Source organism: Ureibacillus aquaedulcis (genome assembly GCF_030418165.1).
GTDB lineage: Bacteria > Bacillota > Bacilli > Bacillales_A > Planococcaceae > Ureibacillus > Ureibacillus aquaedulcis.
Genome location: NZ_JAUHTQ010000015.1, coordinates 1 through 57,501 on the forward strand (window position 1 = coordinate 1; position 57,501 = coordinate 57,501).

General features: G+C 39.0%; 60 protein-coding genes and 3 riboswitches (1 of these 63 only partly in view). Of the genes, 23 read left to right on the plus strand and 37 right to left on the minus strand.

Translation table 11 applies throughout. The features are described from left to right. Window positions 1-397: 397 nt before the first annotated feature. Complete coding sequence (locus QYB95_RS15710; RefSeq protein ID WP_301139322.1) at window positions 398-1,288, minus strand: nucleotidyltransferase-like protein; 891 nt, start codon at window positions 1,286-1,288, stop codon at window positions 398-400. A gap of 222 nt (window positions 1,289-1,510) precedes the next feature. On the opposite strand from QYB95_RS15710, the gene QYB95_RS15715 reads away from it, so the two are divergent. Then, window positions 1,511-1,858 (plus strand): YgzB family protein, encoded by a 348-nt coding sequence (locus tag QYB95_RS15715; protein ID WP_301139323.1) that lies wholly within the window; start codon window positions 1,511-1,513, stop codon window positions 1,856-1,858. Window positions 1,859-2,013: 155 nt separating this feature from the next. On the opposite strand, the gene perR is transcribed toward QYB95_RS15715, so the two are convergent. From perR to bcp, 3 genes are all read right to left on the minus strand, one after another. After that, window positions 2,014-2,460: a peroxide-responsive transcriptional repressor PerR gene (gene perR / locus QYB95_RS15720; protein ID WP_301139324.1), complete on the minus strand. Its 447-nt coding sequence runs from the start codon at window positions 2,458-2,460 to the stop codon at window positions 2,014-2,016. 213 nt (window positions 2,461-2,673) lie between these two features. Next, on the minus strand, window positions 2,674-3,621 hold the full coding sequence (locus QYB95_RS15725; protein WP_301139325.1) for an NAD(P)-dependent oxidoreductase: 948 nt from the start codon (window positions 3,619-3,621) through the stop codon (window positions 2,674-2,676). 41 nt (window positions 3,622-3,662) lie between these two features. Beyond that, window positions 3,663-4,115 (minus strand): thioredoxin-dependent thiol peroxidase, encoded by a 453-nt coding sequence (bcp, locus tag QYB95_RS15730; protein ID WP_301139326.1) that lies wholly within the window; start codon window positions 4,113-4,115, stop codon window positions 3,663-3,665. Window positions 4,116-4,231: 116 nt separating this feature from the next. On the opposite strand from bcp, the gene QYB95_RS15735 reads away from it, so the two are divergent. Together QYB95_RS15735 and QYB95_RS15740 are read left to right on the plus strand one after the other, a co-directional pair. Continuing rightward, window positions 4,232-5,521 (plus strand): glutamate-1-semialdehyde 2,1-aminomutase, encoded by a 1,290-nt coding sequence (locus tag QYB95_RS15735; RefSeq protein ID WP_301139327.1) that lies wholly within the window; start codon window positions 4,232-4,234, stop codon window positions 5,519-5,521. Window positions 5,522-5,665: 144 nt separating this feature from the next. Beyond that, window positions 5,666-6,754, plus strand: a complete 1,089-nt coding sequence (locus tag QYB95_RS15740) for an FUSC family protein (protein WP_301139328.1) — start codon at window positions 5,666-5,668, stop codon at window positions 6,752-6,754. A 66-nt stretch (window positions 6,755-6,820) separates the two neighbouring features. Here the strand turns inward: QYB95_RS15740 and QYB95_RS15745 are convergent, their stop codons facing one another. Continuing rightward, complete coding sequence (locus QYB95_RS15745; protein WP_301139329.1) at window positions 6,821-7,423, minus strand: Crp/Fnr family transcriptional regulator; 603 nt, start codon at window positions 7,421-7,423, stop codon at window positions 6,821-6,823. 145 nt (window positions 7,424-7,568) lie between these two features. Between QYB95_RS15745 and QYB95_RS15750 the strand changes: the two genes are divergently transcribed. From QYB95_RS15750 to cysK, 4 genes are all read left to right on the plus strand, one after another. Next, window positions 7,569-8,420 carry an ABC transporter ATP-binding protein gene (locus tag QYB95_RS15750; RefSeq protein WP_301139330.1) on the plus strand — a complete coding sequence of 284 codons (852 nt, stop codon included), beginning with the start codon at window positions 7,569-7,571 and terminating at the stop codon, window positions 8,418-8,420. A 22-nt stretch (window positions 8,421-8,442) separates the two neighbouring features. Next, window positions 8,443-9,138, plus strand: a complete 696-nt coding sequence (locus QYB95_RS15755; protein WP_425609217.1) for an ABC transporter permease — start codon at window positions 8,443-8,445, stop codon at window positions 9,136-9,138. 12 nt (window positions 9,139-9,150) lie between these two features. Continuing rightward, window positions 9,151-10,167: an ABC transporter substrate-binding protein gene (locus tag QYB95_RS15760; protein WP_301139332.1), complete on the plus strand. Its 1,017-nt coding sequence runs from the start codon at window positions 9,151-9,153 to the stop codon at window positions 10,165-10,167. Between the two features lie 151 nt (window positions 10,168-10,318). After that, entirely contained in the window at window positions 10,319-11,248 is a 930-nt protein-coding gene (cysK, locus tag QYB95_RS15765) for a cysteine synthase A (RefSeq protein WP_301139409.1), read from the plus strand. A gap of 44 nt (window positions 11,249-11,292) precedes the next feature. On the opposite strand, the gene nikC is transcribed toward cysK, so the two are convergent. The 9 genes from nikC to mutY all read right to left on the minus strand — a co-directional run bounded on the left by nikC (window position 11,293) and on the right by mutY (window position 21,927). Then, a complete protein-coding gene (gene nikC, locus QYB95_RS15770) occupies window positions 11,293-12,195 on the minus strand; it encodes a nickel transporter permease (RefSeq protein WP_301139333.1) in 903 nt (300 codons plus the stop codon). Between the two features lie 15 nt (window positions 12,196-12,210). After that, window positions 12,211-13,215 carry an ABC transporter permease gene (locus tag QYB95_RS15775; RefSeq protein ID WP_301139334.1) on the minus strand — a complete coding sequence of 335 codons (1,005 nt, stop codon included), beginning with the start codon at window positions 13,213-13,215 and terminating at the stop codon, window positions 12,211-12,213. A 78-nt stretch (window positions 13,216-13,293) separates the two neighbouring features. After that, window positions 13,294-14,931: an ABC transporter substrate-binding protein gene (locus QYB95_RS15780; protein ID WP_301139335.1), complete on the minus strand. Its 1,638-nt coding sequence runs from the start codon at window positions 14,929-14,931 to the stop codon at window positions 13,294-13,296. 115 nt (window positions 14,932-15,046) lie between these two features. Beyond that, window positions 15,047-16,015 carry an ABC transporter ATP-binding protein gene (locus QYB95_RS15785; protein ID WP_301139336.1) on the minus strand — a complete coding sequence of 323 codons (969 nt, stop codon included), beginning with the start codon at window positions 16,013-16,015 and terminating at the stop codon, window positions 15,047-15,049. Further along, window positions 15,990-17,009, minus strand: a complete 1,020-nt coding sequence (locus tag QYB95_RS15790) for an ABC transporter ATP-binding protein (RefSeq protein WP_301139337.1) — start codon at window positions 17,007-17,009, stop codon at window positions 15,990-15,992. The genes QYB95_RS15785 and QYB95_RS15790 overlap by 26 nt, the downstream gene beginning before the upstream one ends. 357 nt (window positions 17,010-17,366) lie before the next feature. Continuing rightward, window positions 17,367-19,112: an ABC transporter ATP-binding protein gene (locus QYB95_RS15795; RefSeq protein WP_301139338.1), complete on the minus strand. Its 1,746-nt coding sequence runs from the start codon at window positions 19,110-19,112 to the stop codon at window positions 17,367-17,369. Between the two features lie 629 nt (window positions 19,113-19,741). Beyond that, the gene (gene ntdP / locus QYB95_RS15800) at window positions 19,742-20,290 is read right to left on the minus strand and encodes a nucleoside tri-diphosphate phosphatase (RefSeq protein ID WP_301139339.1); all 549 of its coding nucleotides are present in this window, start codon (window positions 20,288-20,290) and stop codon (window positions 19,742-19,744) included. Window positions 20,291-20,581: 291 nt separating this feature from the next. Continuing rightward, window positions 20,582-20,803 (minus strand): hypothetical protein, encoded by a 222-nt coding sequence (locus tag QYB95_RS15805; protein WP_301139340.1) that lies wholly within the window; start codon window positions 20,801-20,803, stop codon window positions 20,582-20,584. 68 nt (window positions 20,804-20,871) lie between these two features. Then, window positions 20,872-21,927 carry an A/G-specific adenine glycosylase gene (mutY, locus tag QYB95_RS15810; protein WP_301139341.1) on the minus strand — a complete coding sequence of 352 codons (1,056 nt, stop codon included), beginning with the start codon at window positions 21,925-21,927 and terminating at the stop codon, window positions 20,872-20,874. A 139-nt stretch (window positions 21,928-22,066) separates the two neighbouring features. Between mutY and QYB95_RS15815 the strand changes: the two genes are divergently transcribed. Beyond that, window positions 22,067-23,053, plus strand: coding sequence for a metal-dependent hydrolase (locus QYB95_RS15815; protein WP_301139342.1), 987 nt, complete (start codon window positions 22,067-22,069; stop codon window positions 23,051-23,053). Further along, the gene (locus QYB95_RS15820; RefSeq protein ID WP_301139343.1) at window positions 23,040-23,177 is read left to right on the plus strand and encodes a hypothetical protein; all 138 of its coding nucleotides are present in this window, start codon (window positions 23,040-23,042) and stop codon (window positions 23,175-23,177) included. Before QYB95_RS15815 ends, QYB95_RS15820 begins: the two co-directional genes overlap by 14 nt. 108 nt (window positions 23,178-23,285) lie before the next feature. Here the strand turns inward: QYB95_RS15820 and QYB95_RS15825 are convergent, their stop codons facing one another. The 3 genes from QYB95_RS15825 to recX are packed head-to-tail and all read right to left on the minus strand — an operon-like array spanning window position 23,286 to window position 24,697. After that, complete coding sequence (locus QYB95_RS15825; protein WP_301139344.1) at window positions 23,286-23,564, minus strand: YfhJ family protein; 279 nt, start codon at window positions 23,562-23,564, stop codon at window positions 23,286-23,288. 1 nt (window position 23,565) lies between these two features. Then, window positions 23,566-23,895, minus strand: coding sequence for a YfhH family protein (locus QYB95_RS15830; RefSeq protein ID WP_301139345.1), 330 nt, complete (start codon window positions 23,893-23,895; stop codon window positions 23,566-23,568). Further along, complete coding sequence (gene recX / locus QYB95_RS15835) at window positions 23,888-24,697, minus strand: recombination regulator RecX (protein ID WP_301139346.1); 810 nt, start codon at window positions 24,695-24,697, stop codon at window positions 23,888-23,890. The genes QYB95_RS15830 and recX overlap by 8 nt, the downstream gene beginning before the upstream one ends. Window positions 24,698-24,850: 153 nt before the next feature. Between recX and QYB95_RS15840 the strand changes: the two genes are divergently transcribed. Further along, entirely contained in the window at window positions 24,851-25,642 is a 792-nt protein-coding gene (locus tag QYB95_RS15840) for a polysaccharide deacetylase family protein (RefSeq protein ID WP_301139347.1), read from the plus strand. A gap of 116 nt (window positions 25,643-25,758) precedes the next feature. Here QYB95_RS15840 and ribH read toward each other — a convergent pair whose 3' ends face one another. Genes ribH through ribE form a run of 3 tightly spaced genes read right to left on the minus strand, consistent with a single transcriptional unit; the run spans window position 25,759 to window position 27,542 of the window. Further along, entirely contained in the window at window positions 25,759-26,226 is a 468-nt protein-coding gene (gene ribH / locus QYB95_RS15845; protein ID WP_301139348.1) for a 6,7-dimethyl-8-ribityllumazine synthase, read from the minus strand. 33 nt (window positions 26,227-26,259) lie between these two features. After that, a complete protein-coding gene (ribB, locus tag QYB95_RS15850) occupies window positions 26,260-26,886 on the minus strand; it encodes a 3,4-dihydroxy-2-butanone-4-phosphate synthase (protein WP_301139349.1) in 627 nt (208 codons plus the stop codon). 17 nt (window positions 26,887-26,903) lie between these two features. Next, the gene (ribE, locus tag QYB95_RS15855; RefSeq protein WP_301139350.1) at window positions 26,904-27,542 is read right to left on the minus strand and encodes a riboflavin synthase; all 639 of its coding nucleotides are present in this window, start codon (window positions 27,540-27,542) and stop codon (window positions 26,904-26,906) included. Window positions 27,543-27,661: 119 nt separating this feature from the next. Further along, window positions 27,662-27,794, minus strand: a riboswitch (FMN riboswitch). 128 nt (window positions 27,795-27,922) lie between these two features. Continuing rightward, window positions 27,923-28,055: riboswitch (FMN riboswitch) on the minus strand. 195 nt (window positions 28,056-28,250) lie between these two features. On the opposite strand from ribE, the gene rlmD reads away from it, so the two are divergent. Beyond that, the gene (gene rlmD, locus QYB95_RS15860; protein WP_425609218.1) at window positions 28,251-29,612 is read left to right on the plus strand and encodes a 23S rRNA (uracil(1939)-C(5))-methyltransferase RlmD; all 1,362 of its coding nucleotides are present in this window, start codon (window positions 28,251-28,253) and stop codon (window positions 29,610-29,612) included. A 54-nt stretch (window positions 29,613-29,666) separates the two neighbouring features. Here the strand turns inward: rlmD and QYB95_RS15865 are convergent, their stop codons facing one another. The 5 genes from QYB95_RS15865 to QYB95_RS15885 form a co-directional block, all read right to left on the minus strand. Continuing rightward, window positions 29,667-30,458: a CPBP family intramembrane glutamic endopeptidase gene (locus QYB95_RS15865; protein WP_301139352.1), complete on the minus strand. Its 792-nt coding sequence runs from the start codon at window positions 30,456-30,458 to the stop codon at window positions 29,667-29,669. A 27-nt stretch (window positions 30,459-30,485) separates the two neighbouring features. Beyond that, complete coding sequence (locus QYB95_RS15870; protein ID WP_301139353.1) at window positions 30,486-31,577, minus strand: DUF1648 domain-containing protein; 1,092 nt, start codon at window positions 31,575-31,577, stop codon at window positions 30,486-30,488. 13 nt (window positions 31,578-31,590) lie between these two features. Beyond that, a complete protein-coding gene (locus QYB95_RS15875; protein WP_301139354.1) occupies window positions 31,591-31,968 on the minus strand; it encodes a GntR family transcriptional regulator in 378 nt (125 codons plus the stop codon). A 181-nt stretch (window positions 31,969-32,149) separates the two neighbouring features. Beyond that, a complete protein-coding gene (gene glpK / locus QYB95_RS15880) occupies window positions 32,150-33,640 on the minus strand; it encodes a glycerol kinase GlpK (RefSeq protein WP_301139355.1) in 1,491 nt (496 codons plus the stop codon). 58 nt (window positions 33,641-33,698) lie between these two features. Next, complete coding sequence (locus QYB95_RS15885; protein WP_301139356.1) at window positions 33,699-34,499, minus strand: MIP/aquaporin family protein; 801 nt, start codon at window positions 34,497-34,499, stop codon at window positions 33,699-33,701. Between the two features lie 375 nt (window positions 34,500-34,874). Between QYB95_RS15885 and QYB95_RS15890 the strand changes: the two genes are divergently transcribed. Then, window positions 34,875-36,101, plus strand: a complete 1,227-nt coding sequence (locus QYB95_RS15890) for a saccharopine dehydrogenase family protein (protein WP_301139357.1) — start codon at window positions 34,875-34,877, stop codon at window positions 36,099-36,101. After that, window positions 36,102-37,244 carry a carboxynorspermidine decarboxylase gene (gene nspC / locus QYB95_RS15895; protein ID WP_301139358.1) on the plus strand — a complete coding sequence of 381 codons (1,143 nt, stop codon included), beginning with the start codon at window positions 36,102-36,104 and terminating at the stop codon, window positions 37,242-37,244. 250 nt (window positions 37,245-37,494) lie between these two features. Here the strand turns inward: nspC and QYB95_RS15900 are convergent, their stop codons facing one another. Continuing rightward, window positions 37,495-38,673 carry an MFS transporter gene (locus QYB95_RS15900; RefSeq protein WP_301139359.1) on the minus strand — a complete coding sequence of 393 codons (1,179 nt, stop codon included), beginning with the start codon at window positions 38,671-38,673 and terminating at the stop codon, window positions 37,495-37,497. Window positions 38,674-39,173: 500 nt separating this feature from the next. Here QYB95_RS15900 and QYB95_RS15905 point away from each other — a divergent pair, with 500 nt between their 5' ends. From QYB95_RS15905 to QYB95_RS15915, 3 genes are all read left to right on the plus strand, one after another. After that, entirely contained in the window at window positions 39,174-39,377 is a 204-nt protein-coding gene (locus tag QYB95_RS15905; RefSeq protein WP_301139360.1) for an SE1561 family protein, read from the plus strand. Between the two features lie 159 nt (window positions 39,378-39,536). Then, on the plus strand, window positions 39,537-41,087 hold the full coding sequence (locus QYB95_RS15910) for a fumarate hydratase (RefSeq protein ID WP_301139361.1): 1,551 nt from the start codon (window positions 39,537-39,539) through the stop codon (window positions 41,085-41,087). Between the two features lie 312 nt (window positions 41,088-41,399). Next, a complete protein-coding gene (locus QYB95_RS15915; protein ID WP_301139362.1) occupies window positions 41,400-43,298 on the plus strand; it encodes a heavy metal translocating P-type ATPase in 1,899 nt (632 codons plus the stop codon). Between the two features lie 111 nt (window positions 43,299-43,409). On the opposite strand, the gene QYB95_RS15920 is transcribed toward QYB95_RS15915, so the two are convergent. Together QYB95_RS15920 and QYB95_RS15925 are read right to left on the minus strand one after the other, a co-directional pair. After that, window positions 43,410-44,336 carry a YihY/virulence factor BrkB family protein gene (locus QYB95_RS15920; protein ID WP_301139363.1) on the minus strand — a complete coding sequence of 309 codons (927 nt, stop codon included), beginning with the start codon at window positions 44,334-44,336 and terminating at the stop codon, window positions 43,410-43,412. A 26-nt stretch (window positions 44,337-44,362) separates the two neighbouring features. After that, window positions 44,363-44,692, minus strand: a complete 330-nt coding sequence (locus QYB95_RS15925; RefSeq protein ID WP_301139364.1) for a YtxH domain-containing protein — start codon at window positions 44,690-44,692, stop codon at window positions 44,363-44,365. A 169-nt stretch (window positions 44,693-44,861) separates the two neighbouring features. On the opposite strand from QYB95_RS15925, the gene QYB95_RS15930 reads away from it, so the two are divergent. Then, window positions 44,862-45,083: a DUF1128 domain-containing protein gene (locus QYB95_RS15930; RefSeq protein WP_107935234.1), complete on the plus strand. Its 222-nt coding sequence runs from the start codon at window positions 44,862-44,864 to the stop codon at window positions 45,081-45,083. Between the two features lie 69 nt (window positions 45,084-45,152). On the opposite strand, the gene QYB95_RS15935 is transcribed toward QYB95_RS15930, so the two are convergent. The 4 genes from QYB95_RS15935 to motA all read right to left on the minus strand — a co-directional run bounded on the left by QYB95_RS15935 (window position 45,153) and on the right by motA (window position 49,782). Continuing rightward, window positions 45,153-46,067: a pseudouridine-5'-phosphate glycosidase gene (locus QYB95_RS15935; protein WP_301139365.1), complete on the minus strand. Its 915-nt coding sequence runs from the start codon at window positions 46,065-46,067 to the stop codon at window positions 45,153-45,155. Window position 46,068: 1 nt separating this feature from the next. Beyond that, window positions 46,069-47,157 (minus strand): PfkB family carbohydrate kinase, encoded by a 1,089-nt coding sequence (locus QYB95_RS15940; RefSeq protein WP_301139366.1) that lies wholly within the window; start codon window positions 47,155-47,157, stop codon window positions 46,069-46,071. 1,076 nt (window positions 47,158-48,233) lie between these two features. Next, on the minus strand, window positions 48,234-48,995 hold the full coding sequence (gene motB, locus QYB95_RS15945; RefSeq protein ID WP_301139367.1) for a flagellar motor protein MotB: 762 nt from the start codon (window positions 48,993-48,995) through the stop codon (window positions 48,234-48,236). After that, window positions 48,979-49,782 carry a flagellar motor stator protein MotA gene (gene motA / locus QYB95_RS15950; RefSeq protein WP_301139368.1) on the minus strand — a complete coding sequence of 268 codons (804 nt, stop codon included), beginning with the start codon at window positions 49,780-49,782 and terminating at the stop codon, window positions 48,979-48,981. The genes motB and motA overlap by 17 nt, the downstream gene beginning before the upstream one ends. Before the next feature lie 350 nt (window positions 49,783-50,132). Between motA and QYB95_RS15955 the strand changes: the two genes are divergently transcribed. Then, window positions 50,133-50,273, plus strand: a complete 141-nt coding sequence (locus tag QYB95_RS15955) for a hypothetical protein (RefSeq protein ID WP_301139369.1) — start codon at window positions 50,133-50,135, stop codon at window positions 50,271-50,273. Between the two features lie 93 nt (window positions 50,274-50,366). Continuing rightward, window positions 50,367-50,963: a beta-class carbonic anhydrase gene (locus QYB95_RS15960; protein WP_301139370.1), complete on the plus strand. Its 597-nt coding sequence runs from the start codon at window positions 50,367-50,369 to the stop codon at window positions 50,961-50,963. A 75-nt stretch (window positions 50,964-51,038) separates the two neighbouring features. Here the strand turns inward: QYB95_RS15960 and QYB95_RS15965 are convergent, their stop codons facing one another. Continuing rightward, complete coding sequence (locus tag QYB95_RS15965; protein WP_301139410.1) at window positions 51,039-51,635, minus strand: GNAT family N-acetyltransferase; 597 nt, start codon at window positions 51,633-51,635, stop codon at window positions 51,039-51,041. A gap of 114 nt (window positions 51,636-51,749) precedes the next feature. Next, window positions 51,750-52,490, minus strand: coding sequence for a polyphosphate kinase 2 family protein (locus QYB95_RS15970; RefSeq protein WP_301139371.1), 741 nt, complete (start codon window positions 52,488-52,490; stop codon window positions 51,750-51,752). A gap of 112 nt (window positions 52,491-52,602) precedes the next feature. On the opposite strand from QYB95_RS15970, the gene QYB95_RS15975 reads away from it, so the two are divergent. Next, window positions 52,603-53,334: a hypothetical protein gene (locus QYB95_RS15975; protein ID WP_301139372.1), complete on the plus strand. Its 732-nt coding sequence runs from the start codon at window positions 52,603-52,605 to the stop codon at window positions 53,332-53,334. A gap of 56 nt (window positions 53,335-53,390) precedes the next feature. Here QYB95_RS15975 and map read toward each other — a convergent pair whose 3' ends face one another. Further along, a complete protein-coding gene (map, locus tag QYB95_RS15980) occupies window positions 53,391-54,143 on the minus strand; it encodes a type I methionyl aminopeptidase (RefSeq protein WP_301139373.1) in 753 nt (250 codons plus the stop codon). 182 nt (window positions 54,144-54,325) lie between these two features. Here map and QYB95_RS15985 point away from each other — a divergent pair, with 182 nt between their 5' ends. Beyond that, a complete protein-coding gene (locus tag QYB95_RS15985; RefSeq protein WP_301139374.1) occupies window positions 54,326-54,529 on the plus strand; it encodes a hypothetical protein in 204 nt (67 codons plus the stop codon). Between the two features lie 455 nt (window positions 54,530-54,984). On the opposite strand, the gene thiT is transcribed toward QYB95_RS15985, so the two are convergent. After that, window positions 54,985-55,542 (minus strand): energy-coupled thiamine transporter ThiT, encoded by a 558-nt coding sequence (gene thiT, locus QYB95_RS15990; protein WP_301139375.1) that lies wholly within the window; start codon window positions 55,540-55,542, stop codon window positions 54,985-54,987. A gap of 134 nt (window positions 55,543-55,676) precedes the next feature. Continuing rightward, window positions 55,677-55,784: riboswitch (TPP riboswitch) on the minus strand. Window positions 55,785-55,917: 133 nt separating this feature from the next. Here thiT and QYB95_RS15995 point away from each other — a divergent pair. Further along, window positions 55,918-56,247: a magnetosome magnetite crystal formation protein family gene (locus QYB95_RS15995; RefSeq protein ID WP_301139376.1), complete on the plus strand. Its 330-nt coding sequence runs from the start codon at window positions 55,918-55,920 to the stop codon at window positions 56,245-56,247. Window positions 56,248-56,305: 58 nt separating this feature from the next. Further along, a complete protein-coding gene (locus tag QYB95_RS16000; RefSeq protein WP_301139377.1) occupies window positions 56,306-56,434 on the plus strand; it encodes a hypothetical protein in 129 nt (42 codons plus the stop codon). Window positions 56,435-56,450: 16 nt separating this feature from the next. Here QYB95_RS16000 and QYB95_RS16005 read toward each other — a convergent pair whose 3' ends face one another. Then, window positions 56,451-57,501, minus strand: partial view of an AAA family ATPase gene (locus QYB95_RS16005; RefSeq protein WP_301139378.1) — the final stretch only. The gene runs 2,027 nt beyond the window's last position; 1,051 of the gene's 3,078 nt are visible here — the last part of the coding sequence; its start codon lies off the right edge, out of view; the stop codon is at window positions 56,451-56,453.

The following is a 57,501-nucleotide window of genomic DNA, read 5'->3' on the forward strand; positions in this document are numbered from 1 at the left end:
GCCGGACATTAATACTAATGTCCGAAAAAACATCTGCTGGCATCAATTTTGATGTCCAAAATTTTGTTTCCCTAACTTAATAGAAGAAACGATATTCATTAACGTTTTGTTGTTCAGTTTTCAAGGTTCATTTTAAGTCGTTTTTTTCAGCGACCCCTCTATAATAACATCTCTTCCGAATCATGTCAACAACTTTTTTAAAAAGTTATTTTCACTAGTTATGTTTTGATGTCATTTCACTTTGTCGTATCAGCGACTTTTATAATAATACAACGAGACTGATATGAAAGTCAACACTTTCTATCAAAAAAATTCGAGGTGGTTTAAACACCCCGAAAACAGCTTCATTCCTTACCCTTTTATAAGATTACCAATTAAGAAATAGCCACGGCCAGAATCATTCATATGAAGAAGAAACAAACTCTTTATCTACTTTATAATGTCGGTGATAAATCAATCCGCTTTTTGAAAGTTTGGATTCTGTATGGATATATCCTTTATCAATCAGATACTCCACAAACACTTCCAAGTCCTTCGCATAGTATTTTAACTCATCATGATTATGTAATTCCTGTATCGTCCATGTGTCTTTGGATACCATCGTTTCTAATATATGCTGCGCCCCGTCATTTGTCCTTGAATTGATCAAGAATTCGATGGCTAGGAAAAGAAGCTCCAATCTTTTCTCTAAGCTTTCTGTACTCATTACAAGTTCTTCATATAGTTTATAGATCGAAGGCTCCAACTTCTTCACTTGGGACCAAACGGTTACTTCCGGATATAAACCATTTTCAATAACAGCTAGGCGAGCTAAATGATGCAGGGAATCAACAACATGATGATAGGAGTCAAAATAATTCCCGCGATTGAAAAATTCTTTTCCTTCTATATAACGGCGAATCAATTTTGAAAATTGAATGCCTGTCTTTAATTTACGTCCAAGGAAAGGAAACTCTTGCAACTTTAATCTTAAATTCGATAGATACTCGTTACGATCGAACATGACCTTACCGTGGAATATCCAGTCAATAATTCTTCTATCCAGCCCAACATTCAGCCTCTTATTTAATAACTCTTCTGTAATGACATGCATGGCCATCTTTTTATCTTCATGCAAATAATGCTTTGTAAAAATGGGAATGTCCGCTTCTTTTACAACAATTAATAATACCGAGTCAAAAGTATCCGTAACACTCTTTGTTTCTTCACGTTTTGTCACTAGAATAACGCCTAAAGTGTCCGACTGGCTTGCACGTTCCTGGTAGATCGGGCGCAAAATATGCTCCATGTTAATCCTCCTAAATTACAATTACGTTAATTTGTTCTTTCGACATCTAAAAAAAGAATCCTTCTTTTATTATATCTATTACTCTACAGAAGGACTTGTATTACTATTTAAAGTTCCAGTTTATCTATTATGAATCCAGCCTTGAAAATTTCTATACTTTCTTATCCTCAAATGAAAACGTTCTATGTTATAGTAGAATCTAGATTGGGAGGCTAGAGAATTATGGCAAAGACATATAAAAATAAAATAAACAAAATTCGCTCATTCGCCTTATCATTAATTTTCATTGGTTTTGTTATTATGTATGGGGCAATCTTCTTCCGCGAAAATCAAATATTGGTAATCATCTTCATGACACTAGGGTTATTATGCATCATTGGAAGTACAGCCGTTTATGGATGGATTGGTTTACTTTCAACAAAAGCTGTACAAGTAGTATGCCCGAATTGTAACAGACATACAAAGGTACTTGGCCGTGTTGATATGTGCATGTACTGTAACGAACCGCTGACATTAGACCCTACACTAGAAGGCAAAGAATTTGATCAGGATTATAATAAAAAACGTTAGACTGAAGTCGACTCCCAAGCTGAGTCGGCTTTTTTTAAGCACTACTTCCCATTAAGGCCCAAAACCAACTGCAATCCAGATCTCAAAGTCGCTAGAACTAGTGTAGTAGCAAAATAAAAAACCTAGCAACATACCGTTACTAGGCTCGTGTCTTATTACAAAACTTGTTTTCCCGCATTTTCAAGACATTCTTGGCAAGTACCGTATACTTCCAGACGATGTGAGTGTACTTTATAGCCTGTTACATGTGAGGCAAATTGCTCCACTTCGTTTAACCCTGGATAATGAAAATCGACAATCTTTCCACAGGATTCACAAATCATGTGATAATGGTCATTCGTAATGAAATCAAATCGACTTGCTGCATCTCCATATGTTAGTTCCTTCACTAAACCTGATTCACGGAATACACGCAGGTTATTGTAAACAGTTGCTACACTCATATTGGGAAACTTTCCTTCTAGAGCTTTATATATTTCATCTGCAGTTGGATGTGTCATTGATTCAATTAAATATTCCAAAATAGCATGACGCTGCGGAGTAATTCTTACACCAGTTGTCTTTAACGTGTCTAGGGCATCTTTTAAATGCATATCAGACATCGCCATGCACCTCTTTCTTTTAATTCTTAATTTATAATAGTTATAATTAGTGTACCCAAATTATTGAATGTAGTCAACATTTCCATACCTACTACCGTTATTTTACGTCGATTAATCATAAAAAATTAATAATAATAACCAGTTAGTATTATTAATATAAGAAATATTCAGTATATTTCCCTTGAAGAGATATTCCATTATGTTATTTTATTCTCAATAACCTCGTAAAATATTCATCTTATTCTCAATATCTTTATCGCCTTCAAGGTATTTTTTCAAGCTTGGTATAAAGATCTCAAGGCTTCTTTCTAAATAGCGTGATGAATGACTTGAGCAATGCGGAGAAATTGTTACGTTTTCCAATTCCCAAAGTCTACTATCCATTGGAAGCGGCTCTTCTTCAAAAACGTCCAGTACAGCATGTTGAATTAGATTTTCTTCAAGTGCACGGATCAATACACTCGTTTCCACCAGATTCCCTCTGCCAAAATTCATAAAGATTGCATTGTCCCGCATTCCCTGGAAATGCTCATACCCTATTAAATGCTGCGTCTCTTCTGTACTAGGCAAAACCGATATGACAATATCCGCTTTCGGCAAATGTTCTGCCAGATCATCAATACGATAAGTTTCATTCATATATTCTACTGAATTGCCGCTTCTATTACAGCCAATTGTATAGACTTCGAAGGCTTGCAGCAGTCTTCCGATTTCACCGCCGATTGCCCCAGGACCAATGATTAATGCCGTGCTTCCGTTAAGTTCTGTCGGGTGGCCGCCTCTTTTGTCCCAAATTTTGTTTCGTTGGTTATTGTAAATAGTCGGCAATACACGTTTTATGGATAAAATATGTGCTAGTATCGATTCGGTCATTGGCTTTTTATGAATACCCCGTACATTCGATACAAGTATGTCCCGCTCGGCAATAGCATTTTTAGGCATTTTTTCAACACCAGCCGAAGCAACAAAAATCCACTTCAAATTTGCAGCACTAGAAATATGCTCCTCCGTTAAATCTTCTCCATATGTAACAAGGACTTCGGCTGTTTCTAGTTCATCATCAATGATCCCCTTGCGAAATACAAACTCGACTTCAGGAAATTGTTCCACTAATTGTTTTTGTAAATCCGGTCTAGAATCAAATGTAAAAAATACCTTCATTTTTTTCCCTCCAAAATAGATAAATCTTAACGGAAGATTCTTTAGCGCAGGCTTTCTAAAACTTCCTCGATATGGTTTTTCACTTTTACCTTACGCCATTCCTTTTCAACTATTCCCTCTTCGTTGATAAGGAATGTGGACCGTTCTATTCCCATGAATTCGCGGCCGTACATTTTCTTTAGTACCCAAACTCCATATTTTTCAGATACCTTATGATCTTCATCAACCAACAAAGAAAAAGGCAAACCATATTTTTCGATGAACTTTGTATGCTTGCTCGCTTCATCACCACTGACACCAAGAATGACTGTATTTAAATCAGTAAACTCGTCATGATAATCACGAAAATCACATGCTTCCGTCGTACAGCCAGGTGTCATATCCTTTGGGTAAAAATATAGCACGACCTTTTTACCTCGAAAATCTCGTAAGGAGACTTCCTCTTCTTTTTCATTTACTAATGTGAAGTCCGGTGCTTCCATTAACGATTCCATAAATAACCCTCCCTTTTTCTCTATCCTACAAAAGAAGAGTATGAGTTTCAAATTCTTTGGCATTCGCTTTGAATAGGTCTACAATAGGATGTGAAATAAATGAGGAGGCTTTACAAATGAATCATACAAAATCCGAAGAAATCCAGATAGAGGCATTGGAGCATATCGTTGGTGGCGTTAATAGTCCATCACGTTCTTATAAAGCAGTTGGCGGCGGCGCACCTGTTGTTATGGCAAAAGGGAAAGGCGCCTACTTCTTTGATGTAGATGGAAATCGCTACATTGACTACTTGGCCGCTTACGGTCCAATTATTACTGGGTTTGGTCACCCGCATATTGCAAAAGCAATCACACAAGCAGCAGAAACTGGCGTCCTGTACGGAACTCCTACAGAGCATGAAGTGAAATTCGCAAAAATGTTAAAGGATGCGATTCCTTCACTGGATAAAGTACGTTTCACAAACTCCGGTACTGAAGCAGTAATGACTACAGTACGTGTTGCCCGTGCATATACTGGTCGTACGAAGATCATTAAGTTTGCCGGCTGCTACCACGGACATTTCGACCAAGTGCTGGTTGCTGCCGGATCTGGTCCAGCAACGCTTGGTTCTCCGGATTCTGCCGGCGTACCTGTCGCAGTGGCAACAGAGGTTATTACAGTGCCATTTAATAATAAAGAGCAATTCCAGCTAGCAATGGATAAATGGGGCGATGAAGTAGCTGCCATCCTGATTGAACCAATCGTAGGAAACTTCGGTATCGTCGAGCCTAAACCAGGGTTTTTAGAATTTGTTCATGCAACCGCAAAAGAAAAAGGGGCACTGACAATTCACGATGAAGTTATTACCGCCTTCCGATTCCATTATGGTGCTGCACAGGATTTACTTGGCTTAACACCGGACTTAACGGCTATGGGCAAGATTATTGGTGGTGGACTGCCAATCGGTGCTTATGGTGGCCGTAAGGAAATCATGGAGACTGTTGCGCCCCTTGGACCAGCGTACCAAGCTGGAACAATGGCCGGAAACCCAGCGTCAATGCTTGCGGGAATCGCATGTCTTGAAGTGTTAAAACAACCAGGTGTCTATGAAGAAATGGATCGTCTAGGAGACCTATTGGAAAAAGGGATTCTGGAAGCTGCCGAAAAACACGGCACCACGATTACAGTTAACCGCTTAAAAGGAGCATTAACGCTTTACTTCACAAATGAAAAAGTGGAGAACTATGAACAAGCCGAAAACTCCGATGGTGAAATGTTTGGTCGCTTCTTTAAATTAATGCTATCAAAAGGGGTAAATCTGGCTCCATCGAAATATGAAGCATGGTTCCTAACAACCGAACATAAAGAAGAAGATATTGTTGAAACAATTGCAGCCGTGGATTATGCCTTTTCACAATTAAAATAAATGATAACAAGATTTTACTTATAATTTTATTTCTATTTAAATACACTAAACTAGTTGACCAGGATAAGAAAATTAGGTAAAGTAATGTGATTTCCTCACGTTTTTGAGGGGTAAGTAAATGAAAAAGAGAGGGCGTATTTTTACATGCAATTAGGTGCCCGTGTATTAAAAACAGGTGTTTCGATTGTCTTTGCACTTTTTCTGGCAGAATTACTAAATTTACCTTCACCTGTTTTCGCTGGGATTGCGGCTATTTTTGCCATTCAACCGTCTATTTACCGTTCCTATTTATCCATCCTTGAACAAATTCAGGGAAATATTATCGGTGCTACAGTTGCCGTACTATTTGGTTTAATTTTTGGCCATCATATTGTCGCCATTGGGATTGCGGCCATCATCGTGATCGGGTTAATGAGAAAATTCAAGCTGGATAGCTCGATATCATTAGCACTTGTTACGGTTGTGGCCATTATGATATTTGAAGGAGATGACTTTTTAGAATTCGGCGTAATTCGATTTCTAACAGTCATGGTTGGGGTATTTGCAGCATTTATCGTTAATTTAGTGTTTCTTCCACCAAAATATGAAATTAAATTATTTACAATGATCGATTCATTACAGGATGATATCATTCGCTGGACACGACTTGCAGCAAGGCAGGCATCAGAGCATACATCCACAAAAGCTGCGCTGAACAAATTTCAGGAACGCCTGAGTGATGTGGAGAAAATGTACGACTTCTATAAAGAAGAACGGCATTATTCGAAGAAAAAGCGGTTTGTACAAGCTCGTAAACTAGTCCTTTATCGTCAAATGATCACGACCACGAAAAAAAGTCTAGAGCTTTTGCATCGTTTGCATAAACATGAAAATGAAATCTCGAACTTGCCTGGTCAATTCCGAGGAATGGTACAGGAACGTCTCGACTTTTTACTCACTTTCCATGAACAATTACTTTTAAAGTTCACCGGAAAGCTAAAACCTGAGCATTCAAAGTGGATTGATGAGCAGGATAAAAAATATGTAGATGTTATGCAGAAACTAATCCAACAGATTGCTTTGGAAGAAAAAAGAGAAGGCGACGAGGAATTTTCAAGTTATCACCTGTTCTATATCTTCTCTCGACTATTGGATTACGAAGAGAATCTGGAGCATTTAGATACTTTGATCGTCTCCTATAGAAGCTACCATAGCAACGAGAAAAACTCGGACCTAGAACAAAGCTTCTATTAGAACTTACCAAATTACATCGTCTTAAGTTGAACTCCCCATGAGAACGCATGGGGAGTTTTATATTTCCTAGTGGAGCTTATCTATATCAACCAGCTGAATAAATCCACGATCATATTGGATGGTGCCTTCTTTTTTCCATTTGCTTAGATAAGTAGTTACCTTTTGCCGGCTACATCCAACCATATAGGAAATTTCTTCATGTGTTAATGGAATAGTGATTTTAGCTACCCCATTCTCCATGTTGGCGAGTTTTATTAAAAACCAGCTAATTCTTTCCGGCACCGTCATTTTCGAGTGAACATATACTAATTGTTTTGCTTCTGCCAATTGCCTAACTAGCGTATAAAATAATGCTCTTTCGATAGCTGAAAGTTTATCCAGATGTTGTAATATGACATCAATTGGAACGGAAAGCAGGCTGCCATCTGTTAACGCAACTGAATAGTGCGTATGCTCTGAATGATTATTTAATCGATCTAAAAAACCAAACATTTCCCCTTCTTGCATAAGTACGATTGTAACCGGCTGTCCATCCTCCCCATCTTCAGCTAATTTTACAAGCCCCCTGTGCACAATATAAACACTATTGATGGCGTCCCCTGTTTGATAAATCACCTGTCCCTTATTTATAGGGATTTCCTTACTATATTGTTCTAGTTCCTTTATCACTCCACTTTCCCCCTTGCACCAACTTTTTTATACTATTCCGAATATTTGTAACAAAAGTGACAGAAAGAATAAAATCCAACACATAAAATGGGTACTATCTAAATCTTAGTATACCACTTTGTTTTATTAGAATGGAGGGTTTTATATGGCTGAGGAACATATTATTCTTCAAAATGTCCATAAGGAGTTTCAGAGAAAAGATCACACTCCTACAATTGCGTTAGATGATGTTTCCCTAACGATTAAAAAGGGAGAGTTTATTTCCTTATTGGGTCCATCCGGTTGTGGAAAATCCACACTTTTAAATATTGTTGCAGGACTAGAAAAAGAGACTTCCGGAAAGCTGCTTGTCAATGATAAACCGATTAAAGGGCCGGGTAATGATCGAATTGTCGTTTTTCAGGAGTCCGGCTTATTTCCTTGGTTGAGCGTTCTGGATAACGTTATGTATGGACTCCTTATTAAAAAAGTACCTAAGCAGGAAGCACAGAAACGCGCACTGGACTGGCTGCAAAAAGTTCACCTTGGCAAGTTTGCACATGCCCTGCCCCATGAATTGTCAGGAGGCATGAAACAACGCGTTGCCATCGCCCGGGCGTTGGTAACGGACCCAGAGATTCTTTTAATGGATGAACCTTTTGCCGCATTGGATGAACAGACCCGTATGGTATTACATATGGAACTTGATAAGCTTTGGCGTGAAACTGGAAAGACGATTATTTTCGTTACTCACAATATTCGAGAAGCAGTTGTATTATCAGACCGAATTGTGCTAATGAAAACACGTCCTGGCGGGATTAAAAGCATTTTCCCTGTCCAGGCGGCCCGACCAAGAAATTCTTCAGACAGCATTTTAATACATTTAGAAAACCGAATATTAACCGAGCTTGAACAAGAAATGGAAAAAGTGCTGAAGGAGGAATTAGGCAGTGATTACGCTCTTAAGACGAACGATCTTCGTGTTGATCCTAGTAATAATATGGGAAGCGATATCTAAATTTGAAGTCTTCCCTGCTTTTATGTGGCCGCCATTAATCATTCCAAATGACCCAGGTGGCGTCACGGTTGTAAAAACATTAATTAACGGTATTGTAGACGGCCAATTATTGGAAGCAACCGGCTCTTCTTTAATAAGGTTATTTATCGGTTTCTTCATCGCGGTAGTTATTGGATTTATTCTTGGCTTCTTGATCTATAAATACAAAATTATTGATGATACACTTGGCTTTTTTGTAACCAGCCTACAAGCGATACCAAATATCGTTTGGATGCCTTTAGCCATATTATGGTTTGGCTTGGGAGTAGGCTCTGTTATTTTCATCGTTATTTTAGGGGCTGCACTATCAATTACCATTACATCGAGCACCGCTTTCAAAAGTGTTCCCCCCTTATTGATTCGCGTGGCGAGTACCATGGGGTCGACGGGTTTCCACCTGTTCCGTACAGTCATCTTCAAGTCAACAATACCTCAGCAAATTGCAGGTTTGCGTTTAGCCTGGGCATTGGCTTGGCGTGCTGTTCTAGCCGGTGAATTACTGGGCGGCAGCGGCGGTCTCGGCACCCTTTTGGATTTAGGCCGCTCCATCCAGGCCATGGATTTAATTTTTAGTATCATGATCATTATCGGAGTAATTGGTTCCTTTATCGACAACTTTATCTTCGTTAGAATTGAACGTTATGTACTACGAAAATGGGGTATCTTGACTACCCACTAAGGAGAAGATCAAATGAAAAAGAATATTTTATTTTTTGCTATTTTAACCCTTGCAATAACAGTATTGGCTGCATGCGGCGGTGGCGAGGAAACAAGCACTGAAAAAGATTCCGCAACAGAAATACGTATCGGGTATTTTCCAAATATGACACATATCGCAGCAATTGTTGCACTTGAAAAAGGTTACTATGCAGAGCAATTTGGTGAAAATATCGAAATTACTACTAGTACATTCAATGATGGGTCGGCATTTATGGAAGCAATGTCCACAGATTCAATTGACATTGGTACAGTTGGACCAACACCCGCTTTGAACACGTATGTTAAAAACCCACAACATGAAATTATCTCAGGTGCCGTAAATGGCGGGGCTGTTCTTGTTGTCGGAAAAGATTCAGGCATAAACAATGTGGAAGATTTAAAAGGCAAAAAAGTTGCTGTACCTACTTTTGGCAGCACTCAAGATGTCGGGTTAATGAAATCCCTTCAGGATGCTGGCCTAACAGCTAGTTCTACTGGCGACGGTGATGTTACTACGATTAAGCAAGCTCCTGCAGATACAGCGGCTCTAATGTTAAACGGTGAAATCGATGCAGCAGCTACGCAAGAGCCATGGGGCGTGAATATCGAAACAAATGGTAATGCCAAACTTTTACTGGATGCATCAGAATTTGCTTGGGGCAGCGAATCCACAAATACAGTTGTGGCTGCCAGAAAGGAATTTACTTCCAATAATCCAGAACTAACAAAGAAGGCATTAAAAGCATATAAGCAAGCTGTCGACTTCATTAACGAAAATCCAGAGGAAGCAATCCAGCTTTTCCTGGATCATGTTGAAGGTTTAACTGGGAAAGAATTATCTAAAGATGAAGTAACAAAGGCATTTGCCCGCTTAACTCCTACTACTGATGTGAAAGAAGAAATTTTAAAAGAGATGGCGACAATCTCCAAAGAAGCCGGCTATATTTCAACAGACAATATTGATGGCTTAGTGAATCTTTCTTATTTAGAGGAAGCTTTAAAAGAATAGAGTCATTCATTTGCTTATAAACCTTCGGTTGAAGGCCTATCTATAATAAGCCAAATCGCAAAGAAAAGTTTATACTAGATGGAGATTTCAAAAGCTAGGCTGGTCATTGTTTGCCTAGCTTTTGCCAATTACTTGAAAGGAGTCTTGAATGATGAAATTACATCAAAACATTCTTGAATTAGTTGGAAATACGCCTATTGTAAAATTAAATAAATTACCCTCTGAAAACGGCGCTGAAGTCTACATGAAATTAGAATCCAAAAATCCTGGCGGCAGTGTGAAAGACCGTGCTGCACTAAATATGATACTTCAAGCTGAAAAAGAAGGAAAACTCATCCCAGGAGTAAGTACAGTAATTGAACCTACTTCAGGGAATACGGGAATCGGTCTGGCAATGGTTTGTGCCGTAAAGGGCTACCCTTGTATTATTACAATGCCCGATAATGCTACAAAAGAACGGGTGCAGCTAATGCAGGCTTATGGTGCCAAAGTTCATTTAACACCCGCTAATTTACGGATGCAAGGCTCTATTGATGTAGCATTGCGTATTGCGCAAGAAGTCCCTAATAGCTTTATTCCTCTCCAATTTGATAACCGGGCAAATGCAGATGCCCACCGTTCAACAACAGCAATTGAAATCTTGGAGGCGTTTGGTGATCAGCAACTCGATGCTCTTGTACTCACTGCTGGTACTGGAGGGACGGTTACCGGAACAGGTGAGGAATTAAAAAAACGCCTGCCTAATTTAAAGATTTATGTAGTTGAACCTGCGGGATCCCCTGTATTAGCAGGTGGAATTCCCGGTCCTCATAAGATTCCGGGAACAGGACCAGGATTTATCCCGAAAATTTTAAATCGTGAAGTCTTTGATGAAATTCTTCATATTGAAGATGACGCTGCCCAAATTACGGCTAGAAGACTTGCAGCGGAAGAAGGCCTATTAGTTGGTGCTTCAGGTGCAGCTTCTGCCTACTTCGCCATCGAGATAGCAAAACAGCTTCCTGTAAATGCAAAAGTGCTTTGTCTAGCACCAGACACAGGAGAGCGTTATTTATCAACTGATTTATTTCCACTAGAATAATAAAAGAACATAAAAAAGGTGAGCCATCATGAGCTCACCCTTTTTTAATTTTTCATCTTCGGATCCAGCGCATCCCGCAGGCCATCTCCCATTAGGTTAAATCCTAGCACAGTCAACATAATGGCGATCCCTGGGAAGATCATCATCCACGGGGCTGTCATCATGTAAACCCGTGCATCTGATAGCATCTTCCCCCACTCTGGCTGTGGTGCTTCCGCTCCCAACCCTAAGAAACTTAATGCAGCCGCTTCTATAATGGCAGTAGCAATGGCCAATGTCCCTTGTACGATAACCGGGGAAAACGAGTTCGGCAATATGTGTCTCCACAGTATTCGGGAATCCTTCATACCAATTGCTCTTGCAGCAACGATATACTCCTCTTCTTTTACACTTAAAACTTTTGAGCGGATTAGGCGGCCAAAGTTCGGTATGTTAATAATCGCAATGGCAATTAATGCGTTTTGCAGTGACGGTCCCAAGATGGATACAACTGCAATTGCCAATAAAATACTTGGGAAAGCAAGCATAATATCAAACACTCTTGAGATAATGGTATCGATGAATCGTCCGTAAAAACCGGCAATGATTCCCAAGAAGCTTCCTATTACGATTGACAAAATAACCGAAAAGAAACCAACAGCCAACGAAATTCTTGCCCCATAAACAACCCGTGAAAAGATATCCCGTCCAAAATCATCTGTCCCTAGCCAGTATTCACTAGAAGGGGGTGCCAATCGCAAACTTGGATCCTGTAATTTCTGTTCATTTATTCCTTCCGGCGCAATCAATGGACCAAATATAGCAAGTAGGATGAAAAATACGACAATGGCTGTGCCGACAAGGGCTGCTTTACTTTTTCTGAAGCTTCGCCACGCCACTTTCCATGGTCCAACTACTTTCTCTTCTTTCGGTTTTAAGTCAACTGAATTTGAAACCAGCTCCGACATGAATCCCACTCCCTTCTAGTTATATTTAATTCTTGAATCGATGGCTGAATATAAGATATCGACAACAAGGTTAATCATCACAAACATAAAGGCAACAATTAGAATTCCGGATTGAATAACGGTGTAATCTCTGTAGCCGATTGCTTCATAAATATAGCGGCCTATTCCTGGCCAGCTGAAAATTGTTTCTGTTAATATTGCGCCGCCTAATAGAAGACCCGTTTGCAATCCAATGATGGTAATAATCGGAATTAATGCGTTTTTTAATGCATGCTTATAAACAACGATACCCATTCGCTGACCTTTTGCACGGGCAGTTCGAATATAATCTGAACGGAGTACCTCCAACATGGAAGAACGAGTCATTCGTGCAATGATGGCCATCGGAATTGTAGCTAGTGCAAATCCAGGTAAAATTAGATGCTTAATTGTCACCCAGAACTGATCGAAGCGACCTTGAATCAACGTATCGATTAAATAGAGATGGGTTATGGCATGTACCGGGTCTCGTACCTCTTCCCGACCGGAAGTAGGAAGCCATTTTAGTTCTAGACTGAATGTCCATTGTTCCATCAAGCCTAGCCAAAAAATCGGCATTGACACACCAATTAATGCGATGACCATGGCAATATAGTCAAACCAGGAATTTTGGAACCAAGCAGAGATAATTCCTGCATTCATACCGATAACTACCGCTATGAGCATGGCAAAAATCGCCAATTCAATCGTAGCAGCCAAGTATGGCCATACTTCCGTCGAAATCGGCTGCCTTGTTCGAAGCGACTCACCCAAATCACCCGTCAACAACCCTTTTAAGTAATCAAAATATTGAATATACCAAGGTTGATCAAGTCCAAGCTTTTCCCGTAACGCTTTGATCGCTTCTTCCGTTGCCTGCTGTCCCAATATCACTTGGGCTGGATCGCCTGGTATCGCACGGATAATCAAAAACACGATAAAGGTCATTCCCAATAACACAGGAATTAAATGAAAAATCCGCTTTCCTATGTAGCGAAGCATAACGTCACCTCTTTAATTTTTTTGGGTGCCAGGCACTCAAACAATTTCGAATTGTTTATGTGCCTGGCACTTATTTTTTTATTCCATAGATACGTTTATTAAGCTTTCCGAGCCTGTTGGGTGCGGCAAGTAGCCAGTAACTCCTTTTTTCCCTGCCAATAATGGAGTCGAGTGTGCTAATGGAACCCACGGAGCATCATCGTGAATGATTTCCTGTGCTTGTTTATATAATTCAATACGTTTTTCTTCATCAATTTCAGATTGTGCGGCAATTAACAATTCATGGACCTCATCGTTAGAATAGTAAGCATAGTTGTTGCTGCCAATCGTATCTTTGTCCAACAATGTGTAAATAAAGTTGTCGGCATCGCCATTATCACCTGTCCATCCTAAAAGGAATGCATCGGCTTCTCCATTTTTTGCTTTTTCCAAATACGTTGCCCATTCAAATGAGACGATTTTTGAAGGGATTCCCACATCACTCAAGTTTTTCTGAATCGCTTCGGCTACCTTTTGTCCATCCGGCATATATGGACGTGGTACAGGCATTGCCCAAAGTTCAATTTCAGAACCATCGTAACCGGCTTCAGCTAATAATTCCTTCGCCTTTTCAGGATCATACTCGTATCCTGCAATTTCGTCATTATAGCCACTAATTGTAGAAGGCATTGGATTTACTGCTACTTCTGCTCGGCCTTGGAAGAAAGCATCGACAATTGCTTGTTTGTCGATCGCATAGTTCACGGCTTGGCGTACTAACTTATTATCAAATGGTGGACGAGTATTTGTTAAACCAAGGTAACCAATATTCATCGAAGGACGCTCAATCAATTGCAATTCTGAATTGGATTCAACTATTGTAGCATCGGACGGGTTAATACCATCTGCCAAGTCGATTGCACCGCTCATTAAGTCATTCAGTCGAGCTGAGTTATCTGGAATTGCACGGAAGATAATTGTATCCAACTTAGGTAACCCTTCCTGCCAGTACTCCGGATTCTTTTCAACTGTGATGGATTCATTTCGTTTCCACTCAACAAATTTAAATGGCCCTGTCCCAACTGGATTATCTCCAAAAGACTCGCCTGCTGCTTCAAATGCTGTTGGTGAAGCGATAGCAAATGGGCTCATAGCAATATTTTTCAGGAATGGTGCTTGTGGGCGGGAAAGTGTAAACACTACAGTAAGCTCATCGACCGCTTCTACACTCGCAATAATATCTTCACCTTCCGCTTTAAACATGGAGTGGAAGTAATAGAACTGCTCTTCAGCTCCACCTTTCCAGCGTTCCACGTTTTTTACAACAGCCTCTGCATTGAAGTCTGTTCCATCATGGAATTTAACACCTTCTTGTAAATGGAAAGTATATGTTAAACCATCTTCGCTAACTTCCCACTCTTTTGCTAAACCAGGATTGATTGTTGTATCTTGTTCTCCAAAGTTCAATAATGTTTCATAAACATTTTCTGTTACTTTGAAGGATTCCCCATCCGTAACAATTGCAGGGTCAAGTGATACCGAATCTCCACCTCGGCCAAATACTAAAGTTTGAGGAACTGCTTCTTCTGTTTCTTCCGATGTTGTTCCGTCGGTTGTTTCTTCATTTGTTTCTGTTGGCTCTTCAGTTGTTCCTTCATCGCTGCTGCATGCAGCCAGCACTACTGAAAGAGCAAGCAACAATAATAGACCTAGTGACCACAGCTTGCTTTTCTTCATAAATACCCTCCCTATTTCCCTAAATGTATATGTCATTGCTGCGCATCAATAGATAAACATGATGATTACCACTGGATTAAATCAATGATTCTCTCATGCTGATTTCGAATAACTTCTAATCAGTACTATATAAATGACACGCAACAGAGTGACCCGGTTTAACTTCTACTAAATCTGGTGTACTCATCTTGCAAGTAATGGTTGCATATGGGCATCTGGCCTGGAACTTGCAACCCGTATCTGTTACAGAATTTGAAATATCGCCTGTAATGATCATTTGCTCCCTCTCATAAGTAGGATCGGGAATCGGTACGGCAGATAATAATGCCTTTGTATACGGATGCAGCGGTTCAGCATATAAGGATTCACTTTCAGCTAACTCTACTACACTGCCTAAATACATAACCGCCACCCGGTCGCTGATATGGCGTACGACCCCCAAATCATGGGCTATAAAAATATAAGTAAGCTTTAAATCCTCCTGAAGCTTTTGCATTAAATTAAGTACCTGCGCCTGGATCGAAACATCCAATGCAGATACTGGTTCATCCGCAATAATAAGCTTTGGATTTGTCATGAGGGCTCGTGCAATCCCTACCCTCTGTCTTTGCCCTCCGCTGAATTGATGCGGATAGCGCTTCCCATGATAGCTGTCCAAACCAACAATTTCCAAATACTCGGAAATCCTTTCTTTTCGTTCTTGTGCATTTCCAATCCCGTGAACGATTAAAGGTTCCTCTAAAATTTTCTTCACTGTATGTCTTGGATTCAAGGAAGCGTATGGATCCTGAAACACCATTTGAATATCGCGCCTTTTTTTCCTCATTACTTTTTTGGATAACTTGGAAAGGTCTTCTCCATCAAACTTTATAGAGCCTGAAGTTGGCTCAATCAGCCGCATAACTGTTCGGCCGGTTGTTGATTTTCCACAGCCGGATTCACCCACTATCCCGAGAGTTTCTCCTTCAAACACCTCGAAAGAAACATTATCCACGGCTTTGACATGGCTAACTTTCTTTAATGAAGCTGTACGCTTCGGAAAATATTTCTTTAAGTTATCAACCTTCAGCAACACGTTCTGCAATCCCGATTCCCTCCGTTTCCTGCAAGAAGCATCTTGATTTATGGATGGTCCCCTCGCCAAGTTCGTATAATGGTGGATTTTCTGTTATACACCGTTCTGTTGCATAATCGCAGCGCGGGGCAAAACGACAGCCCATTTGTATGGAGCCAGGCTTTGGCACATTTCCCTTTATTGAATATAAGGAGTCCTTCTTATACCGCATATCCGGAACCGATTGAAGCAAGCCCTTTGTATAAGGATGCTGAGGATTTTTAAAGATTTCTCCCACAGGCGCCTCTTCAACTATTTGACCTGCATACATGACCACCACTCGTTCACAAACTTCCGCAACAACACCCAGATCATGGGTAATCAGTAACACTGCCGTCCTGAATTGTTTATTTAATTCTTTCATCAACTTCAAGATTTGGGCTTGGATTGTTACATCAAGTGCTGTTGTTGGTTCATCTGCTATCAATAGCTTCGGGTTGCAAAGCAAAGCCATCGCAATCATTACACGCTGCCTCATTCCACCCGATAATTGGTGCGGATAATCCTTCATCAACTCTTCTGCTCTAGGCAAGCCGACTAATTTCATCATTTCAATCACTTTACTGGCTACTTCCTTCTTTTTCATTTTTTTGTTGTGCAGCAAAATTGCCTCAGTTAGTTGGTTGCCGATTGTATAGAGGGGGTTCAGGGATGTCATCGGTTCCTGGAAAATCATCGCCACTTCTTTCCCACGGATTTTCCTCATTTGCTTTTCGCTTTGTTTCGTTAGATCAAGTTCACCCAGAAGAATTTGACCGGACGTAATTTTTCCTGGAGGAGAAGGAACCAATCCCATAATCGATAGGGAGGTTACACTCTTTCCGCAACCAGACTCTCCAACAATAGCTAGTATTTCTCCTTCATTGATATGAAAATCGATATGATCAACTGCAGGGACTCTCCCATCCTCTGTGAAAAAAGTTGTTTCCAAATCTTTTACTTTCAGTAGTACATTTCTTTCCATCTTGTCCCTCCTTACCGGAAAGTGATTCTGAAAACTAGCATCACTTTTCTTTTTCTATTACTGTTAGAAATTGATAGATTGCAATCTAGTAATTCATACTTTTTATGCTAAAAAAATTGAAAGTATCACAAAATATTTTCGACAAAATTAAACGCTTTCGCTAATTTATCACGCTAAACTCCTAAATTTTTCTCGCTTATGATTATTTAAACCCCCGGAAAATCAAATGTTCCGAAACAGAATCCAGGCAAAATAAAAATGCCCAGAAAGTCGAATGTTGACTTTCTTGGGCATTTTATGTCATAAACTTTTTTTATCAATAGCGATAAAATTTCAGTTTACGAATGATATATTTTCCTAATCTAATTTTTGAATTTGGAATAAGTCATAATACACGCCTTGTTTTTTCATTAACGTTTCATGATTGCCTTCTTCTACTAATTCACCATGATCAATAACGAAGATTTTATCAGCGTGCGTTATTGTAGATAAACGATGAGCAATAATAATCGTTGTCCGGTTACTAGCCAACCTGTCAAGTGAATCCTGGATCAATGCTTCACTTTCCAGGTCCAGCGCTGATGTTGCTTCATCCAGCACCAATATTGGTGGATTTTTCAGGAAGACACGAGCAATTGCAACTCGCTGTTTCTGGCCACCTGAAAGTTTAACCCCGCGCTCACCCACTTTAGTATCATAGCCATCTGGTAAAGTCATGATAAAATCATGGGCATTCGCCGCTTTTGCAGCGGCAATGACTTCATCATCTGTTGCTCCGGGTTTCCCCATTAAAATATTCTGTTTGACAGAATCACTAAATAAGATATTGTCCTGCAGCACAATTCCGATTTGTGCACGAAGGGAGTGAATAACCGCATCCTTTACATCGATGCCATCAATTTTGACTGCTCCACCAGTCACATTGTAAAAACGAGGGATTAAACTAACGATTGTCGATTTTCCTCCACCGCTCATCCCTACAAAGGCGGCTGTTTGGCCGGGCTGGATATCAAAATTAATATTATTCAATACCATTTGCCCGTCTTTTTCATATTGGAAATCCACATTTTCGAACGAAACTTGTCCTTTAACCGGCGGTAACTCAAGAGCATTCTTCTTATCCTGAACGTCATATTCTTCATCCATCAATTCAAACATACGATCCATTGATGCGATCGATTGAGTTAAGGTTGTCGATGAGTTTACCAAACGGCGCAGTGGGCTATATAAGCGTTCAATGTAAGCATAAAATGCCGCCATTGTTCCGACAGTTAACTCACCCTGTATTACCTGGTAGCCGGCAAATCCGATAACGAGTAAAGGAGCAATATCGGTAATCGTATTGACCACTGCAAAGGATTTTGCATTCCATTTTGTATGATCCAGTGCGCGATCTAAAAATTCGCCATTTTCTTTATCAAAGATTTGTTGTTCGTGCTTCTCCAATGTAAAACTTTTAATGATACTCATTCCACTTACTCGTTCGTGCAAGTAGCTTTGTACATGTGCCAATGCTTGCGAACGTTTTCTTGTGAGATCGCGCAGCTTCCCAAAGAAGTACTTCACACTAAACCCAAAGAACGGAAGCGCAATGATTGCCACTAAAGTTAGCTTAACATCCATTGTAAGCATAATCCCGATGGCTATCAAAATGGTCGCAACATCAAGCCACAGGTTCATTAAGCCAATCATGATAAAGTTTTTTGTTTGTTCCACATCATTGATCACGCGCGAAATGACTTCCCCAGCACGTGTATTCGCATAATATTTCAGGCTTAGTTTTTGTAAATGGCCAAATAGTTCCTGACGAATATCAAACAACACTTTGTTACCAACGTGCTGGGCAAAATATTGACGGTAATATTCGATTGGTGGACGGATGATAAAGAACAAAATCACCGTTCCCCCTAGCCAGTAAAAGAGTTGTGTAATTTTTTCGCTATTTGTTAAGTGTGCTGCTCCAATGATATTATCGATGACGATCTTGATTAAGATTGGAATAAACAGCGGAATCGCAAATTTTAATATACCAATTGCAATTGTTAATAGAATTTCCCAGCGGTAGGGCTTCACAAAGCGCATGTAACGTTTAATGCTATCCAAATTATTTCACTTCCTTTATAAGCAACACAAGTTGTCTGAAAAGGTGCCCAAATTTGGCACCTGTTTTACACTATACTCTAGTTTGGGGTTAATTACATCTAACGTGTTTTCAGTAAGAACTTATAAACCATTTAATAGTGCTTATTAATAAAAATTCTAAAATTATATTTGTTTGGGTGAGCGGACTAATGGCGCGCGCGTATTGGTCATGGAAACGATGTCGCATGGACGCGACATTTCCACCCGCCACACAAGCCGCATAGCTAACTTGTGGTAGTCTCACCGACTTGTCGAGACTACTAAAATTTGAGAAACCATTTTTTCTTTACAATATTGATCTTGGATTGTGATACATCCCGGCTGGAATATTGCTGATTTGTCTTATTAAGCTTGGAATGCGAGGCTTCCGCTCTTATTTCTCATTATTAAATCGCTTAAAGTATTTTTAGAAAATCTACACGTCTCCATATAGAATGAATTTTCCACTTCATTATTAGATTCATACCATTATGAATACCATCTTTTCCTATATACCCATATTTAATTACCTTTATCCTAACTTTTCTATTCCATGAAGTTATGATTTCTATAGTACAAAAAAGTCTACTGGCAGGCAGTAGACTTCGGCTTTATTTTTCCTTTGATTGAACTTCTTTATTAAATAGGTAGCGATTGGTCCAGACCTCGATAAAATCAGGGGCAAAGGGGCCTCTTTTTTGTTTGATCCAGCTAACGAGCTTATTGACATTGCGCTTTAGAATTTTATCGATTACTTCTGGGTAGCCCATTTCTTTTTTATGTTGCTCATATTCATCTTCATCCAATAATGTATAGGACATATCAGGAAATACTTTGATATCTAAATCATAGTCGATATATTTGATTGCATTATTGTCAAATACATAAGGCGAGCTCATATTACAGTAATAATACACACCATCTTCACGAAGCATGCAGATGATATTGAACCAATGCTCTGCATGAAAATAACAAATCGACGGTTCTCTCGTCAGCCAAGTTCGTCCATCGGATTCAGTCACGAGTGTACGTTCATTTGCGCCGATAAAGATATTTCTCGTTCCTTTTAAAACCATCGTTTCTTGCCAGACACGGTGGATGCGACCATTATGTTTATAACTATGTATTTGTATCGTTTCTCCTTCTATAGGTATTGTCATTGTATTGCCCACCTTTTCGTCTCTATGTATGAACATCGCTTGCTGATATTTGTGTCTAATTTAAAATTTCAATCATCTAGCAACTATTAGGTTTATTATAGCAATGCTTATCTAAAACTTGTAGCTTGAAGAACATTTTTTTCAAATAACTTGGGAAAATATAGATTAACATCGTATTTAAGTTATGTATCTGCACTGTTTATTTTCAGCTAAAAAATTAAGGTATAGACAATAAATGTCTATACCTAAAAGTGAATTCACTTTATTTACACTCGAGTTAGGGTGACTTGATTAGAAGTCGTTGTTGTTATTGCTGTTGTTGTTATTGTTGTTATTATTGCGTTGGTTGTTTTGTTGGTTTTGCTTTTGGTTTTGTTGACGAGCTTGTTGGAAATCTTGGTCTAAAGCAAACTCTTCATTGTTGTTGAAATTGTTGTTATTGTTGTTGTTATTGTTGTTGTTATTGTTGTTGTTGCGGTTATTACGGTTGTTGTTATTGTTGTTGTTAGCCATTTGTTATCACCTCCGTGAAATTATTGTGGACGGAAGGAAACGAGTTTATTCGACAAATTAAAAATCATTCAATTCAGAACATTCAAAATCTTCAACATCGGAACTGGCATAGGTAAAGTTCTTATTTGTTCCAGTGTAAGGAAAAGAACATTTTCTGGTAAATCCATTTTTTGTACCACTTTCACCTGCATACACTCCATCTCCCATGTCAAATGTGAAAAGATATGTTTAAATTCCAGTAATTCTTTATCTATATACCCGGAGATTTCCACATTATAATTTTGCTGAAGTGTTTCTTCGCTTAAGGAATTTTCATTTATCTCAATCATGGGAAATTGCCACATATCCGCCAATAACCCTTCGCTCGGACGCTTTTCTATTAAGTATCGACCTTCCTCATCGACTGCTGCGAAAACCTTAAACTGCACTTTTTTGGTTTTTACCTTTTTTGATTTGACTGGTAATTGATCTGCCTTTCCTTCATTAAAGGCTATGCAATAATCACGAACTGGGCACAGTAAGCATTTTGGAGAAGTTGGTGTACAAATCATTGCACCCAAATCCATTAACGCTTGGTTGAAGTCACCAGGGTGCTGTTCATCAATCAACATTTCCACTGCCTCTTCAAATACTCTTCTGGTTTTTGGCTGGGCAATATCCTCTTCTATATGCAGTACACGACTTAGTACACGCATAACATTCCCATCTACTGCGTGCTCAGGCTTTTGGTAGGCAATACTTAAAATTGCACCTGCTGTATATGGTCCCACCCCTTTAAGCTTTGATATATCATGTCGATTATCAGGTACCACTGAATTATATTTTTCAACGACTTCCTTTACACCCGCCTGCAAGTTTCTGGCCCGGGAATAATAGCCAAGACCTTCCCACATCTTTAATAGTTCTTCCTGAGGCGCATAGGCAAGGTCATGTATCGTTGGATACTTTTCTAGAAAACGGTTGTAATAAGGAATCACTGTATCAACTCTTGTTTGTTGAAGCATTACTTCTGAAACCCATATTTTATAAGGGTCAGATGTGTGTCTCCAGGGTAGATCACGCTTCTCATGGTTAAACCATTCGACTAAATTGTGTCGAAATTCTTTTGTATATTGATATTTCATTCCATCCTCCGACAAAATTCGATTTTAAAACATAAAATTCGGGTATATTATAATTATAAATGTGAATAGTTTTTAATATTCTATTATGAAAACTGGCAAGTAGACAGCCAAATCCTCCAAATAAGAGGAGTTGATATTTTTGGATTCAGGCACTCATCTAGTAATGGGCGTTGCTTTAGGCGGATTGGCTTTGGCAGACCCAGTTGTAGCGAATAATACAATGGGATTCGCTGCTGTCATGGCAGGTACAATCATTGGTTCACAGGCACCTGATGTTGATACGGTTTTAAAATTACGTAATAATGCTGTTTATATCCGCCATCATCGCGGTATTACACATTCTATACCAGCAGTCATTTTATGGCCAATAGCGATTACCGGTATCTTGAGCTTAATATTCCAGGATGCCAATATTTTGCATCTATGGCTTTGGACTTTCCTTGCCGTCTTTCTACATGTTTTTGTGGATATATTCAATGCCTATGGAACACAAGCCCTCAGACCATTTTCAAAGAAATGGGTAGCGTTGGGGGTCATTAATACGTTTGATCCCATCATTTTCGGCATCCATTGTATCGGAATTTTACTATGGGCGTTCGGCTTCAATCCAGTATCAACATTTTTAATCATGTACTTAATCATCATTGGCTACTATATCTTACGCTTTATATTACAGGGCGCAGTGAAAAAAGCCGTGCATCATGCTATTCAAGATGAAGATTATGTTATTGTTGCACCAACAATGCGTTTTTTCAATTGGCGTGTAGCAGCAAGATCGAAAACCCATTATTACGTTGGTCGTGCATACGGTAGAACCATCAACATTTATGACAAATTTGAAATTCATCCACTGCCAAAGACACCCCTTGTGGATAAAGCACTCAAAGATTCAAACTTAAGTGCATTCCTATCATTCTCTCCATTATACCGATGGGAAATCTCTGAACTTGAGAACGATCTAACAGAAGTTCGATTAATTGATTTACGATATCGTAGTAACGATCACTACCCTTTTGTTGCAGTAGCTCATCTTGACAAAGAATTAAACATTGTCAATTCATACACTGGATGGATCTTTAGCGAAGACAAACTGCAGCAAAAACTTCAAATAGGTGCAAGCGATTAAAGGAAAAGCGGAAGGGGCTCGCCCAGCTCCGACAACAATTGGAAGAATCGACAAAAGGACGCTTTTTGTCCGTGCAGGCGATTCTGAAATTGTCGAGGAGCTAGCACCAGCAACTAGACAATGAAAAGCGGAAGGGGCTCGCCCAGCTCCGCAAAAGATAATTTTCTAAAATTTATAAGGAGTTGTCCTAAGCACTGGGACAACTCCTCTTTTTTCTTATTAAAGTATTCACCTATTGCAGTTTTTCATTATCACTCTCATCTAGAAGATGGGCATACTTTGGGTTTCTCCCCGCAAACTCATGTATTTTATCGCCGTAGCTTGCAATCCATTGCTGGATGATTTTTTCGGTATATTCTGCCCCGCGATAATCGTACCCTGCTTTGGCATATGTGGATTCAAAATCGGACCACAATAGCTCGATCCAAGTACGTGCCTTATTGACAGAAAGATTCGGGTTTTTTTGCGCAAGAATTTGAGTTAATTGTTCTATCGAATGATTCGCGTTCATCTTATTTCCCTGCCTTCACTGGTAAAAGAATTGAAATTGGCAGTGCCTCTTCAAAACGGTCCCCGCCTAAACGATAACCCCAGGCAAAGCGGCCTTTCAAATACTCTACCTTAAAATACTCCCCTGGTGCCCCATCAATACGGTACATTTCACCCTTAACAATCGTATTTGGGTCAATTAAGTAGGCTGCAGCCATTGTCGCTTTTCTTTCATATACAGCATACTCATTTACGATGCCAAGTTGTTCTGCTTTTCTCGCCTTTTCTTTCAGCTTCGCAATCTCTTCCCTTAGTTCTTGTTCTGTCATTTCAGCATAGCTTTTTTCAGTCATATTGTTCCGTCTCCTTTTCATCTAGAAAGCGATCAATTACTTCTATTGGAAAACCTTTTTGATATAAGGCTTGTTTTGTTTTCATTCGGAGGTCATTGCCTGTAAACTTTGAAGCATACTTTTTCCAAAGTTTGTCACCCTGGATTTCAATCATTTCGTCCCATTCTTCATCTTCTCGCTCCAACTTAATCTGGTCAAGTATTTCGTTTGCAATCGAAAAAGAATACCCCTTTCTTAACAGGACATCCTGAACTTTTTGCTTGATTTGCATGGGTGTTTTATTTTGGTTTGCTTTTATCGCCTTTTGGGCAAGTTCCATCGCCAGAGATAGCTGCTCTTTATGCGAAAATGTATCAAGCACTTTATTTTGTGTATCTTTATTGATTCCCTTTTTGATCAGATCTTGCTTGATGGCTCTCGGCCCTTTTTTGGCTGTTTTTTTCTTTGTTTCCAAAAGAGCCTTGGAATAGGTTTCATCATTTAAAAAGCCAAGTTTTTCAAGCTTTCTGATTGCCTCCAAAACAACAGATTCACCAAAGCCTGCATCGAGGAGTTTTTTTTTCACTTCGAATTCACTGCGCATTTGATAACTTAAGAAATTTAATGCCCTGTTAAAAGCTTTTGCAATTTCGTCTTCATAGGTAATTTCGTCGATATCAAATTGTTCGAGTACTTTTCCTTTCGTTAAGCCAAACTTAATCAGTGTTGATTCATCCACTGCAAATGCATATGTATCATTTAAATAAACATTATAACGTTCTGGATTGTTTTTTTGTCGTCCTATTTTCGATATGACTTTCATACAAACACTCCTTCTAAAGCTAGTATACATGTTTTTTTCGTTTGTTTCATTTTAGAAAATTAGTAATGGAATTTTGTCGGTTGAAAACATTATTTTTAAGCATAAAGAAATTGATTTCGCACAATATAAGCAAAAAGGAGGCTAAAATTCTTTATGTGGAAACATCACATTTTGAGATTAACACTGTGCTCAATTGTTATTGCGATTGCCTTTAGTTTAGTTAAACTTGATGTTGCCAATGCGAATGCGTACCATTGGGGCTTTACTAAATCAAAGGATGAAAAGCCAGGAGATGTTGGATCTCAATTTGAAACCATTTTAAAAGAGCACGGTGCATTTTATAGAGGAGACCCAAATAAAAAAATAATCTATTTAACTTTTGATAGCGGTTTTGAAAATGGCTATACAGAAAGCATCTTGGACACATTGAAAGAGGAAAAAGTTCCAGCTACCTTTTTCTTAACCGGGCATTATTTAACTAGTGCAACTGATTTAGTAAAAAGAATGATTGATGAAGGCCATATTATTGGAAACCATTCTTACGGCCATCCAGATATGTCCAAGTTATCAGAAGAGGGTCTATTAGAAGAATGGCAGAAATTCGATAAAACACTTAAAGACACTACCGGGATGAAACGTACATATTATGTTCGTCCTCCAAAAGGCATCTTTAGTGAGAAAGTACTGGAAGTCGGGAATATAAATGGCTATACCCATATTTTTTGGGATACCGCTTTCGTTGATTGGCATGATGATTCTAGCGTAGGCTGGCAATATGCATACGATGAATTAATGAACCAATTGCATCCAGGAGCACTTATCCTTCTGCATACAGTTGCAAAGCATAATGCAGATGCTCTTCCCAGGTTTATCGAGGATGCAAAAAAAGAGGGTTACTCTTTTGCTTCACTTGATGATTTAGTCATGGAACAAGTGATGGAATGATAAGGCAGATTCTAAAAATACCATTTTCCTCAAGGAAGGAAAATGGTATTTCTTTATGGTTCGTTTTTTTTCTGTAGTCCCACTCGCAGAGCTGGACCTTAGCAAATGTCGCCCAATTATTTGAACATTTTTTTAAGGTTGGCCATTTCGATTGCAGAAACTGCAGAATCATAACCTTTGTTGCCCGCTTTAGTCCCTGCTCTTTCAATAGCTTGTTCAATGTTTTCTGTTGTTACAATACCGAAAATCACCGGTACATTTGAATTTAGCGACACACTTGCAATTCCTTTTGCCGCTTCATTATTTACATAGTCATAATGAGTAGTTGCTCCGCGGATGACAGTGCCTAATCCGATAACCGCATCGTACTCGCCAGTTTCCACCATTTGTTTTGCGATGAATGGCACTTCGAATGCGCCCGGCACCCAAGCTATATCAATGTTTTCTTCGTTAACACCATGTCTTTTTAGACCATCCAGGGCTCCATCAACTAATTTGGAAGTGATAAAGTCATTAAAGCGCCCTACTACAACCCCTATTTTTAAATCTGTCCCGATTAAATTTGCTTCAAATAATTTTCCCATTTTACATTCTCCTTTATAATAAACTGTTCTACTTTATTCACTGATTAATATACTGCTAGCATGCTTTTCACGGTAACTGACCAAATCTTCGATGGATATAATTTTTAGTGAGTGCTGTGCAGCAAAATCGTTTAAACCATCTAAGCGAAGCATATTACCGTCATCGCCCATAATTTCACAAATTACTCCAGCAGGATAACTGCCGCAGGCTTTCGCTAAATCAACTGCCGCTTCGGTATGGCCCCTTCTCTCAAGTACTCCATTTGCTTTTGCTACTAATGGGAATACATGACCAGGTCTTCTAAAATGATTCGGTGCTGCATTTTCATCAATCATTTGAAGAATCGTATAAGATCTTTCATAAGCACTAATTCCAGTTGTCGTGTCAATATGGTCTACACTAACTGTAAATGCAGTTTGATGATTATCTGTATTGTTTTCCACCATCGAAGGCAATGCCAGTTTTTTTGCAAGCCCCTCTTCTATCGGCGTACAAATTAGCCCACGTCCAAACGTGGCCATAAAGTTAATGTTTTCGGGATTTGCAAATTCTGCCAGAACCACCAAATCACCTTCGTTTTCTCGATTTTCATCGTCAACGACAATCACGATTTTTCCTGCTTTTAAATCATGCAATGCCTCTTCAATTGTATTGAGCATGTTGAACCACCTCCTGTTTAGAATCCATTCTGTCTCAAAAAATCTAATGTTACATTTGAACTTTGTTCAGTCTTCTTTAAATGATGCAAAACATACTTTCCAAGCATGTCTGTTTCAATATTGACCTTCTCACCGACACCTTTACGCCCTAAAACCGTTTCTGCGTAGGTATGTGGAATGAGTGAAACCGTTATACTGCTATCTGTAACTTGAAAAAGCGTAAGGCTGGTTCCATCAATTGTTATGGAGCCTTTTGGAATACAATTTGTTAATAGCTCTTTGTCAATTTCTATTTCGATATATACTGCATTGGAGAGCGGCCTTTTGCTTTTAATTGTTCCTACACCATCTACATGGCCGGAAACAAGATGCCCTCCAAATCTGCCATTTGCACTCATTGCGCGTTCCAGATTCACAAAGTCACCCAATTTCAGCGTATGGATCGTTGTTGCTTTGACTGTTTCCGGCATAACATCCACAGTCATTTCTTCATTGTTGAAATGGGTAATCGTTAGGCAAACACCATTTACTGCAATACTGTCTCCTAAATGTGCATCTGAAACAATTTTTGACGTTGCAATCGTTAGCTCCATGCTATTTACATCTTTTTTAATGCCCGTCACTTTTCCTTGATCTTCAATAATGCCCGTAAACATCTACTCACCTCTCTCAAACTGGAAAAATAAAAACTCCTTAGCATCCTAAGGAGTTTGGGAGTATTCATGGCATAGTTAAATAAGCCTTTTGAAAGCTGCATTTTCAAAAAGTGCCATAATTTATCCTTCTCCCATCCAGACTATACTGTCGGCTTTGGATTCGCACCAAATCCTGCTCCAAAGAGCTCACGGGCTTAGAAGATGTACTTCATCACCGTCGATTGGGAATTTCACCCGACCCCGAAGGACTTTATTTACTTCAAGCATTTAAATTAAATAAAAAAATCCCGTCATTTGGTTGACGAGATTAGAAAGCACACAAAAAGACTATAGTAAAATAGACCAGTAAAAATTAAAATTTTAATGGTTTTTTCTATAAAATGCTCCTTCTCCCATCCAGACTATACTGTCGGCTTTGGATTCGCACCAAATCCTGCTCCAAAGAGCTCACGGGCTTAGAAGATATACTTCATCACCGTCGATTGGGAATTTCACCCGACCCCGAAGGAATTAATTATTTAGTTCGTAACAAAGATATCACGAATCCAAAATTTTATCCACTCTCTAATATTATAAGCAGTTTTTCAGTCATTATAGCCACTTGGTACTATATGAAATATTTATCCATTGGCTTTAAATACCTCCTTCGCTATAATGGTTAGATGAACTTATTAAAGGACGTGAACGCTTTTGAGCGATAAAGTAATGATGGAAATTGGACAAAAATTTCCTTTAACCATAAAAAGATTAGGAATTAATGGCGAAGGGGTCGGCTTTTATAAACGCAATGTTGTTTTTGTAAAAGGCGCCCTGCCGGGAGAAGAAGTAACCGTAAAAGTTTCAAAGGTGCAACGCAATTTTGCCGAAGCCGATATTTTAAATGTTCGCAAGGCTTCAAATTATCGACAGGAACCAAGCTGCCCTGTGTATAACGAATGTGGTGGCTGTCAGCTGCAGCATCTAACATATGATGGGCAACTTAAGGAAAAACGTGATATGGTCGTGCAATCTCTGGAGAAATACGTAAAGTCAGTTGCAGAAACGACAGATATTCGACCAACAATTGGGATGGACAATCCTTGGCATTATCGAAACAAAAGCTCTTTCCAAGTACGAAAAGAAGGAAAACGTGTGTATGCGGGTCTTTATGCTGAAGGTACAAACAAACTGCTGAACATCAATGACTGTGCTGTTCAGCATCCTTTGACATCGAAAATAACTGTAGCAACACGCAAAATATTGCAAAAGCTAAATATCTCCATTTATGATGGGAAAACCTTGGATGGATTAGTAAGGACTATTGTGGTCCGTACTGCTATTCATACAGGTGAAACACAAGTGTGTTTAGTAACAACTAGAAAAGACATACCACATAAATCTGAATTAGTTGAACGTATGCTAAAAATCGATCCGAGCATTGTTTCTATTACCCAAAATATCAATCGGGATAAAACATCGTTGATATTTGGCGATGAAACCATTATCCTGCACGGGAAAGAAACGATTCATGAAAATTTAGGCGAGCTTGCATTCGACCTATCTACTCGTGCGTTCTTCCAGTTAAACCCGGAACAAACCGTTCATTTGTATGATGAAATCAAAAAAGCGGCAGAGTTAACGGGAAAAGAAAAAGTGGTGGATGCTTATTGCGGTGTTGGAACAATCGGGTTATGGTTGGCACCGAAAGCAAAAGAGGTTCGGGGTATGGATGTGGTACCTGAAAGTATAGAGGATGCCAAGAAAAACGCACGCAATCATGGCCTTAAGCATGCACGCTACTATACCGGAACGGCAGAAGAATGGTTGGCAAAATGGAAACGCGAGGGCTTTATCCCTGATGTTGTAACGGTAGATCCTCCGCGGACGGGACTTGCACCAAGCTTTATCAAAACAGTGATGAAAATAAAGCCAAAACGTTTTGTTTACACATCCTGCAACCCATCTACATTTGCAAAAGACTTACAGGAACTAACGAAAATCTATCATATGGACTATATCCAACCGGTTGATATGTTCCCTCAAACAGCCCGGGTTGAAATTGTAGCAAAACTAACATTGAAAAATAAATAACCATACAAAAACGAACCGTCCCATCTATAATTGGGACGGTTTCTCTTATTTCTATCAATAGAAAATCGGAATGAACAATAATTGTAAAGAAATATGTGTAAACATATGGGCGATCACCGCATACTCGAATCCCTTTTTCCAATAAAGATAGCCAAAGAATAAGCCCCCGATTCCATTCAGTAAAAAACATCGCACAATCAACAGCGGTGTCAGTTCACCAAATATCATATTCGTAGCAGGTAAATGACCCGCTGCAAATACGAGGGAAGCAATCATAATAGCAATCCAATAATAAGCATTTGGCAATCTATTTTTATTGCCCTTAAAGAGCTTCATCATAAGCCATACGATCAAGCTCATAAAGAACAATCTCAGCATGATTTCCTCAAATACCCCGCCATAGAAAACCCCTGCCAGTAAACCATTTAAAGAAAATCCAGATTGGAGCTCACCAAGAATTTCAATTTGTTTTTGGAAGTAAAATCGGTCCATTACAACCAAAACAAACGCTGTCATTACGCCAAATACAACTGCCAATAAAACGCTCCCAGCCTCTACTCGAATTTTCTCTTTTTGAAAAAATTCGTCTATGATTTTTAACGAGAATCCTGTTTTTCTAGCCAGTTTAATCCCTGCAAAGGATAGAATAAATGCTAAAATTGATATTTGTATCGAACTTACTGCTAGTAGCAAGGAATAAGGTAAAGGCATAGTCTCCAGTAATCTGTCTGATTCTTGTGGGAATGTGTGTTGCAAGTTTTCTATTTGGTAAGGCAATACAAAGAACCCACCGATCAAACATATGACCGAAAATAAGAGCGAAATTTTCAAATCAATCTTTTTCATTTTCTACACTCCATTCCTAGGTAGACCTTATAAAAAGGAGATTAAAAAAATAAGGATCAATGGCAAAAAGATAATAATATATCCAAGCGGATTGGCAAAGTTGATGGTCCATCCTACACCAAATCGCTTTTCAACGAAGATGGATGGGTCATTCCTATTGAAATAGAACATTCCGCCCCTCCAATATTGATCTTCATCTAGATCCATGATTCTCGCTTCAACTCTCGTTTCCAACTCTTTATCCGAGCGCCCTACTTTTATAGAAAAGATTAGAGTTCCTACTAAAACTAATAATAAAAAACCAAATGGAATCAACATCTTTACAGTTCCCTCTCCTATTTCCGGGTGAATCATCATTAATTGGAAATAGCTCATCAACATCGTTATGGCCAATAAAACAATGAATAGTAGCCAACTCGAATACTTTCTTAGAGATAACTGCCTATTTCGGGATGCTTGCAGTGAAGTTGCACTAAGCTTAATGCCTGATTTTTTAGTTGCTGTATGGATGCCCAGGAACATTAACTGCATTATTAGCAATACTAGTGTCAGCTGTATTGCGGAAATAGGGGTTTTGTCGGTAAATGCATCCGCTTCCCCACCTGGTCCCCAGTGTGTTGGAATTAGATCTGGCAAAATATCATAATTCATTATTGTGTAAATCATTAATCCAACCGTCGAAAGAATCGGCAATAGATAAACATACCAAGGTAGCATTTCATCCTGTTTACGGACTGATAAATCAGTAACTTGCATTGCCTTTAAATTCTCGACCCATTTATTTTGTTGTTTTAGCAGCTTTGTTTTCCCATGATAATATAAATAAAAGGATAAGCTGATTAACATTAAGGCAAATTCGATAATCACGCCAGTGAGGGCAATTTGGTTATCCACACGTTCATTGCCTAAAACCCACACAATATAGGACCCTAAAATAATGATGGAGAGAAACGCCACACTCAATGAATAGTGTTTTCTATATTTCTTGATCATATGGTCCTCAATATATTGTTCTGGTATGGATACACCGAACACGATTGTTCGCTTAACCAAGTAAGGGATAAACGTCTGGATTACTGCGATAAATAGCGTAACGATGAAAAAAATCAAAAACGACATGCTAATTCCTCCTTTACCTTTCTTTCATTTCTCCTAATATCGTGTTGACGAATTCCTGCACTTCCTTTTTATTGACTCCCAACACTAAAGCTTCTGCAATGACTGGTTTTAAATCGGTAATAATCTGTTGCTTTTTCTCCTCGGATATCCGCTCCGTTGGTGAAATGATGGCACCGGATTTAGGGACAATGCTGATAATTCCTTTTTTCTCGAGCTCATGATAGCTTTTGTTGACTGTATGCATATTCACGCCAAGATCTGCGGCAAACGCTCTAACGGATGGCAACGAATCGCCCGGAGCAATTTCTCCTCGTGCAATACCTTCAATGATTTGGTTTGTTAATTGTGTATAAATCGGTATATCTGATTCGGCTTCAATTTGAATAATCACTTAATCCCCTCCTATCTGTTATATGTTCATTATAACAAAACTGTTCTACAATCAATATAACACAACTGTTCTATAATTCATAGAACAAATTAAAAATTTTCCCACAAAAATAAATAAGGAGGAAAGCTTAAGCTCCCTCCCATTTACCATATTAAGTTATATTTATTCCAACTAACTCAAGTTATTTATATGTTCTTGTGCTAGCAACGGCTTTCTCCCAGCCTTCAACTAGCTCTTTTCTCTTCGCTTCTTCCATTTTAGGCTTATAGGATTGATCAATGGCCCATTGGGAAGCAATTTCATCCTGGTCCTCCCAGAAGCCAACCGCTAGCCCAGCTAGATATGCAGCTCCAAGAGCAGTTGTTTCATTTACCTTGGGTACTTCTACTGGCACATCCAGTATATCGCTTTGGAATTCCATTAGGAAGCTGTTTTTCACGGCTCCGCCATCCGCTCGCAACGTTTTTAAGGAAATGCCGGAATCCTTTTCCATTGCATCAAGTACAGCCTTAGTTTGATAGGCCAAAGATTCCACCGTAGCACGGACAAAATGGTCTTTTGTTGTTCCTCGAGTCAGCCCGAATATTGCTCCTCTTGCTTCACTGTCCCAATACGGTGTACCTAGTCCAACAAAGGCCGGAACAACGTAGACTCCATCTGTCGAGTCAACAGCTCTGCAATACTTCTCACTTTCGGCAGCATTATTAAACATTCGTAAACCGTCCCGTAGCCATTGAATTGCCGAACCAGCTACAAAGATACTTCCTTCGAGCGCGTATTCTACCTTGCCATTTAAACCCCAAGCCAAGGTAGTTAATAAGCCATGTTCTGACCTTACAGGTTTTTCTCCTGTATTCATCAGCATAAAGCATCCAGTACCATACGTGTTTTTGACCATTCCTTTTTCGAAACACGCCTGCCCGAATAATGCCGCTTGCTGATCTCCGGCCACTCCAGAGATTGGCACCTCCTGACCAAAGAAATGCTCTTTATCAGTTGCCGCATAGACCATTGATGAAGAGCAAACTTCAGGCAGCATCGATTGAGGTATATCAAGGATTGATAATAATTCATCATCCCATTTTAGATCATAGATATTATACATTAGTGTACGTGATGCATTGGAATAATCAGTAACATGGGCTTTTCCACCGGACAACTTCCAGATCAGCCAAGTATCTATCGTGCCGAATAATAATTTCCCTTCATCGGCTAGTTCCCGTGCTCCGTCAACATTGTCCAAAATCCACTTTACTTTCGTTCCTGAAAAATAAGCATCTATTAATAACCCGGTTTTGGAACGGAACAGTTCGTTATATCCCTGGTTTCTTAACTCCTCGCAAATTTCGTTTGTTTGACGCGATTGCCAAACGATTGCATTGTAGATAGGCGTTCCTGTTTCTTTATTCCAAACAACCGCTGTTTCCCTTTGGTTTGTTATCCCAATTGTCGCAACGTCTGCGGCATTAATATTGGCTTCGGATAAACAAGTCGCAATGACAGCCAGAACAGAACCTAGAATTTCATTTGCATTATGCTCAACCCAGCCTGGATTCGGGAAAATTTGAGTAAATTCTTTTTGGGCACTATGGACAATTTCTCCCTGTTTATTAAATAGGATTGCTCGTGAACTAGTTGTTCCCTGATCAATTGATAAAATATATTTCCCCATTTTTTCTCTCCCACCTATATGAATCTTTTTATTAAACTTCTATTTTCTAAACCTGATGTTAGCTTGCAAATTTTTTCGGACTAATAAAGTAGGCCATTCCAAACACAAGTACTGAAATCACCAAGACAATCCAAAATTCAGTTGTCAGTGAATTATTGAACACCGCTTTATGGAATAATGCGCCCAGTGAACCACCAAGCAGTGGACCTACAACTGGTATCCAGGAGTATTTCCAATTTGATGAACCCTTCCCTGCAATCGGGAGCACCGCATGGGCAATACGCGGCCCTAAATCACGGGCTGGATTAATGGCATATCCTGTCGTACCCCCAAATGCCATACCGATTGCCACGATTAGTAGCCCCACCGCAATTGGATTCAGACCTTCTGTAAACTCACCTGCTCCAATAAATTGAAGACCAAGCAACAATACAAATGTTCCGATAAACTCACTCAGAAGATTGGAAAAAGAATGCGGGATTGCTGGTCCCGTTGAAAAAACCCCCAATTTCGCACCGGGATCGTTCGTTGCTTTCCAATGCGGTAAATATTGAAGAAATATAATACAAGCTCCAATAAATGCCCCGATTAATTGTCCCAGGATATATAAAGGGACATCACTCCATGCAAAATCTTCAGTCCATGCCAATGCAACCGTTACTGCTGGATTTAAATGCGCACCACTAATGTTTCCTACCGCAAAAATCCCTAATGTAACACCTAGCCCCCATGCAAGAGTAATAACAACCCAACCCGCATCTTTTGCATATGATTTCGTTAAATTTGCTCCCGCACATACCCCGGCACCAAACAAAATCAAAATCATCGTTCCCAACACTTCTCCCCAAAATGGCGACATACCAACATCTCCTTTTGTTTAAATTTTTAAAAAGAAACACTAGCTTATTAAAGAGATTTATAAGGACAATAAGTGTTTCTTTTTATGTACCCAACAATTCGCTTGAGTGGAAGCGTTACCATTTTCTCTAATAATTACGCTGCAGAAATTTTAATTATTCGTAAAGAAAAAAATAAAATATACAAGTATCTTAATCTTTAAATATAATTTTACTAAATTTCCAGCAAATTTCACCAAATTCCTCCCATATTCCCCTCCCTTCTTGCTTCTTTTTGTTAAATCTACAAACGGCAGCGAATTTTAATTGATACCCTTACCATTATTGTGTATAATCGTTTTGTTTTAATAAATTAAATATTTGGGGGTTATAAAGAATTGGGTAAAGCATTGATTATTGGTGCTGGCGGTGTTGCCAGTGTTGTGGTGCACAAATGTGTACAAAATTCAGAAGTATTCGAAGAGATTATGATCGCGAGTCGAACAAAATCAAAGTGCGATGCTTTAAAAGAAAAATTAGACGGTGGAAAAACGATTATCCATACTGCGCAAGTTGATGCGGATAATACTGACGAGCTAATTGAATTAATCAATGGATTTAAACCAGATGTGGTAATTAATGTAGCTTTACCATATCAAGACTTAACAATTATGGATGCATGTTTAGCTACAGGTGTGCATTACGTTGATACAGCTAACTATGAGCCACCTGAAACAGCTAAGTTTGAATATAAATGGCAATGGGCTTACAAAGAGAAGTTCGAAAAAGCAGGCTTGACTGCACTTTTAGGTAGCGGTTTTGACCCAGGTGTAACAGGCGTATTCTCTGCATATGCATTAAAACATTATTTCGATGAAATTCATTACATCGATATATTAGATGCTAATGCCGGCGATCACGGATATCCTTTCGCTACAAACTTCAACCCGGAAATCAACATCCGCGAGATTACAGCAAACGGACGTTACTGGAAAGAAGGCGAGTGGGTAGAAACTGCACCACTTGAACATAAAGAAGTTTATAACTTCCCGGAGATTGGACCTAAAGATATGTACCTTCTATACCATGAAGAATTAGAATCTTTAGCGAAAAACATCACTGGAATCAAGCAAATTCGTTTCTGGATGACATTCTCCCAAAAATATATCACTCACTTAAATGTTTTGGAAAATGTGGGTATGACTTCAATTGAACCAATTGAATTTGAAGGCAAAATGATTCAACCACTTCAATTCTTAAAAGCTGTCCTACCTGATCCAGCTTCACTTGGACCACGTACAAAAGGTAAAACAAATATCGGGATCATCGCTCGAGGTATTAAAGATGGTGAAGAGAAAACTTACTACGTTTATAACGTTTGTGACCATGAAGAGTGCTACCGCGAAGTAGGTTCACAAGCAATTTCATACACAACTGGTGTTCCAGCCATGATCGGTGCAATGCTAGTTATGAATGGTACATGGCAAAAACCAGGTGTATATAATGTAGAAGAGTTCGATCCAGATCCATTCATGGAAGCTTTAAACAAATGGGGTCTTCCATGGCAAGAAAGCTTTAATCCTGAACTGATCGATCTTAACTTTGACGAAAAAGAGGCAAAGTAAATGAAAGCTATCGATTGGAAAGCAGCGCCGTCTCCTAGTTATGTAGTGGATGAGCGTTTGCTATTACGTAATTTTGAAATCTTGAAATCTGTTCAAGATCGTACAGGCTGTGATATTCTGCTTGCGCTGAAAGGGTTCTCGATGTTTTCAACTTTCCCTATGGCACGCAATTACTTAAAAGGGATTACTTCAAGTTCTCTATTTGAAGCTCGCCTTGGATATGAGGAATTCGGTAAAGAGGTTCACGCATATGCCCCGGCATACGCAGAACATGAAATTGATGAGTATTTAAAATATGTGGATCATATTGTGTTCAACTCTTTTGACCAATTACACAAGTACAAAGAAAAAGTACAAAGTGTCGAAGGAAAACATGTATCCATCGGGTTGCGAGTAAACCCTGGTTATTCAGAAGTGGAAACACCTTTATATGACCCATGCTACATCAATTCACGATTAGGAATTCCTGTGGATTCATTCCGTCCGGATGAGCTTGAAGGTGTGGAAGGAATCCATTTCCATGCTATGTGCGAACAAGGTTCTGATGTATTAGAACGTATTTTGGTTCACTTTGAAGAAAAGTACGGTGAGTACTTGCATCAAATGAAATGGGTAAACTTCGGTGGTGGCCACCATATTACTCGTGAAGATTACGATGTAGAAAAACTTGTTACGCTAATCAACTACATGCAGGACAAGTACGATGTAAAAGTTATTCTAGAGCCAGGTGAAGCAATCGCTTTAAACACTGGTTACCTAGTGACAACTGTACTCGATATTGTTCAGAATGGTATGGAAATTGCAATTCTGGATACATCTGCGACATGTCATATGCCAGACGTATTGGAAATGCCATATCGTCCACACATTATCGGTGCTAGTACACCAAATGACAAGCCTTATACATACCGCTTAGGTGGTATGACGTGTTTAGCTGGAGATGTAATCGGCGACTACTCATTCGACGAACCTCTAAAAGCTGGGGACAAAATTGTATTTACGGATATGGCGCACTACACAATGGTAAAGACCCACATGTTCAACGGTGTCAACCTGCCAAGCATCTGTCTATACAATGAAGAAGAAGGCGTAAAAGTCATTCGCCAATTCGGCTACGAAGACTATCGAAACAGATTGTCCTAATTGCGTGGGTGCCAGGCACACATACAAATCAGGAACAACTCTGACAGTTGCGTTTACAGAATTTTATGGATTATAATTTGGAAGTCGGATACCCAGACTGACTTGAAAACGCTTGTCAGACAGTTTTACTCTGCATCGAAAGCTCTGCGACAGATGCAAAGGCGGGAAGCGCAAGAGGCGACCAACGAAGTATGCGAGCGTTTGTCAACAATCAAAAAGAGGTAGGGACATGTTAATCCCTACCTCTTTTTTAGTTGAACGCTGGTTTTTCTTTTTTGCCGAATAGAAGAACGATGAAATAAATGATAAATAGCATTATCGAAATAAACAACAAGAAGCTTACAGTGTCTACTAATTGTAAGTAAAGCCCTCCAATGAACGGACCAGTTAAACTTCCAAGACTAAAGAAGATTCCACAAAGCAGGTTTCCTGTAGGCAATAATTCTTTCGGCGTTAAATCCGCCATATATGTAATCCCAAGGGAAAACAGCGATCCCAGGAACATTCCAGACACCAAGAAAGTACACATTACCAATATTTCGGAATGCTCCAATTGACTTCCAAGAGCGAATAATATTGCACCACTTAAAATGCCGATTAATATTACTTTCCTTCTGCCAATTTTATCGCCGATTACTCCGATTGGAATCTGGGTTATAATAGCACCTATCGAAAAAGCAGCGAGAATAACCGAAACCATCGATACATCAAACTCCTTGCGAAGGGCATATACCGGAAACAAAGCATTTAATGATGTCTCCAGCACGCCATAAACAAATGGCGGCAAGAAGGCTACCCATGCATACTTAAAGGATAACTTATAGCGTCTGAAAGTATTATTTTCCGTACTATCCCCTTTCAACACTTCCGGCTTTTCATTTTGAATAAAGAATACAAACGACCAAGCAATTAAACAAAGAACTGAAGATACGATAAACGGCAATGTTTCCGAAATCTTGACCAAATTTACCATCAATGGTCCCACAGCAAAACCTACGCCAAATGACAGTCCATAAATGGACATGCTTTTACCTAAGTTTCCTTCCGTTGCAGAAGTTGTTAACCATGTTTGAGTGGCAAAATGGAGACAGTGATCCCCAATCCCTATAAGCAAACGCAGTATAAACCAAAACATGACATTTTGCCAAAAAGGGAACAATAAAAGTGAAATAAAAACAATCGCTCCTCCAACTATAATGATCGGTTTATAGCCGAATCTCCTTAAAGGTTGTTCAATAAATGGTGAAATCAATAATGTACCTATGTATAATCCCGTCGCATTTAGACCATTCAGTGTAGACGAAACCCCGTCATTTTCAAAAATAACCGATATAAGGGGCAATAACATCCCTTGCGAAAATCCTGAAATTGAAACAATGATGATTAATGTCCAAAATCTTCTTTTTTCATAATTATTCGTTGCTATCATGTATGTCCTCCAACTTAAAACACTTCGAATACCGTATTATGTTATCATAATAATTTGAAAATAGCTCCAATATTTTGCAAAGAAAACTTGGCTTAGCGAAATGCCCTCTAGCGATTGGACTTAGTTGCATTTATGCTGAAATGAGAGTTTGAACTTTCTTTTTTCAAATGTAAAAACCCCAGCATCTCAACCATTGTTGGACGCCAGGGTTTACAGTTCGATTTCCTCCATATTTGCTTGCATAAACATTATAACGGCTTTTCATGATAGCCGAAAACTTGTTTAAACTCCCTCCTTCTTTTTTGTAGAGTGAGCATCATTTTTTCGACCATCCCCCTTCGATTTGATAGTTTTAATTTATCACATTGTTTTAATTTTGTAAATATTCAGAATAGTGATTTTTACAAATGAACCGTTTGTCCTATCCACAACAATTTTTTATTTTATTTGAACTCTCTTTATAAATCCGCTATGATGGTCATGATGAAAGAGGTGGAATTATGTCGAACTCTATTACAGATAAAAACAAACAAGTGAATTATTTAAAAGAACGTCTTCAAATTTTTGTTGAGGTATTGGATGCCATCGATCCGGAAACTGCGGATATTGAAGATATCGACAGACTGATTCAAATGCTTGATGATGTTGAAGATAAAATGGAGCAGTTCAATAACCGCAACGAATTTACAAAAGATGAGCAATAAAAAAGAGATGTCACTAACTAGGTGGCATCTCTTTCTTAATTATTTCTGTCCCACTAAAAATTACGCCTATTTTGTCGTTAAATTTCTATGACTCTTTTTTTCATGAAATGAAAAAGGTATAATAATTGTGGAAATTAAAATATTCTGGGGGGAATATCCATGTCTCAAGTTGCAACTTCTTATCTACAGACACTAGAGAAAAGTCTTTATGACTTAGTCAGCGAAACTTCAACGAACTTGCCGAAAGATGTTCGTCGTGCGATTAAAAAAGCAAAGGATGCAGAAAACGCCGGTACTCGTGCAGCAATGAGCTTAGACACAATCGCAAATAATATCGTAATGGCAGAGGACAATGTATCACCAATCTGCCAAGATACTGGACTACCAACTTTTAAAGTAAAAACTCCTGTTGGCGTCAACCAACTGGAAATCAAAGCTGCCATTAAAAATGCAGTTGTACAAGCAACACAAGATGCAAAATTACGTCCAAACTCGGTTGATTCATTGACTGGGAAAAACAGCGGGGATAACTTGGGTGATGGTCTTCCAGTTGTGAAATTTGAACAGTGGGAAAAAGATTACATCGAAGTAAAATTAATTCTTAAAGGCGGCGGCTGTGAAAACAAGAATATCCAATACAGCCTACCTTGTGAATTAGAAGGTCTTGGCCGTGCTGGTCGTGACTTGGATGGTATCCGTAAATGTATTTTACACTCTGTATGGCAATCACAAGGACAAGGCTGTTCTGCTGGATTCATCGGCGTAGGTATTGGTGGAGACCGCTCTTCAGGCTACGATCTAGCGAAAGAGCAATTATTCCGTCACGTTGATGACGTAAACCCAAATGAAGATTTAGCGAAACTGGAAGAGTACATCGTTGAGAAAGCGAATACATTTGGTATCGGTACAATGGGCTTCGGTGGTGAAGCAACTTTACTTGGCTGCAAAATTGGCGTTATGCACCGCATTCCGGCTTCATTCTACGTTTCTGTAGCGTATAACTGCTGGGCTTACCGTCGCATGGCGATCGATATCGATGCAACTTCAGGTGAAATTACAAACTGGCATTACCAAGAAGGTGAAAAAATCACTTTCCGTGATGAGCCAAAAACAGAAGAACAATCAGAAAACAAAGTGGTTGAATTGACTGCTCCTATCACAGAAGAACAAATTCGTGAACTAAAAGTTGGTGACGTTGTAAAAATCAATGGCCGTATGTATACTGGCCGTGACGCAATCCACCATCACTTAATGAGCCACGATGCACCAGTAGATTTAAATGGACAAGTGATCTATCACTGTGGTCCTGTAATGGCAAAAGACGAAGAAGGCAACTGGACAGTAAAAGCTGCCGGGCCAACTACTTCTATTCGTGAGGAGCCGTATCAAGGCGACATCATGAAAAAATTCGGTATTCGCGCTGTAATCGGTAAAGGTGGTATGGGTCCTAAAACTCTTGCTGCGCTGCAAGAACACGGTGGCGTTTACTTAAATGCAATCGGTGGAGCTGCCCAATACTATGCCGATTGCATCAAGAGTGTGGATGGCGTTGACTTGCAAGAGTTCGGTATTCCTGAAGCAATGTGGCATTTAAATGTTGAAGGCTTCACTGCAGTAGTAACAATGGACTCACATGGCAACTCTTTACACGCTGATGTTGAGAAATCATCATTAGAAAAACTTGCTCAATTTGCAGAACGAGTTTTCTAAATAAAAAAGGCGGAAGGAGCTCATCCAGCTCCGACCATCCGTTAAACTAAATACAATTTTAACTTGCAGGGATCCTTGATTCTTGCAAGTTTTTTATTTCCCCAAATAAGTATTTATACCCTCCACTAAATAACACTTTATTCACCTTTTACATAAAAGGAATAGATTCAATTTACAATTCACGCACCTTATATTATAATCATTATAAAATAATAATTAATATATATAAATTGTCCTGTAATTGAAAACCGTTATCACAACTTAATTCATTTCGATATCGATAGTGATATTCATTATCAAAAGGAGGCTTATATGGGAGATTCTAAACGAGAAAATATTCATCTAATTGAGAAAATAAAGGAACATGGTGAGCTGATTGCTGCTCTTGCATCAGGCCTTATTATATTACTTGCCTGGCGAATGGAATCCACTGGCTTGTCCACAGCCGCTGTTATCGCTTATCTAACTGCCTTTTTCATAGGTGGTTATGCAAAAGCAAAAGAAGGTATTTTGGATACAATTGAAAATAAAAATTTAAATGTTGAATTGTTGATGATCCTGGCAGCAATTGGTTCAGTCATTATTGGCTACTGGACTGAAGGAGCCATCCTTATCTTTATCTTTGCACTAAGTGGGGCTCTTGAAACCTATGCCATGAATAAAAGTCATCGTGAAATCTCTTCCTTAATGAACTTGCAACCCGAAGAGGCTTGGTTGGTACGAGGTGGATTTGAACCAATTAAAGTAGTGGTATCCTCATTAAAAGTTGGTGACCATGTATTAATTAAACCGGGTGAAAGAATTCCGGTTGATGGGCATATCTTTAAAGGCACTTCATCGATTGATGAATCAGCCATTAGCGGCGAGTCCATACCTGTATCAAAAACAATGGGAGAAGAAGTCTATGCCGGGACAGTTAATTTAAACGGGACAATAACAGTCAACATGACCAAACCTAAATCAGAATCACTGTTCCAAAAGATTATTACGCTTGTACAATCGGCTCAAAGCGAAAAATCCCCTTCCCAGCAATTTATTGAACGCTTTGAGGGGACTTACGTAAAATTTGTTCTATTAGCGGTAATGTTAATGTTATTCCTTCCCTACTTTCTATTTGGATGGGACTATACAACAACTTTCTACAGAGCGATGGTTTTATTGGTAGTGGCGTCCCCATGTGCGTTAGTGGCTTCAATCATGCCGGCAACTTTAGCAGCAATCTCAAATGGTGCTAAAAATGGGATTCTCTTCAAAGGTGGCGTACATTTAGAGCATTTAAGTGTTCTAAAATTACTAGCCTTGGACAAAACAGGTACTCTAACTGCCGGAACACCCGTGGTGACGGATGTAATTGTCAGAGATTCTTTAAATGAACACGAAACCATTGCAACATTGGCGTCAATTGAAGCTCAGTCCAATCATCCATTGGCTCAAGCAATTGCTAAATATGCAAAAGAACAAAATATTCATCCAACTCAAGGTGTCGAAATTGAAGATATACCAGGCTGGGGATTAAAAGCCAACATTCAAGACTCAACTTACCTAGTCGGAAAGCCAGATTTTGTAGGAAAGGATGAGGCTGTGCAATTTGCCGATCATGCAGCAAAAAAGCTTTCAGGGGAAGGAAAAACAGTGATTTTCCTAAAGGATCAAGAAGGCATTGCAGCACTTGTTGCCCTGAAAGATATAGTACGCGATGAAGCAAAACAAGCCGTGAAGTTATTAAAAGAGCTTGGCATCCACGTCACTATGCTTACAGGCGATAATAAGAAAACCGCCAAAACGATTGCAGCAGAAGCTGGTGTAGATGAATACATCGCTGAATGTTTGCCTGAAACCAAAGTAAATCATGTGAAAGGATACTTGGCAAAATATCGAAATATCGGCATGGTCGGCGATGGAATTAATGATGCCCCTGCCCTGGCTACCGCAACTGTCGGGATTGCCATGGGGGGCGGTACGGATGTTGCTCTTGAGACAGCTGATATAGTCCTGATGAAAAACGATTTATCAAAAATTGCCTATGCCGTTTCTCTATCCAAGAAAATGCAAAGAATTGTTAAGCAAAATATTATCTTCTCCATTGCCGTTATAGCCCTATTAATCATTTCCAACTTTCTGCAAATTGTCGATCTGCCATTTGGTGTCATCGGCCATGAAGGAAGTACTATTTTAGTTATTTTAAATGGCTTGCGTATGTTAAAATCATAAAGTTTCGAGGTGCCCACACTCATGAGGCACCTCGTTATATTTATGAAGAAGAAAACTTTAAAGATAGTAAAAAAGAGCTTTTGCATTTAACCGCGAAAGCTCTTTGCATTCTTATTCTTTATAACCCTTTTTTACTAAGCTTCTTTTATGCATGGTTGCATTTAATAACCCTCCAAAAATGAGGATCATTCCTGTAAAGTATAGCCACAGCATCAGGATGATTACCCCAGCAATACTTCCATACGTTGAAGCGTAATTTCCGAAATTATTGACATAGATAGAAAATCCGTAAATTAGTGCCACCCAAGCGACTGTGGAAAAAATTGCACCTGGTAAAGTACTCAATACACGCAGCCTTGGGTCCGTGTTTGGAATAATCCAGTACATTAAGCTTAAAACGACGAAGATTAATGCTGGTGGAAGAATCCATCTTATCATTTCCCAAAATCTTGCGAAGGTCTCTTCAACCCCTAAAAAATCAAACAAATTATAGGCAAACTGATGGCCGAATATGGAGATGAACAAAACAATCAAAATTACGGCAACAAGGGCAATGGTAAATACCAGTGACATTCCTCGATTAATCAACCCGGACTTTGGCTCAGTTTCATATGCTCCATTTAGGGTTTTGATTAGTGCATTTACGCCTCTTGATGCAGACCAGATAGTTCCCAAAATCCCTATAGATAGCAACCCACCGCCATTTTGGGTAGTTAATATTTCCGTTAAGGTTCCTTGCGTCAATAAAAAGACTTCTGTCGGAACCATCGTTTGGATGAAGTCAAATACATAGTCTTGGTCCACATTTAGATAGGGCAGTAATGTTACGATAAATATTAACAAAGGAAAGAATGATAACAAGAAGAAGTAAGCTAATTGAGCTCCCATACCCGAAATATCAACGTCTTTCATCCGTACAATCAAATCCTGGAAAAAGCCTTTTGTCGTTGTTACATCAATTTTGGACTCATCCGGGTCTACAAAGGATTTAGCTATGGATAATACATTATCATCATGCGTTTTTTTCTCTACACTCACAATTTGCCCACTCCCCCTCGGTCCACTTAGTTCAAATTTTCAGGTAAAATGATCTCGCTCTTTGATTCTTTATAGCTATTTGGAACACGTTCAGGAAACTTTTTCGTTTCTTCAAGTTTGCTTGCAATTGCATTAATATTTTCTGAAGTATTCACATATATTTTTTGTGCTGCCTCTACTTTTTGTTCAATCATTTGTTGTAGTTCCTCTCGATTTTTCGCATAATAAACGACTTGATCCTTCGCTTTTTTTGTTGCTTCTATAGTATGTTCTCTCGTTTTACGGTCAAACATACTAACAATCGCACCGACAATGGCACCCGCTACAATTGATTTCACCAATTTACTTTCATTCATAATTCTTACCTCCTGTACAAAATCAAAACTCTAATTTTATGGTAATATTTCCTTTACATTACCCATTGTATTAGAAATATAATCCTTTTTAAAGTTAACCAATTGTTATTGACAAAGAAGGGCATTGAATGGAATGATTATATGGAGACTCCTGAAAGGTGGGGACAAGATGGATTTAACTAAACCATCAAAAGAAAATGTGTTTTATATGATTGAGCAAATTAAAGAAAAACTGCGCATGGTAAATGTTGACGCTATGAAATCAGAACATTTCACGGATGAACATTACGAAGATATATTGTATCTTTACGAAATGGTTATGAAACGCAACACATTTAGTCCAAGTGAAATGCAAGCCATTGTTTCCGAGCTTGGCACATTACGAAAATAAAAAAAGTTTCCGACGCTGGAATTCTTTCCAGCGTGGAAGCTTTTTTTATTGGAGAACTGTTATTCGTTTTTATTTATTTTGGTTTAAAGCTACTGCGATTGCAGCGCCAACTCTTGCGTTATTTTTAACAAGGGCAATATTTGACTCCAAAGATTTTCCTTCTGTTAGTTCTTTCACCTTGCCAAGCAGGAATGGTGTTACATCTTTCCCTTTAATGCCTTTTTCTTCCGCTTCCACTAATGCTTTTTCAATAATTCCGTTGATAAAACCTGCATCCAGGGCTTCTTCTTTTGGAATTGGATTTGCAATCACAGATCCACCTTTCAAACCCAGATCCCATTTAGCTCTCATCATATCTGCCACTTCTTCTGCAGAATCTAGGCGGATGTTAACAGTGAATTCACTCTCCCTAGTATAGAATGCCGGCAACATATCCGTCCCAAATCCTACAACCGGTACACCTTTCGTTTCAAGATACTCAAGTGTCAAGCCGATATCCAGAATCGATTTTGCCCCGGCACATACAACGGCCACATTTGTTTGAGATAACTCTTCTAAGTCAGCAGAAATATCCATAGTCGTTTCCGCCCCTCTATGAACCCCTCCAATACCACCAGTTACAAATAATTCGATTCCAGCAAGCTCCGCGGCAATCATTGTTGCTGCTACAGTAGTAGCTCCAAGTTTTTTCGTTGCCAGTAAATAACCTAGGTCGCGACGTGAAGTTTTTGCAACATTATCAGCATTTCCGAACATTTCAAGCTCTTCATCCGTTAAGCCGATTTTAATTTTTCCACCGATAATTGCAATCGTTGCCGGCACTGCCCCATTGTCTCGGATAATTTGTTCCACTTCTCTTGCTGTTTGAACATTTTGAGGATAAGGCATACCGTGTGAGATAATTGTAGACTCAAGCGCTACAATCGGTAACCCCTTTTCCTTTGCTTCCAAAACTTCTTGTGAATACGATAGGTATTTTTCCATGTTAGTTGTTCCTCCAATTGTTTAATTCATCAGCTGTTATATTTTGTCTGACGGTTTTGTCCGACTGCAAGGTTTTCCTTGCATTATCTTGACCAAATTCTACTGCACCCATAAAGGATTCTCCGTTTAGGATGCCATGCAAAAAGCCGCCGACAAAAGCATCTCCTGCACCCGTTACATCAATAATTTCTTTAGTTTTTTCTGCCTTAAAATAAAATACGCCTTCTACATTACCAACCATGGCCCCTTTATCGCCCAGAGTCAAGATGACATTGCTTGCCCCTTTTTCCAGCAGCATTTTAACTGCCATAGAATAATCTTGGTCATTCAATATCCGGATATTGAGATACGCCTCCGCCTCATCTCGATTACAGATGAAGTAGGTTACTCCGACTAAATCTTCAGGCATATTTTTAATCTTCGGCGCAGATACCGGAATTATTGCAAGTGGCACTCCTCTTGTACAGGCTAGGTTTTGCAAGTAAACCACTGTCTCCTTTGGACAGTTTAAGTCAACAATTATACATTTAGCATTACTTAAAAGCGCATCATGTCTCTGTATAACAGTTGGCAGCATGGAATCATATATTGACATGTCTGCCATAGCAAGTACTAATTCCCCGTTGGCATCCAATACTGCACTGTACGAACCTGTTTTGACATCAGGCAGTACTTCGGCATAATCAAGACTCATAAACGCCTGACTTTCTTTTTCAATGAACTTGGCGCCCTGATCTTGCCCCAAGAGTGTAATAAGCTTCACTTCATTACCATAGCGTCCTAGATTTTCCGCAATATTTCTGGCAACTCCCCCCACACTTTCTGTAACGGTAGCTGGGTTGGATGTTCCATATTGTACGTGTCCATCAAGATGAAACTTACGGTCTACATTTGCTCCACCAATGGCAATAATTGAATTTCTATCAGGCAGTACATAGGCGCGTCCGATAATCTCGCCTTTTTTAGTAAGCCCGGAAATTAGATTGGCAAGAGCCGGACGTGACATATTCAAGGCTTCTGCCATTTCCTGTTGCGATAAAAAAGGGTTGTTCTTAATGGTTTGAAGAACGAGCTGCTCTTTTTCATTCACCAACATTCCACCTCGATTCATAAACATTTGTTTATAAGTATAAACTTTTGTTTAATTTTCGTCAAAGGAAATATGTAAAATTATCTTGGTGGCGACGAGGTATTTGTGTTTTACATGCGTTCCGGGCAATTTTTATCAATGGGGAATATTTTTTGAGCACAATCCTCTGTGAGAATAGTTTTTATTGAATGAACCATAGTTGACCAATAGAAACTTGCTCAGAGACAAATTTTTATTGAATGAACCATATTTGTCCATTAGAACCCCGTTCAGAGACAAATTTTTATTGAATGAACCATATTTGTCTAATACAACCAGGCTCATAGACAGATTTTTATTGAATGAGCCATATTTGTCTAATAGAACCAGGCTCATAGACAGATTTTTATTGAATGAGCCATATTTGTCCATTAGAACCCCGTTCAGAGACAAATTTTTATTGAATGAGCCATATTTGTCTAATAGAACCAGGCTCATAGACAGATTTTTATTGAATGAGCCATATTTGTCCATTAGAACCCCGTTCAGAGACAAATTTTTATTGAATGAGCCATATCTGTCCATTACACCCCCACTCAGAGACAAATTTTTATTGAATGAACCATAACTTGTCCGTTAGAACCTCGTTCAGAGACAAATTTTTATTGAATGAACCATACTTGTCCAATAGAACCAGGCTCATAGACAGATTTTTATAAAATGAATCATAGTTGTCCAATAGAACCTTACTCACAGAAAAATTTTTATTGAATGAGCCATATTTGTCCATTAAGACCAGGTTCATAGACAGATTTTTATAAAATGATATATAGTTGTCCAATAGAACCTTGCTCTTAGACAAATTTTTATTGAATGAACCATACTTGTCCATTAGAACCCCGCTCAGAGACAAATTTTTATTGAATGAACCATACTTGTCCATTAGAACCCCGCTCAGAGACAAATTTTTATTGAATGAACCTTATTTAGAACGCCGCTCATAGACAAATATGCGTACCGATTTCTTAGGTTGCGTTCTCCTTTATCAACAAAAAAACCCGAAAGATAATACTTCCGAGTCTTTGGGTCATGTTGTTTTATTCATTTACTTTACTGCCGTCTTCTTCTACTAATTGCTGTATAAGAACTTCTACACGGCGGTTTTGAGTTCGTCCTTCTGCAGTGTCGTTTGAGGCGATAGGATTGAATTCACCGTAACCCTTTGCACTGAAGTATTTTGGATCAAGCTCGGGATTATTGTCAATAATCATCTTCATCAGGTTAACTGCACGCATTACAGACAATTCCCAGTTTGAACTGAATTCTGCCGTGTTTTGTGGAACATTGTCTGTATGTCCTGTTACGACAATATGTCTTGCTGGGTCTAATTGCAGTATTTTCGATAATTCATCGGCAATAGCGGCATAATCCTGCTTTACATCTGCCTTCCCTGGATCGAATAAGATACTGTCCCGAATTGTGATTAGTAATCCCTCATCGGTCATTTTTGTTGCGAATGTGCTCTCTAATTCATTGACCGCAATAAAGTTATCTAATCGTTCTTGAATTTCCTGCAGCTCTCTTTGATCTTGAAGATATGCCGCCTCCTCCTCGGAGACCCCATCTACTATAGTATTTGGTTTTTCAATTACCGACGTATGGTCCATAATGCCCGTCCCGCCATCCAAAATCTCGTTAAACACATTTGACATCTTGGTAAGTTTCTCTTGATCGATTGAACTGGAGGCAAATAACACAATAAACAGGGCCAGCAGTAATGTCATTAAGTCTGAATATGGCAACAGCCATGATTCATCAACATGCTCATCATGCTTTTTCTTTTTAGCTTTCTTTGCCATTACCACCCGCCCCACTTTCGTCTGTGATTTTACGGCGTTCCTCCGTTGGTAGATAAGATGCTAGCTTTTGTTCAATGACGCGAGGGGCTTCACCTTCTAAAACCGATAAAATTCCTTCAATCATTAAACTCTTTTGTTTTACTTCTTCCGCTGATTTGCGTTTCAGCTTATTTGCAAAAGGGTTCCATAGTACATAACCCGTAAAAATACCGAGTAATGTTGCAACGAATGCACCCGTAATGGCATGTCCCAATTTATCGATATCATTCATATCCCCTAAAGCCGCCATTAAACCAACTACCGCACCAAGTACCCCTAAGGTTGGCGCATATGTACCTGCTTGAGAGAAAATTAGCGCACCACTTGCATGTCTCTCTTCCAGTGCTTCCACTTCTTCTGTCAGCACATCTCGAATATAGTCTGCATTTTGACCATCGACCGCCAAAGTTAACCCGTTCTTCAAGAAAGGATCTTCTACTTCACTGGCTTTGCTTTCAAGTGCCAACAACCCTTCACGTCGAGCTAAATCTGCCCACTGGGAAAACATTTTAATTATTTCAACTTCATTTGTAAGCTTTTGCTCAGTGAAAAGAATTTTGAATAACTTAGGTACTCTTTTTAACTCACTCATTGGAAACGCCACAGCAATCGAGGCGATAGTTCCGACAATTATTATTAAAAAGGCTGCAGGGTTAATTAAGATACTTAAGCTTGCACCTTTTACAACCATTCCGACAAAAACAGCAATAATTCCGAGTATGATCCCGACTAGCGTTGATATATCCATATATGTTCCTCCAAATCTTCTACTACTCTTTTTTTCGACAAAGAATCTATTTTTTTTACAGTTATATGACAGAATGATTGAAACAAGTTAAATATATTTCAAAAATTCTTCAAACTTTCCAATTAAATATACCTCAAAATGATGATCCAAGGTTTGAAATCTCAAACAGGATTTTCCACTTTTAGAGCAATTTAATAATTCTGCTCATAAATTTTATGAACAGGCACGCTTATATAGTGCTTACATGAAATTGGCAGGAGAATTTTTCGTTTCTCCTACCAATTCCTTATAGATATATAGTATAATAAGTTTCAATGACGATTGTTAATTTAGAAAGGAGTCTTTCAACTATGGGTATGTTTATCTCAACTGTAACTGGCTTTTTCGTTGTGTTAATGATTTCGATGGCAATGTTCATTCACTATTTACGTGTTGGATTAGATTCTAAATCTTCAGTACGAATCGATCCAAAACCAACTGAAAAATTCTAAAAATATTAAGTCGGCAAAACTCTCAAACGAGTTTTGCTGGCTTTTTTCGTTTATAATGATTTTGTATGAATGAAGAATAGGAGTTGTAGAAGAATGAAATCCTCTTTAAATGAAATTCTAAGCTTTAATGAATCTTTTGTAGAATCCAAACAATACGAGTCTTACATCACATCCAAGTTTCCTGATAAAAAATCAGTAATCTTGACTTGCATGGATACTCGTCTGGTTGAATTGCTTCCTAAAGCGATGAATATGCGTAATGGCGATGTGAAAATTGTTAAAAATGCAGGGGCCCAAGTGAGCCATCCATTTGGATCGATTATGAGAAGTATCTTAGTAGCTGTCTATGAATTGAAAGCTGACGAAGTATTTGTTATTGGGCACCATGATTGTGGTATGAGCGCCGTTGATCCGGATGTAATGATCGGACATATGTCGGAACGTGGAATCAATGACGATATCATTAATACCGTTAAGTACTCAGGCTTTGATTTAGTTGAATGGCTTCGAGGTTTCGGGGATGTTTCGCAAAGTGTGTTAAAAAGCGTTGACCTGATCCGCAATCATCCATTGATGCCAAAAATGACACCTGTCCATGGACTTGTCATCGATCCGAACACAGGTAAACTGGAATTACTGGCTGATGGAAATTCCTACTTAAAAGATAATAGTACTGAAGCTACGGTATAAAATCCAAACATAAAAAGGGCTATCCTAAAAAAATGCAATTGCTGGGCAAATAGCATTTTTATAGGATAGTCCCTTTTAATTTCGCAGATCATCGCGGAGTAAAGAATAGAGATAATGATCTTCCCAACTTCCATTGATATATAAAAGCTCCCTCAATAAACCCTCACGAACAAAATGGGCATTTTCCAGCACCTTGATGGAACCTCCATTTTTCGGTGATACATATGCTTCAATGCGGTGCAATTTTACAGTGCGGAATGCAAATTGAATAACTTCTTTTACTGCCTCTGTTGCAATCCCCTTGCGTGTATACTTTTCATCAATCGAATAGCCGATAAAGGCACTATTATAGGGTAATCTTTTAATCGCATACAATGAAATATGGCCAATTAACACATTGCTTCCTTTAGGATAAATACCAAACGAATATTCACGGTTTGCACGCAGTAGATGAATACTCTCCAATATTTTTTTAAATTGTGCTTCTTCTGTGTAAAATTCCTCTTCGTGCAGCGGCTCATGTATGGACCAGAAATATTTATTTCTTCTCATGAGCTCAGCTAAGCTTCTGGCATCGGATTCTACAAAGGTGCGTAATAATAAGCGATCCCCCTCAATCTTTACCAACTTATCACCCTTTTTATGTAATAAATTCAAAAACTTTTTCACCATCATAAAAGCACCCTAAAGCCTTTCCTGAAGTTTCTTGAAGCTTATACTTTTCCATTATTTTGCACATAATCTAGTTCTTTATTCAAGCTGTATTTATTTAACCGTGCTTTTATTTTATAAATTTGGAATCGCTAATCCTCTTTGCTCAGCTGCTTGCTTTACATGTTGGATGGTTTCTCTTAATACTTTTATGCGAGCATAATGCTTATTATTTCCTGGAACCAGTATCCAGGGTGCGTTTATTGTATTCGTTTTTTCAAACATTTCATTGGCACACACTACATAGTCATCAAACTTTTCCCGATTACGCCAGTCTTCATTCGTTAATTTCCATGCCTTCATCGGATTTGTTTGACGTTCATTAAAACGGGCCAACTGTTCATCTTTATCCACATGAAGCCAGAACTTTATCACTAGATATCGATCGTCCGTCAGCAATTTTTCAAATGTATTTATCTCATTGTAGGCTCTTACCCACTCATCGGGTTTAGCAAACCCCTCAACTCTCTCTACTAATACTCTGCCGTACCAAGAACGGTCAAATATCCCTATTTGGCCATATTGCGGCAGTTTTCTCCAGAATCGATGCAGATAATGGTATCTCTTTTCATGGGCTTGAGGCGCTGAAATTGGATGAACGAGAAAGCCACGCGGATCCAGTGTTTGGGTTAATCTTTTAATGGCGCCCCCTTTACCGGCAGCATCCATGCCTTCGAAGGCAATGATTAAGCCAATTTTATTTTTATATAGATATTGCTGAATGTTCAACATTTCATATTGGAGCTTTTCTAGTTCTTTTTTATACTCTTTTTTATCCATTGTTATAGCTAAATCGAGATTTTCCATTTTTTGCATACGAACACCCCTATTACTCTTTATTCTTATTATACAAGAAGTTGTATGTTATTGGAAAATGTTGTTCAAAGCTTTGTTAATGTATATAATTTTATAGAAGGGGGAGGAATGGATGAGTCGCTTAATTTTATTATTTATTTCGGTCATTGTAGCCGCACTCTATACAATCAACGCATTTTGGCTACAATTTAATGGCCATTCAACAATTGATATCATCAATCGATTGCCATTATTATTAGCACCAGCAAATTATGTTTACTACATATGGATTATTATTTTCATATTTCTTTTCCTTTGGATTTATAACTATATCAAGATACGTCGGACTAATCTCTTTATAACAAATTTACAGACAATATTGTTCATGGTAGTAGTGGTTCTTCTGATTGCCTCTCTTTGGAGCTGGCACAAAAATTATGCCGTTTTATCCACAGTGACATTATTGCTGCAAGTTGTTGCTTTATTTGGACTTTATTTTTCATATCCATTGAAAAAGGAATTCTTCAAATTAAGAATGCCCATTGCTATTTTCTTTGGCTGGACCACTTTTTTATTTATCTTGGAATGCTGCTATCTTCTAGTAGATTATCAATGGTCAGGCTTTGGAATTAGCAATGCTCTTTGGGCAGTAATTGTCATGACCTTCGGGACGGCCATTGCCCTTCATCTGAGGTACCATCATTTTGATACCGCTTTCCCAATCGTTTTTATCTGGTGTTATGTTGGTATTGCCGTACAGAACGGATTTGATGAACTGTTAGTGACGACGGCTGCCCTATTCTTGGCCGGCGTGATGGTTGTAGGTGTGTTCTTGATTAAAAAGGCTTATCATCCCTCAAATTAGAGGACATAAAAAGAATCCTGTCCACTTGATCTGAATTCAAGTGGCAGGATTCTTTTTTAATCTTCAAGTTGCGTAAGGATGATTGGTTTGTCTTTTGTTACGACAACTGTATGTTCGATTTGTGCAACGAGCGATTGGTCTGGTGTGATAAATGTCCATCCATCACCAGCTTCGACAATATGCTCCGCTTTTTCGGATATAAACGGTTCTACGGCCAGCACCATTCCTTCTTTCAAAATCGTTGGCTCCCAAGCATCGAAGTAATTTAAAACGTGGTCTGGTTTTTCATGAAGTGCACGACCAACCCCATGACCCGTTAAATTCATGATCACCGTTAACCCATTATCTCTTGCTTCACGTTCTACCGCTTTACCAATTTGGTTTAACTTCGAACCTGCCTTAACTTTTGTCATCGCACGGTCAAAAGCAGATTTTGCGACTGTGCATAGCTTTTCTTTTTCAGGATGTCCATCTCCCACAACAAAAGAAATTCCTGTATCCGCAAAATATCCGTCCAATGAACCCGATACATCGATATTCACGATATCACCTTCGTTAATGACACGGGAACCAGGGATGCCGTGGGCTACTTCATGGTTTACACTAATGCAAGTGTATCCCGGAAAATCATACTCGCCTTTAGGTCCTGAAATTGCTCCCGATTCGGCGAACATACGGCCACCAATTTCATCCAATTCTTTCGTTGTGATTCCTGGTTTTGTTGCAGCTTTCATGGCCTCACGAATTTCGGCACAGATACGGCCAATCTTTTTTAACGCTTCTAACTCTTCTTTTGTTTGTACAATCATTGAATGTTCCTTCTTCCTATTTACATATCTTTATATAATATACCACAACCATAACAAATTATTGGGCTTGTAATCTTGGTGTAGGGTTGTTTGTTTCGAATTTATTTCTAACTAAATGGGTTTTCCTAATAAGGATTCTAATTAGGTGTAGTTTTGGTAAGCGGACATAGCATATAAGTAGCATGAGCCAACTTATTGTCAAACGTCTTGTCTATGAGGCCAACACGATGTTGGTCATGCTGCCATTGCCACACGATGTGGCGCTTTTGGCAGCGGCTTATGTCAAGGTCCGCTCACAACAATTTGCAGTTCTAAAGATTTCGGAGATTTTACGCAGCTTACATAGTAGGCTGCGTGTTCTAGTTTTGATACCTTTCTGGATTTAAATACTCCTATTTTCACTTCACAATGCGTTTCATCCCACTTATATAACGCGTCTCACTCCTCTTTTCATTTCACAATGCGTTTCATCCCTCTTCTAAAACACGTCTCACTACTATTTTCACTTCACAATGCGTTTCATCTCACTTATATAACGCGTCTCACTCCTATTTTCACTTCACAATGCGTTTCATCTCACTTATATAACGCGTCTCACTCCTATTTTCACTTCACAATGCGTTTCATCTCTCTTATATAACGCGTCTCACTCCTATTTTCACTTCACAATACGTTTCATCCCACTTATATAACGCGTCTCACTCCTATTTTCACTTCACAATGCGTTTCATCTTACTTATGAAACGCATCTCACTCCTACTTACACCTCACAATGCGTTTTCCCCGCCTCGACAATTTAAAAAAGACGACCCTAAGGCTCTTAGGTCGTCTTTAACTTTATTTATTTCGTTTTTAAAAGTCTTGGTGCTGCCGTGAATAGTAAAGAGCCGGCAATTGCTGTCAGGATGATGGCTGGAATCATATAGGATCCGTTATAGATTAATGTGTAGACCCATACGTTTTGGTCCCCTGCGTATTCACTAAAGAAGACGACTCCGGCAAGTGAATGGGCCGCGTAGCGCAATAAACCGCCCAGTACTATCCCTAATACAATATAACGAACAATGCTTTTCTTATTCACTTCATTGGCTGCTTGTAAAATTTGCTTTCTGAAAACACCGGCCAATCCGACAACCGAAAATGCGACTACATAATCGAGTAACGCTTGGGCCCAATGCAAGATATAGGCACCGAAAAGCATTTGCAAACCACCAATTAAGAATCCTGTTGTAATACCCGCCAGCATTCCCCAGCGAACTGCAATGATCAGGATCGGCAACATGACAAAGCTGATTGATCCGCCTTGCGCCCAAAGCGCAAAGGATAGTTTGTCCAACACCACACCAAGCCCGGCAAAAATCGCAATTTCAACGAGCATTAATAATTTTTTATTGTTCATAACAAATCTCCTCTCTCTTAATCCGAATTAGAACCTAAGAGAAGGAATAGAAAACACTGTTAGTGCATATTGCCCAGACACTCATTTTTCCAAATAAAAAATGACGCCAGGACAGAGCCTAAACGCCAATTGGAGTCGGTTTCTATCCACATCCCTACGCAAGTACTAACTTACAGGTTCATAGAGTTAGTGCAACAAGTGCACAATCTCAGCTGACTTCATCAGCTCCCCTTGTGGTAAATACATTTTATTTCATTGTTAGAACATACCTAATTGTATCAAACTATATGTACTTTTCAACAAGAATATGAATACGAATCCTTTTTCTTGTCAATCACTTCCATATAACCTATTGCCATACTACGAGGTGAATTCATGGAAAATCATAAAATTATTTCGGCTCTTTGTTATGCAAGTCTATTGTTCGCACCGTTTTTATTGCCCCTGATTGTTTATTTTGTCATTAAGGATAAAGAAGTGAAATATCATGCAAGACGAGCCTTTGTATCCCATTCAATCCCAACTGCCCTTTCGATTCTGTTGGCAATTTTCGGATTTATAGGTATGTTGACATTAGACTATAATAATATGAGCGGTTATGTAATCCTTATGTTTGTTCTGATGGGAATCTACTTTCTGGTTACCATCGGGATTATTATCTGGAATATCATACAAGCCTATCGAATCTATCGGGTAGGTTTTTAAAGGTGTAATGATGGGTATATACTTGATAAGGTTTCATAATGTGAAGGAGTGCATATCTATGAACTTAGGAAAAGTCGTTCGAACAGTTATTAAAGTGGCACCAATTGTCTATCCCATCGTGAAGAAGTTTATGGCAAACAAAAAAACCACTAGGTCGGGCTTTAAAGTAAACGGCAGAGACTATTAATGTCTCCGCCGTTTTTTTACTTCAGAAGGATGGATGTTTGACTATACCCTTCTTTTAATTTTTCTACCTGTAAAATAGCAGGAATGGCCGCCTTCAACTCGGATACGTGAGAAATGACGCCTATCATTCGTCCTGATTTCTGCAGGTCGATCAGTGTATCAATTGCTTTCATAAGTGATTCTTCATCCAACGAACCAAAACCTTCATCGATAAACATCGTATCGATTTTCACATTCCCTTGGAAGCTTTGAATGACATCCGCCATTCCTAAAGCTAGGCATAGGGAAGCGTTAAATTTCTCCCCGCCAGATAGGGATTTTACATCTCGTGACTGTCCTGTGTATGTGTCATAGACATCCAGGCTTAAACCGCTTTGGCGTCCATGTGATTCTTGTCTATCCGAGCATTGTAAATAATATTGTCCATTTGATAGATTCTTCAATCGAATATTGGCTGCTTCCGTAATTTGCTCCAAATATCCCATTTGTACATAGCGTTCAAAGGAGATTTTTTTGCTATTTTGCCCGCGCAATAAATTGTGTAAATCTATGATTTGACTGGAAATCTCCTCAAGCTGGTAGATTTTATCCGCTACTTGGTCCAATTTCTCGGAGAAATCAATGGCCTGGCTTTCGTATTGCAGGGTGCGATTCATTATTTGAAGTGCATTTTCATATTCGAATTTTAAAGTATTTAACCCCTCTTCCATAAGGCTTAAATCTACTTTTTCCTTGCCCTCCAACTCTTCACTCTCTTGCTGTACTTGAGCGGTAATCGTATGAAGAACTTTCGAAAACTCCATATATTGATTTTGCAGATGAGTGATTTGGAAATCATCACGAAGAGAAGACTCGAAATGCCTATAGCTTTCAAAACCAGCTTCTGCCATCGACCGTTTAAATTCTTCTTTCGCTAATACCAGCTTTTCTTCTAGATGCTCGATTTGTTTCGTTGTTTGGTTTACTGCCTCTTCCGTTGCAGCAACATATTTTTCAACATCGTGTAAGTGTTTCTGGACTTTTTCCCATTGAGTAAATAACGCAAGCTTATGTTTTTCTGCATCGGCA

Bases quoted from the DNA above. Each gene is read 5' to 3' on its own strand.
- QYB95_RS15775 (WP_301139334.1), bottom strand. From the start codon at position 13,215: ATGCTTCGCTACATAGGAAAGCGGATTTTTCATTTAATTCCTGTGTTA.
- QYB95_RS15790 (WP_301139337.1), bottom strand. From the start codon at position 17,009: ATGGAAAGAAATGTACTACTGAAAGTAAAAGATTTGGAAACAACTTTT.
- QYB95_RS15760 (WP_301139332.1), top strand. From the start codon at position 9,151: ATGAAAAAGAATATTTTATTTTTTGCTATTTTAACCCTTGCAATAACA.
- ribH (WP_301139348.1), bottom strand. From the start codon at position 26,226: ATGGGAAAATTATTTGAAGCAAATTTAATCGGGACAGATTTAAAAATA.
- QYB95_RS15750 (WP_301139330.1), top strand. From the start codon at position 7,569: ATGGCTGAGGAACATATTATTCTTCAAAATGTCCATAAGGAGTTTCAG.
- QYB95_RS15985 (WP_301139374.1), top strand. From the start codon at position 54,326: ATGAGCCAACTTATTGTCAAACGTCTTGTCTATGAGGCCAACACGATG.
- thiT (WP_301139375.1), bottom strand. From the start codon at position 55,542: ATGAACAATAAAAAATTATTAATGCTCGTTGAAATTGCGATTTTTGCC.
- ribB (WP_301139349.1), bottom strand. From the start codon at position 26,886: ATGCTCAATACAATTGAAGAGGCATTGCATGATTTAAAAGCAGGAAAA.
- rlmD (WP_425609218.1), top strand. From the start codon at position 28,251: ATGGAAATTGGACAAAAATTTCCTTTAACCATAAAAAGATTAGGAATT.
- QYB95_RS15900 (WP_301139359.1), bottom strand. From the start codon at position 38,673: ATGATAGCAACGAATAATTATGAAAAAAGAAGATTTTGGACATTAATC.
- QYB95_RS15710 (WP_301139322.1), bottom strand. From the start codon at position 1,288: ATGGAGCATATTTTGCGCCCGATCTACCAGGAACGTGCAAGCCAGTCG.
- QYB95_RS15910 (WP_301139361.1), top strand. From the start codon at position 39,537: ATGTCTCAAGTTGCAACTTCTTATCTACAGACACTAGAGAAAAGTCTT.
- QYB95_RS15865 (WP_301139352.1), bottom strand. From the start codon at position 30,458: ATGAAAAAGATTGATTTGAAAATTTCGCTCTTATTTTCGGTCATATGT.
- QYB95_RS15930 (WP_107935234.1), top strand. From the start codon at position 44,862: ATGGATTTAACTAAACCATCAAAAGAAAATGTGTTTTATATGATTGAG.
- QYB95_RS15755 (WP_425609217.1), top strand. From the start codon at position 8,443: ATGTGGCCGCCATTAATCATTCCAAATGACCCAGGTGGCGTCACGGTT.
- QYB95_RS15995 (WP_301139376.1), top strand. From the start codon at position 55,918: ATGGAAAATCATAAAATTATTTCGGCTCTTTGTTATGCAAGTCTATTG.
- QYB95_RS15715 (WP_301139323.1), top strand. From the start codon at position 1,511: ATGGCAAAGACATATAAAAATAAAATAAACAAAATTCGCTCATTCGCC.
- QYB95_RS15960 (WP_301139370.1), top strand. From the start codon at position 50,367: ATGAAATCCTCTTTAAATGAAATTCTAAGCTTTAATGAATCTTTTGTA.
- glpK (WP_301139355.1), bottom strand. From the start codon at position 33,640: ATGGGGAAATATATTTTATCAATTGATCAGGGAACAACTAGTTCACGA.
- QYB95_RS15825 (WP_301139344.1), bottom strand. From the start codon at position 23,564: ATGAACGCGAATCATTCGATAGAACAATTAACTCAAATTCTTGCGCAA.
- QYB95_RS15925 (WP_301139364.1), bottom strand. From the start codon at position 44,692: ATGAATGAAAGTAAATTGGTGAAATCAATTGTAGCGGGTGCCATTGTC.
- QYB95_RS16000 (WP_301139377.1), top strand. From the start codon at position 56,306: ATGAACTTAGGAAAAGTCGTTCGAACAGTTATTAAAGTGGCACCAATT.
- recX (WP_301139346.1), bottom strand. From the start codon at position 24,697: ATGAAAGTCATATCGAAAATAGGACGACAAAAAAACAATCCAGAACGT.
- motB (WP_301139367.1), bottom strand. From the start codon at position 48,995: ATGGCAAAGAAAGCTAAAAAGAAAAAGCATGATGAGCATGTTGATGAA.
- cysK (WP_301139409.1), top strand. From the start codon at position 10,319: ATGAAATTACATCAAAACATTCTTGAATTAGTTGGAAATACGCCTATT.
- QYB95_RS15870 (WP_301139353.1), bottom strand. From the start codon at position 31,577: ATGTCGTTTTTGATTTTTTTCATCGTTACGCTATTTATCGCAGTAATC.
- nikC (WP_301139333.1), bottom strand. From the start codon at position 12,195: ATGTCGGAGCTGGTTTCAAATTCAGTTGACTTAAAACCGAAAGAAGAG.
- QYB95_RS15805 (WP_301139340.1), bottom strand. From the start codon at position 20,803: ATGGCTAACAACAACAATAACAACAACCGTAATAACCGCAACAACAAC.
- ntdP (WP_301139339.1), bottom strand. From the start codon at position 20,290: ATGACAATACCTATAGAAGGAGAAACGATACAAATACATAGTTATAAA.
- mutY (WP_301139341.1), bottom strand. From the start codon at position 21,927: ATGAAATATCAATATACAAAAGAATTTCGACACAATTTAGTCGAATGG.
- QYB95_RS15905 (WP_301139360.1), top strand. From the start codon at position 39,174: ATGTCGAACTCTATTACAGATAAAAACAAACAAGTGAATTATTTAAAA.
- QYB95_RS15740 (WP_301139328.1), top strand. From the start codon at position 5,666: ATGCAATTAGGTGCCCGTGTATTAAAAACAGGTGTTTCGATTGTCTTT.
- perR (WP_301139324.1), bottom strand. From the start codon at position 2,460: ATGTCTGATATGCATTTAAAAGATGCCCTAGACACGTTAAAGACAACT.
- QYB95_RS15830 (WP_301139345.1), bottom strand. From the start codon at position 23,895: ATGACTGAAAAAAGCTATGCTGAAATGACAGAACAAGAACTAAGGGAA.
- bcp (WP_301139326.1), bottom strand. From the start codon at position 4,115: ATGGAATCGTTAATGGAAGCACCGGACTTCACATTAGTAAATGAAAAA.
- motA (WP_301139368.1), bottom strand. From the start codon at position 49,782: ATGGATATATCAACGCTAGTCGGGATCATACTCGGAATTATTGCTGTT.
- QYB95_RS15840 (WP_301139347.1), top strand. From the start codon at position 24,851: ATGTGGAAACATCACATTTTGAGATTAACACTGTGCTCAATTGTTATT.
- QYB95_RS15915 (WP_301139362.1), top strand. From the start codon at position 41,400: ATGGGAGATTCTAAACGAGAAAATATTCATCTAATTGAGAAAATAAAG.
- QYB95_RS15780 (WP_301139335.1), bottom strand. From the start codon at position 14,931: ATGAAGAAAAGCAAGCTGTGGTCACTAGGTCTATTATTGTTGCTTGCT.
- QYB95_RS15965 (WP_301139410.1), bottom strand. From the start codon at position 51,635: ATGGTGAAAAAGTTTTTGAATTTATTACATAAAAAGGGTGATAAGTTG.
- QYB95_RS15725 (WP_301139325.1), bottom strand. From the start codon at position 3,621: ATGAAGGTATTTTTTACATTTGATTCTAGACCGGATTTACAAAAACAA.
- QYB95_RS15735 (WP_301139327.1), top strand. From the start codon at position 4,232: ATGAATCATACAAAATCCGAAGAAATCCAGATAGAGGCATTGGAGCAT.
- QYB95_RS15935 (WP_301139365.1), bottom strand. From the start codon at position 46,067: ATGGAAAAATACCTATCGTATTCACAAGAAGTTTTGGAAGCAAAGGAA.
- ribE (WP_301139350.1), bottom strand. From the start codon at position 27,542: ATGTTTACGGGCATTATTGAAGATCAAGGAAAAGTGACGGGCATTAAA.
- QYB95_RS15975 (WP_301139372.1), top strand. From the start codon at position 52,603: ATGAGTCGCTTAATTTTATTATTTATTTCGGTCATTGTAGCCGCACTC.
- QYB95_RS15970 (WP_301139371.1), bottom strand. From the start codon at position 52,490: ATGCAAAAAATGGAAAATCTCGATTTAGCTATAACAATGGATAAAAAA.
- QYB95_RS15955 (WP_301139369.1), top strand. From the start codon at position 50,133: ATGGGTATGTTTATCTCAACTGTAACTGGCTTTTTCGTTGTGTTAATG.
- nspC (WP_301139358.1), top strand. From the start codon at position 36,102: ATGAAAGCTATCGATTGGAAAGCAGCGCCGTCTCCTAGTTATGTAGTG.
- QYB95_RS15885 (WP_301139356.1), bottom strand. From the start codon at position 34,499: ATGTCGCCATTTTGGGGAGAAGTGTTGGGAACGATGATTTTGATTTTG.
- map (WP_301139373.1), bottom strand. From the start codon at position 54,143: ATGATTGTACAAACAAAAGAAGAGTTAGAAGCGTTAAAAAAGATTGGC.